Below are 56,006 nucleotides of genomic sequence, written 5' to 3' on the forward strand. Positions count from 1 at the left end.
GCTCATCGGCCGACTCCCGGGTGCACCTGACCGCGGCGAACGGCACCGTGCCGGTGGACCGGGTCGTCGGGCGGGCGTTCGTGACCTCCTGGCCGCTGTCGCGCTGGCGGTCCCTGAGCGTCCCGGCCACCTTCGCGGACGTCCCCGACCCGCACTGAGGCGGCAACCTGCGAGTTCGCCGGGAAATTCTGCAGCGACGCCTGGATTCGGGTGTTGATCAATAGTCGGGATTTGCCATCACCTGCTGCTGCTGCGTCGACGATCGGGACGGCAGGTCCTGACGCGCTGCGCCACGGGATCGTGTAGTGGTCGTCCAGACGCTCGCCCTTTCCGTTTCCGGGAAGCCGACGTCATGTTTGGGGCCCTGTCAGCCGTTCAGGACGGTGCTGGAGCGGTCCCGTCGGTTAGGTAGATAGTGGCGCCCTTGGCGCGGGCGGCGAGCGCGGCGTCGATGCGTGGCGCGACGCGTGGCGGGAGGAGTTGCCGGCAGTGTTCGGGGTCGTGGAACCCGAAGGTTTCCAGCTCGTCAGAGTCGACGTCGATGTTGTGTTCGGGGTTGAGCCGGCCGCCGTCGAAGATGAAGTTGACCAGGGCGCGAGGGCGGGGTCCGGCTGGGGGCGCCCAGTCGACCACGAGCAGGTCGCCGACGGTGAGGGCGAGGCCGAGTTCTTCGCCGAGTTCGCGTCTGGCGGCGGTGTGCGGGGTTTCGTGCTGGTCGACGTAGCCGCCGGGGATGGCCCAGTGGTCGCGGTAGGTGGGTTTGACCAGGAGGACCCGGCCGGTGTGGTCGGTGACGAACAGGGCGGCGGCGGCGTGGAAGGTCGCCAGTTGTGCGTACCACTGGTCCGGCTCGACCCACGTCATTCGACGACTGTACCCATGGCTGGCTGGGTGTAGGCGTGGGCTCGGCGCAGGAAGCGGTCGACGGTGGGTCTGCCGCGGAACGGCGTCAGCCGCTGGGCGAGTTCGGTGATCCGGTCGGTGACGCGGCGGGACCGGACGCGTTCGGCGAGGTCGAGCGCGTCGTGGCCGAGCTGGCTGGCGTGGTCGGGTTCCGGTGCGGCGCCGCCTGCGTAAACGCTGGCGATCAGGCCGGTGTGCAGGGCTCGGGTCCGTACACTGCTTTCGCCGAGGGCCAGGGCCTGCTCGGTGTAGGCGAGCGCTTCCTTGGGCCGGCCAAGGTCGCGAAGGCAGCGAATGGCGGTGCCGGCCAGATGCGCCGGGGTGAAGTATCCGGCCCAGGCCGGGTGGTCGGTGCCGGTGGTCTTCGCAGCGGCGTTCTCGGCCAGGCGCAGCGCGGTGATGCAACTGCGTACGTCGCCGGCAACGGCATGGGCGCAGGCTTCGGCGGTGTACAGGCGGGCCGTGACTGAGGTGCGGGCGCGGCTCCGTCCGCCGTTGACGGCCGCCTGAGCCAGCCGGACGGCTTCGCCGGGTTGCTGAAGATAGACCGCCTGGGTGGACATGTTGGCCAGGATGTGCGCGCCGAACCCGGCGTGGTCAGCCGCTTTGGCCAGCCGCAGGGCCTGGATGAACAGGCGCTGCGCCCATCCATGGTCACCGATGTCGTAGCTCATGAAGGCGATCTGGCCGGTCAGCTCGGCGACGGCGGCGAACAGTTGCCGGCCGACCCGGCCGGTGTAGCTGCCATGCAGCATCGGACCGACCTCACGGTGCAGCCAGTCGGCCAGGAAGACGCGAAACTGTCCGCCGCCGTGGCGCCGGTCGAGGTCGAGAAGCGCACCGCGGTGCTGGTGCGGCCCTACCAGCACGCCCAGGCCAGCCGCCGCGGAGTGATCACCGCCCAGCGGTGTCGCGGCGCTACGCTGCCGGGCATGATGATCGTTGAGGGCGCGGGGGAGTGGCGGGCGCCCGGCGGTGCGGCCAACGACTGGGTCGAGCACCTGCGGGTGCCGGATCTGTCGGTCGGGACGTACTGCATCCCGGTGGGTGGGGTCGACGACCAGCGCCCGCACACCGAGGATGAGATCTACGTGGTCACCGCGGGCCGGGCCAGGATCGTCACGCCGGGCGGCGCGGCCGATGTGGTGCCGGGCTCGGTGGTCTTCGTGCCGGCCGGCGAGGAGCACCGGTTCGTCGACGTCACCGAGGATCTGGCGCTGCTCGTGGTGTTCGGGCCCGCGTACGGCAGCCGCACCACCGCCTGAACGGTCACGCGTCGCGACGGTGGAACGTCGCAGCGGCCAGCAGCAGGGCGCACGCCGTCCACACCGCCGTTGCCGCGGTGCCGTGGGACGGATCCACGGTGGCGGAACCCGGCAGGTAGGCGGCCGCCGGAGCGGGCAACAGCGGCCCCACCACGAAGTACCCCGCCAGCAGCAGCACCACGGCGGCCTCAGCGTGCCGGATCAGCCCGCCGACGGCGGCGGAGAACAGCGCCGTCAGCGTCAGGTACACCACGGCGAACGGGCTCACGTCGGGCAGGGCGCTCAGGGCGGCGAGCGGCACGCAGCAGGCGGCCAGGGCCAGGACCTTCGCCGCGAAGAGCGGCAGCCGGCGGGGCATGGCGAGCAGCGTGGTGCGGAACTGGTCGCCGCCCTGGTGCTCGGACGCGGCGGACAGGACGCCGAGCACCACGAAGCCCGCCTGCGTGTAGCGGATCGACTCGAGCGGGGGCAGGTCGAGGGCCGCGAGCAGCGCGGCGGCGGCCACCGTCAGCGCCGCGGTCAGCCGCAGCGACGGCAACGTCACCAGTTTCAGCAACTCCGGGATGAACGGACTCACGGGTCGCGCCGGTGGAACAGGATCGCGCCGATCGTGAGCAGCGCGGCGATCCAGGCGGTCATCACCAGGCCGGCCGTCAGCGGGGCGATCCGGACCGGGAAGTCGGCGGTGGTGAGGAACATCTGCGGGCCGACGATGTCCGGCAGATACGCGGCCAGGTCGGTGACCTTGGTCAGCAGGTACGACACCGAGACGACGGTGCTGTTGATGATCAGGAACGTGAGCGGGACGATGCCGTTGCGGGTGATCAGGGTGATCGCGAACGACAGCAGTGCGATCAGTGTCCAGTACAGGACGGCGGCGGCGATCCGCGCGGGTGCGGGGACCGGCACGTGCGGGTGCAGGACGTGCGTGAGGGTCAGGGTGGCGGCCGCGGTCACCGCCGCCTGGGCCGCGGCCACGACGACCAGCGCGACGGACTTCGCGGTGAGCAGGCGCAGCCGGTCGGGCATCGCGGCGAGCGTGGTGGTGAGCTGGCGGGCGCGGGGCGCGTCGGGGCCGGTCGACGTGTACTCGCTGCTGATCACGACGACGCCGAGGACCATCGGCCCGATGAGTCCGATGCCCAGGTCCTGCAGGCCGAGGTCGGAGGTGTCGGTGCCGGCGGCGATCAGATCGCGCACGTACGGCGCGTTCAGCAGCACGATCACCGGCGCCAGCAGGGTGCCCAGGACGATGCCGATCCACGCGGTCGGCAGGCCGAGGAGTTTGCGCAGCTCCGCGCTTACCACGATGAACCCGTCAGGGCGAAGAACGCGTCCTCGAGCGTCGCATGCCCGCCGGTGACCTCGGCGAGTGTGCCCTGCACCAGGATCCGGCCCTGGTGGATGACGACGACGTCGTCGGCGATCGACGCGAGCTCGCCCATCAGGTGGCTGGACAGCAGCACGGTGCGACCCCGGGCGGCCTGGTCGCGCAGGAACTCCCGCATCCACCGGATCCCGGCGGGGTCGAGGCCGTTGACCGGTTCGTCCAGGACGAGCACCGACGGATCGCCGAGCAGCGCGGCGGCGAGCCCGAGCCGGCGGCTCATGCCGAGGGAGTAGCGGCCGGCGCGCTTGCGGGCGTCGCCGGCGAGGCCGACGACGTCGAGGACCTCCCGGACGCGCGAGCCGGGCAGGCCGTTGCTGGCGGCGACCCAGCGCAGGTGCGCGCCGGCCGTGCGGGCGCGGTGGGCGCCGCTGCCGTCCAGGAGCGCGCCGACGGTGGTGAGGGGGCGGCGCAGGTCGCGGTACGGCCGCCCGCAGATCAGCGCGGTGCCCTGCTGGGGGCGGTCCAGGCCGAGCATGACCCGCAGCGTCGAGGTCTTGCCGGCGCCGTTCTGCCCGAGGAACCCGGTGACCCGCCCCGGCCGGGCCTCGAACGTGACGTCGTGCAGGATCTGTGCCCTGCCCTTGCGTCTGCTGACGCGATCGATCGTGATCATAGGGCGAGTCAACCGGCCCGGCGGTGCCCGTGCATCGGGCCGGACTCGGAACCCACCGGCGGCCTGCGACCGTGGGCCGTCAGACCCTGGTCTGAGCACTACAGTCGGCCCGGTGACAGCGCATCCGCGCCCCTCGGGGCGTTCCAGCGTCGCGCCGGTGGTGGTCGTCGTGGCCGTGGTCCTCGGCCTGGCCATGTGCACGGTCGGCGGGGACGGACCGGCCGCGGTCGCGGTGCCGTGGCTGATGGTCGCCGCGGCCGTCGCGGCCGCGGTGTGGGCGGTGCGCCGGGCCCGCAAGGACCGCAGCGCCTACGAGGCGCGGCTGACCGCGTGGGCGGCGTCGGAGGCGGTCCTGGCGGAGCGGCTGCGGATCGCCCGCGACCTGCACGACATCGTCTCGCACGGGCTGGGCCTCATCACGGTCCGCGCGGCGTCGACCCGGCACCTGCCGAAGCCGCCCGAGGTGGCGGCGGCGCTCACCGACATCGAGGACGCCGGCCGGCACGCGACCGCGGAGCTGCGCCGGATGCTGACGGTCCTGCGGTCGCCGGACTTCGACGAACGCGCGCCGCTGGACGGGATCGACGACCTGCCCCGGATCGTGGCCGGGGCGGCGGTCGCGGGGGTGCGGCCCCGGCTCACCGTCGACCCGCTCGGCGAGGTATCGCAGGGCGTGCAGGTCGCCGTGTGCCGGACCGTGCGGGAGGCCCTCAGCAACGCCGCCAGGTACGCGGGACCGACGGACGTGCGGGTCCGGGTGCACCGCGACGGGCGGTTCGTGGTGGTCGCGGTGACCGACGCCGGGCCGGCGGAGGGCGGCTGGCAGGCGTCGCCGGGCGCCGGGCACGGCCTGGACGGCCTGCGCGAGCGGGTCGGCAGCCTGGACGGCACCCTGACCGCGGAGCGGGTCGACGCCGGCTTCCGCGTCACCGCCCGCATCCCGGATGAAGTCCCGGACGAGGCCCTGTGAGCGACATCCGGGTCCTCCTGGTGGACGACCAGCCCCTGTTGCGGCACAGCCTCGCGATGATCATCAACAACGCGCCGGACCTGGCGGTCGTGGGGGAGGCCGGCGACGGCGCCGAGGCGGTGGCCCGGGCCCGCGCCACCCGCCCCGACGTGATCCTGATGGACGTGCGGATGCCGCACCTGGACGGCCTGCAGGCGACCCGCCGCATCTGCGCCGATCCGGTCCTGGCGGGCGCCCGGGTGCTGGTGCTGAGCATGTTCGAGCTCGACGAGTACGTCTACGAGGCGCTGCACGCCGGCGCGTCCGGCTTCCTGCTCAAGGACGCCCGCCCGGAGGAGCTGCTCGAGGCGATCCGCCGCACCCATCGCGGCGAGTCGCTGTTCGCGCCGTCGATCCTGACCCGGCTGGTCGCGCACTACGTCGCGGCGCCCCGCCCGGACCGCCCCACGCCGGCGCTGCGGCGGCTGACCGGCCGGGAGGTCGAGGTGCTGACCCTGATCGGCGGCGGCCTGTCCAACGACGAGCTCGCCACCGCCCTGATGATCTCCGTGAAAACCGTCAAATCGCACATCACGCATCTCCTGGCGAAGCTCGCGGCGAGGGATCGCGCACAGCTGGTGATCGCCGCCTTCGATGCAGGTCTGGTACGGCCACGAGGCTGAAACCGGGTCGCGAGCTGGGAGTCTGTAGCGGTACAGTATCGCCATGACCCTGGCCGCTCCGCCGCGCAAGCGGCCACTCAGCGCTGCGCTGCTCCCGCTCGGACTGATGTTCCTCGCCGTCGGCAGCTCCGTCGCCCTCGTGTTCCCGTTCCTGTCGCTGTTCCTCAGCACCGACGTGCACGCCGGGCCGGTCCGGGTCACGGTGTTCCTGGTCGTGTCGCCGCTCACGGGCGTGCTCCTCTCCTCGCTCATCGCCCGGGCGTCGGACCGCTACCCGATCCGCCGGAAGATCCTCATCGCCGCCGCCGCTTCCGGCGTCCTCGGCAGCGTGCTCGCGATGTTCGTGCGGGACTACTGGGTGCTGCTGGCCCTGGTCGTCCCGGCGTACGCGGTCGCCGGGGCACTGTTCCCGCAGTCGTTCGCGTATGCCCGGCAGATCCTCGAACGCGACAGCCCCGACCGCGCGGCCATGGGCATCAGCGCCATGCGCACCGTGTTCTCCCTGGCCTGGGTCGGCGGGCCGGCCCTCGCGGCGGTCCTGCTGGACATCGGGGGTTTCCGCCTGGTGTACGGGTTGTCGGCCGGGATGTACGCCCTCGCCATCCTCGTCGCCGTCGTCTGGCTCGAGGACCTCAACACCGGGAACCCCGCCGCGCCCGCGCCCGCGCCGGCCGCCGGCGCCACCACCACCGTCGCGGTCGCGACGCCGGGCCGCTGGCTCATCCCGCTCACCGTCGTGGCCTTCGTGCTGCTGCAGATCCCGATGACGCTCGCCGTGCAGGCACTGCCGCTGTTCATCCGCGACGACCTGCACATCGACCCCTCCCGCGCCGGCCTGATCCTCGGCCTCTGCGCGGCCCTGGAGATCCCGCTGATGCTCGGCCTCGGCGCCCTGACGACCCGCTTCAGCCTGCGACTGCTGATCCTTGTCGGCGGAGCGTGCGGGATCGCCTACTACGCGATCGCCTGGGTGGCGCCGAACCTCTGGGTCCTCCTCGCCGCCCAGCCGCTCAACGCCCTGTTCATCTGCGCGATCACCGGCGTCGGCATCTCGTACATGCAGGACCTGCTGCCCGGCGAACCGGGCCGGGCCACCACCCTGTTCACCAACACGTTCCCGATCGGCGCCATCGTGGCGGGCCCGCTGCTCGGCCTGTCCGCCCACTTCGGCTACCGGTCCGCGTACGGCATGGCCACGGCCCTGTGCGCGGCCGGCTTCCTGTTCCTGCTCGCCGCCGGCCTGCGCCGCCGCCGCCGCGTCACGATGCGTGACGATGCCCCACCCGCCGTGCTGGAGGAGCGGGTTCAGCCGACACGGTAATGCGGGACGAGCGGACGCGCGCTACCGTTCCGAGCCATGAGTTCCGTTGCACTGGCGGAGGAGCTTCTCCTGCTCGCCTACGATGACGACACCGGGAAGGCCACCGGCTCCCACATCGGCCTTGACCTGGGCATGGCCGCCGCGGTCCTGGTCGATCTGGCGCTCGCCGGCCGACTGGCGTACGCCGGGGGCATGATCGTGGTCGTCAACGGGTCGCCGACCGGCGAGCCGATCGCCGACGAGGTGCTCGGCCGGGTCGTCGCCGACACACCGCACACGCCGGCGTCGTGGGTGCAGCGGCTGCGGCACGGGCTGCGCGACCGGGTCCTCGCCGACCTGTGCGCCCGGGGCATCCTGCACGACGTCGACGAGACCACGCTCGGGTTCATCCACATCCACCGGTATCCCACCGCCGACGCGACCGTGGAGACGGAGCTGCGCGACCGGCTCGGCCGGGCGCTGACCAGCGACGAGCTGCCCGACGAGCGGACCGCGGCCCTCGCCGCCCTCGTCGCCGCGGCCCGGATGGAACCCGCGCTCTACCTGTCCGGCGACGAGATCGCCGCGGCGCACCAGCGCCTCGAGCAGATCAGCGACGCCGCCGGCTTCACCGGCGCGGTCAGCATGGAGGAGTCCTCGATCCGGCCGTCGGTGGCGCTCGTCGTCAGCGTCCTGGTGAAGGCGATCCAGACCGCCCTCGGCACCGCCCGCCCCTGACCCGTTGCGGCGGCGGGCACTGGGTCCGCCGCCGCTCAGTACCATGAGCCCGATGCGCCACGTGACCGACCAGCAACGGCGTGCCCGGCTCGCGGCGCGGCACGCGCTCACGGCGGCGGCCCGGGTCGGCACACCGGAAGCCGCCACCAGGGCGATGACCGTCCTGCACGCCACCGAGCCGGCCACGGTCCACCTGTCGTGCTGGGCCCGCGTCACCTCCCTGACGGCCGCCGACGTGGACCGGGTCCTGTACGCCGACCGCACCCTGGTCAAGCAGCTCGCGATGCGCCGCACCCTGTTCGTGTTCCCGCGCGACCTGCTGCCGGCGGCCTGGGGGAGCGCGTCGGCGCGGGTCGCCGCCAACGAGCGCGCCCGCCTGGCCAAGGACGCGGTCACCGCCGGCCTCACCAGCGACGGCCCCGCCTGGGTCGACCGGGCCCGCGCCGAGGTCCTCGGCGTTCTCGCCGCCGCCCCCGACGGCCACGCCGCCACCGACATCCGCCGGGCGGTGCCGATGCTCGACGTGACGATGGCCGTGGCCACCGCCGACCCGCGGGCCACCTCGCGGGTGCTCACCTGCCTCAGCGCCGGCGCCGACATCGTGCGCGGCGTCAACGCCGGCGGCTGGTACACCTCACGCCCGCGCTGGACCCTGATGCGGCAGTGGCTGGACGACACCCCCACGCCGTGGACCGCCGCCGACGGCTACCAGGAGCTGATCCGCCGCTGGCTCTTCACGTTCGGCCCCGGCACCGAGGACGACCTCGTCTGGTGGCTCGGGTCGACCAAGGCGGCCGTGCGCGCGGCCCTCGCCGGCCTCGGCGCCGTCGCGGTCTCCCTCGACCACGGCGCCACCGGCTGGCTCCTGCCCGACGACGTCGACGACCTGCCCGACCCGGGCCCGTGGGCGGCGCTGCTGCCCGTGCTCGACCCGACCGTCATGGGCTGGCAGCACCGCGACTTCTACCTCAGCCCGCACCGCGCCGAGATCTTCGACCGCCGCGGCAACGCCGGCACGACCGCCTGGGTCGACGGCCGCGTCGTCGGCTGCTGGGTCCAGGACCGGGCCGGCGTCGTCGAGGTGCGCCTGCTGGAAGACGTCCCCACCGCCGCCCGCCACGCTCTCGACGCCGAAGCGTCCCGCCTCACCGCCTGGCTGGACGGTTTCCGCGTGCCCACGGTGTACCACTCACCCGCCATGCGTGCCCCAGCCTGACCGGTCTCGCCGGGCGGCAGAGCGAGGTGCTCGCCGACCCGGCACTGCTCGACGCCGAGCTGGACCGGGCCCGCCGGCGGCTCGCCCACGACGACCGCGCCGTCGACGAGACCCACACGATCTACACCGTGCGGCCGAAGTCCGTCGAATTCTGGCAGGGCGAGGAGGAGCGGCGGCACATCCGGCTCCGGTACCGCCGGGCCGGCGACGAGTGGGTCCGCGACCGGCTGTGGCCGTAGCTGTTGTCATGGTGCGACGCCCGTGAGCCAGGGCACGGGCGTCGCGTGGTGGTGTGGGTCAGTCGCGGGCCGGCTCGGCGACCCGTGGGGACGGCGTGGTGGGTGCCGGCGCCGGGGTGCGCAGCAGCGTCAGGACCGCCACTGCGGCCACGCCGGCGATGACGGCGCTGATGAGGAAGACGCGGTCCAGCCCGGCGGCGTACGCGGCGCGCAGCACCCCCTCGGGTGCCTGCCGGAGCAGGTCCTGGTAGCCGCCGCCGGTGAGCTGCCGGGCCGCGGCCGGGTCCGCGACGCCACCGGCGGCCAGGACCTGCCCGGCCCGGCCGGTGACGACGGTGGCGAAGGCGGGCAGCGCCAGGGCGTAGCCGAGCTGGCGGAAGGTGTTCGACGCGCCGTTGGCCATGCCGGAGCGGTCCGGCGGCGCCGCGGCGAGGGCGGCCGAGGCCAGGACCGGCGTGCTCAGGCCGACGCCCAGGCCGGTCACGCACAGGCCGGGCACCAGCGCGGCCCAGCCCGACGTGGGGCTGACGAGCATGCACAGCGCGGTGCCGGCGGCGACGAGCAGCAGGCCCCAGCCGATGCTGTGCCGCGCGGGGACGCCGTGCAGCAGCCGCCCGCCCGCCGCGGCGACCACGAACGCGACCACCGCCATCGGGGCCAGGACGAGGCCGGCCGCCATCGCGCCGAGGCCGAGCACGGACTGCGCCCACAGCGACACGAACACGAGGTTGGCGAAGGCGGCCGCGGTCAGTGCCGCCGCGCCCAGCATCAGCACGGTGAACGACGGGCGCCGGAACAGCGACAGGTCCAGCATCGGGTTGGCCCGGCCGCGTTCCAGCAGCAGGAACCCCACGGTCGCGGCGGCGCCGGCGGCCAGCACGCCGATCGTCCCGGCGTCGGTCCAGCCGGTGTCGCCGGCGCGGATGAGGCCGTACACGACGAGGCCGGCGGCCGCGGTGAAGGCCGCCACGCCGGGCAGGTCCGTCCGCCCCTGCCGCACCGCTCGGCCGCCGGGCATCGCGAGCCGGGCCAGCACCGCCGCGATCACCGCCACGGGCAGGTTGACCAGGAAGATCGAGCGCCAGCCGACGTGCTCGGTGAGGAACCCGCCGAGGATCGGCCCGGCCGCCGCGGCGGCACCGTTGGCCGCGCCCCACACGCCGAACGCGATCGAGCGGTCCCGTCCTGTGTAGACGGTGCCGAGCAGGGCGGCGTTGGTGGCGTACATCGCGGCGGCGCCGGCGCCCTGCACGCCGCGGGCGGCGATGAGCGTGCCGATGCCGGGGGCCAGGCCGCAGGCGAGGGAGGCGGCGGCGAAGACGACCAGGCCGGCGATGAACACCCGCCGGTGGCCGAGCCGGTCCGACAGCGAACCGGCCGCCATCAGCAGCGCCGCGAGGACGAGGACGTACAGGTCGACGGTCCACTGCAGCGCGGCGAACGACGAGTGCAGCTCCCGCGCCAGGTCGGGGGCGGCGATGCTGACGATGGTCAGGTCGACCAGCAGCATGAAGGTGCTCAGCGAGACCGCGAGCAGGGGCAACCATTTGCGCATGACCGCACGATGCACCGCGTCCCGGCGAATCGGCGCTGGTGGCGCCGATTTCGGCGGATTCTGACGCGCTGTTAGCTTCCAGGGATGGATCCACTCACGCTTGACGAGCTCGACCGGCAGCTCGTGCACGCGTTGCAGGTCGACGGCCGCGCCCCGTTCAGCCGGATCGCCGCGGTGCTCGGCGCCTCGGACCGCACGATCGCCCGGCGCTACCGGCGGCTGCGGGCGGCCGGGGCGCTGCGGGTCGTCGGGCTGCCCGACGCGGCGGCGCTCGGGCATGTCGACTGGCTGGTGCGGATGCGGTGCTCGCCGGACAGCGCGATGCCGGTGGCCGCGGCCCTGGCCCGGCGCGCCGACACGTCATGGGTGCAGCTGGTGTCGGGCGGCACGGAGATCACCTGCATCACCAGGACCCGGTCGCAGTCGGCGGACGGCGAGCTGCTGCTGCAGAAGTTGCCGCGCACGCCACGGATCACGGTCCTCAGCGCGCACTGCATCCTGCGCGGCGTGGCCGGCCTGCACGGCTGGCCCGGCCGGACCGCCGCGCTCTCCGCGGACCAGATCGCCGCGCTGCGCCAACCACCGGCCGGGCCGGACGCGCCGGAAGCGTCCGACCCGGACGGGCCGGAAGTCGCCGGGTCGGCCGCGCCAAGAGCCGCAGCTGTGCCGCCGCCGACCGCGGCGGACAACGGCCTGCTCGCCGCGCTCGCCAAGGACGGCCGCGCCAGCCTCACCGCGCTCGCCGCCGCCACTGGCTGGTCGGAGACCACGGTCCGCCGCCGGCTGGACGAGCTGGACCGCGGCACCGTGCTCTACTTCGACGTCGAGATCGAGCCCCACCTGTTCGGCTACACCGCCGAGGCGATGATGTGGCTGACGGTCGCACCGGCCACGCTCACCGCGACGACCCGGGCCCTGGCCACCCATCCGCAGATCGCCTACGCGGCGGCGACGACCGGCCCCGCCAACGTGTCCGCGTCGGTGATCTGCCGCGACCTCAACGAGCTCTACGAGTACATCGCCGGCGACATCGGCTCGCTGCCCGGCGTCACATCCGTGGAGACCGCGCCGGTCGTGCGCCGGGTCAAGGGCGGCGGGACGCTGCTGATTCCATGACGTCGACGGGCAGGGAGCCGCCGAGGACGTCGAGGTCGACGCTGCCGTCGGCGGCGACGGTGACGGTGCCCCAGGCGGTGCCGGCCACGAACGGGAACCGGCCGGGCCGGTCGCCGACGCGCAGCGTGCGGGTGGTGGCGTCGTAGTGGAAGCCGGTGTAGGCATCCAGGAGCGACCAGCCCGCCATGGCGCGCACGTAGTGGTCGCCGCACTCGACCTCGTTGAACGGGTTGCGGCGGGTCCCGTCGTACCGTTGCTGCAGGCCGGTCAGGATCGCCATCGCCTCCTCGGGCATGCCCTCGTGCAGGCAGTGTGCCGCGACCTGATACTCCACGCCGGTCCAGACCTCGTCGCAGTAGCGCAGCGGCACGGCCGGGCGACCGCCGTGCGGCCAGCTGCACACGACCAGGCCGGTCTCGTCGCCGTCGGCGAAGACGCGGTAGCCGTGCTCGGCGAAGCCGGTGCGCAGGTTGTAGCGCACGATCGACGCGAGGGCCGTGCGGACCCGGTCGGCGGGCAGGATGTGGCCCAGGTCGAGCTGGTGTGCCCACCACTGGCCGAGCAGCTGGTCGGACAGGCAGCCGCGGCCGAAGTCGTAGGCCTCGCCGGTCGGTGGCTGCGCGTAGAACTCGCCGTTCCACAGCAGCTTGTCGTAGGTGTCGCGGCCGATCGTGAACCGGTCCAGGAACGCCGCGGCGGCGGCCGGCTCGACGATGGCGGCCATGCGGTGCATGGCGAGCAGCGCCGCGAGCCAGAGCCCGCCGACGAACATGTTGGGCCCGTGCAGGCTGATGTCGTACGTGACGGGCTGGTCGCCCTGCAGGACCCCGTCGCCGTCGGGGTCCCAGGTCGTGGCGATGTGCTCCATGAGGTGGCGCAGCGCCGGCCAGTGCCCGCGCAGCCAGTTGTCGCCGGCGCCGTCGAGCACGGACCGGTAGGTCTTGAGCACGGCGCCGAGCATGCCGTCCAGTGCGGGCCGTTCCGGGCCGCCGATGGCCACGTCGTGCAGGTGCGGCAGGTAGCGGGGCAGCACGACCCGGTGCGGCACGGAGCCGTCGGGTGCCTGCGCCGCGAGCTCGGTGTCGCGCAGGTCGCGGCCGATGTCGGGGAAGAGCCGGGACAGTGCCTGCTCGTAGTTGAAGACGTGGTTGCAGTTCAGCGGGCAGGAGCCGCCGACGTCACCGTTCCAGTTGCGGGTGGAGGCGCCGAGCGCGCCCTCGAACCCGTAGGCGTGCCCGTCGGCGGTGCGGAACAGCGTCGGCGAGCGGACCAGGGTGCCCTGCGCGGACACGGTCTCGCGCAGCGCCGGCGGCAGGTCGCTGTGCCGCACCGCGTCGGCCCAGGCCCGAGAGGCGGTGTCCAGCCGCGCGCGGTCCGCAAGGTAGCTGTCCAGCACGTCGAGGGCGCCGCCGAAGCGGGTCGCGTAATGGTTGCCGACCCAGAATCGGCTGCGGGTGTACGGATGCTGCGGGCCGAACCGGTCGAAGTCGGCATACCGGTTGGGGAACCACCAGGCGTGCACGACGTCGATCGTGGTGGTCTCGCCGGGTTGCAGCGCGAAGGCGACGGCTACCCCGGCGTCCCAGGTGTGCCCGGCGGGGCTCGGACCGGTGGGCGCGCGCAGTGGTGACACGCCGGCGGCGACGGCGGCCCGCAGGGCGGTGTCGCCGTAGTCGCCGAGTTGGATCGGGGTCACCAGCTTCGCGGTCTCCACGAAGCGCAGCATCGCCTCGGCGCTGTGCGCGCGGGGCAGCGCGGCGGCGGGGCCGTCGGTCCACAGCAGCATCTCGCCGTAGGCGGCGTCGTCCTCGTCCAGGCCGGGGTGGTCCATGAGCACCCCGGTCTGGCCGGGCCGGCGCAGCAGCCGGTTGACGTTGCCGCCGTAGCCGGCGCCGCGGGTGCCGTCGATCGGGGTGACGCCGTCCCAGCCGACCGCGTTCTGCAGCGTGCCGAGCAGCCAGCCGTGCCGGAACTCGGTGCTGGTGTTGGTGACCGTGAACCGGTACCGCACCAGCGGCAGGGCGCTGGCGTGCGACTCGAGGGGCACGAACGGGGTGAACGCCGACAGTGCCACCGCGACCGGCAGCACCTCGTCGGTGTAGGTGACGTCGGCGAAGGGGTACGCGACCTGCATCGACGTGCTCTGCACGGTGGGCCAGGGCGGCAGCCGGTCGGCGTCGGGCACGTCGGCGTCGTTGACGTTCGGCGCCGGGTGCGGGTGCGGTGGCAGCGGCGCGGCGCGCAGGAGCCGCACGACGTCGGCGGGCGGCTCCAGCGAGGAGACCCGCAGCGCGAAGAAGCTGTCGGGCACGAACCCCAGGTGGTTGGCCACGCCGGAGAGCTGCCACTGGCGCAGGGCGCCGTCGCCGCCGAGGGCCACGTGGCCGGTGCCGAAGCCGCCGAGCGGGAACGCGACGGCGCGCCGGGCATCCCCGGTGTATCGCCTCATCGGACACGCTCCGCCATTGTCAACGCCATGCCGCCGGTTCCATCCTGGTAGGCCTTCGAGGTGCGGGAGTCCACGCCAATGCCAGGTCCCATAAGGGATCCAGTGCGTGAAATCGATTTCATACAAGGTAGCCGCGGGCCTTGGAACCTGTCAAGAGCGGGTCGCCGGCCGGAAAGTCGTAACGCAGCGTCACCAGTGCCGAAGAGACAGGCGTGTCACCTACAGTGATCCCTCATGGCCACCATCTACGAGGTTGCGGCGCTCGCCGGCGTCTCCCCCGCGACCGTCTCGCGGGTCTTCAACGGGCAGACGGTCTCGGCGGAGAAGAAGCGCCTCGTGCACGAGGCGGCCACGAAGCTGGCCTTCACGCCGAACCGGACGGCCCGCCGGCTGCGGGGGCAGAGCTCCGAGATCATCGCGCTGCTCATCCCCGACATCGAGAACCCGTTCTTCACCGCGCTGGCCCGCGGGGTCGAGGACTGCGCCCGGGAGGCCGGATACTCCCTGGTCCTGTGCAACACCGACGACGACCCGGCCAAGGAGCTGCACTACCTGGAGATCGTGGCGTCGGAGCAGATGGCCGGCGTGATCCTGGCGCCCGCCTCGGACGAGGTCGACCTGGGCGCGATCGTGTCGCTGGGCCGGCCCGTGGTCGCCGTGGACCGCACCACGCCATACCCGGTCGACGCCGTCAAGATCGACAACCGGGCGGCCGGCATCGGCGCGACGACGGCGCTGTTCGAGGCCGGGTACCGCCGCATCGCCTGCATCGCCGGCCCGGCCGGGATCGAGACCACCGAGGACCGCTTCCTCGGCTGGCGCCAGGTCGTCGCCGCCCGCAAGACCGTCCTGCACGACGGCTACCTGCAGCACGCCAACTTCCGCGTCGACGGCGGACGGGCCGCGATGCGGGCGCTGCTCGCGCTGGACACCCCGCCGGACGCCGTCGTGACGACCAACAACCTGATGGCGGTGGGCGCGTTGCAGGCGCTCGCGGCGGCCGGGATCGCGCCGGACGTGTTCGGCCTCGCGGTGCTCGGCGAGCTGCCCTTCATGGCCCTGACGCCGACGCCGTTCGTGCAGGTCCGGCTGCCCGCCCGGCACCTCGGCCGGACCGCCGCGGCGATGCTGCTGGAGCGCATCGGCGGCGACGCGCAGCCGCCCCGCACGGTGGTCCTGCGGGCCGAGGTCAACCCGCGGGAGGAGCAGGCGCTGTAATCGATATCAGCGCACTGCGTCCCTGATCAGAGGCTTGTCGAAGGCGCGAAGTTTGGAGTCTTGACGAAATCGATTTCTTGGACTTCACTGTGCCCGACCGCTTCTCAACGGAGAGGGACAGCACGCTTATGAACATTCCGTTCCGCAAGGTCGCGCTGGTCATCGCGACAGCCGCGATGACGGCGACCGCCCTTGTGGGTTGTTCCAGCGACAAGGACGCCAAGTCCGGTGACCAGTCGCTCGAGATCGCTTACTGGAATTACGGCCCCGCCGCCGAAAGCGGCAACAAGGCCACGGCCGACGCCTTCATGGCGGCGCACGCCGGAGTGAACGTCACCCTGACCCCGGTCACCGGCGAGAACTGGGGCACCTACTACGCCAACGTCGCGACGCTCATCGCCTCCGGGAAACACCCCGACCTCATGGTCATCTCCGGCGAGGGCGCCCAGTTCGTGCACGCCAACAAGCTCGTGGTCCCGATCAACAAGTACATCGACAAGGACCCCGAGGCCAAGACCCTCCTCGCCGACATCGCACCCGGCCTCATCGACGGCTTCAAGGTCAAGGGCGACATCGTCACCCTGACCTACGGCTGGAACGACATGGTCGTCTACTACAACACCGACGTGTTCAAGAAGGCCGGGGTCGACCCGCCGAAGGCCGACTGGACCTGGGACGACTTCAAGGCCACCGCCAAGAAGCTCACCGCCGACACCAACGGCGACGGCAAACCCGACCAGTACGGCTTCACCTGGGCCAGCAACGAGATCTTCCCCGGCATCATGCCGTGGGTCGCCAACGCCGGCGGCAACCTCACCAGCGACGACGTCTGCTCGGCCACTGCCGACACCCCCCAGGTCAACAAGGCCGTGTCGTTCCTGCGCGGGCTCATCACCGACGGCATCGCACCCGCACCGATGCCGATGAGCGACGTGTTCACCCGCTTCCAGAACGGCCAGATCGCGATGTTCGGCGCCGGCCGGTGGCCCATCGGCACGTTCGTCCCCGCCGGGTTCAAGGCGTTCGACATCCAGCTCTACCCCAAGGGCGACACCTACAAGACCGTCTTCGGCGGCGCCGGCTACCCCATCCTCAAGTCGTCGAAGAACCCGGACCTCGCCTGGGAGTACCAGAAGTTCACCCTGAGCGACGCCATCGAGCAGCAGTACGTCGGCACCCCTGACAAGCCCGGCGACTCCATCCCGTCGCGCCGCTCGGTCGCCCAGACGATCTCCAAGGTCGGCGTCCCGCCGGCGAACTCGGACCTGTTCTACAACAGCATCGACAAGTACCCGACCCTCGTGCCGTACCCCGCCCCCGCGAAGTACAGCACCTTCGAGTCCACCGTCCTCCGCCACCTGCAACTGATCTTCGCCGGTGAGGCTTCGGTCTCCGACGGCCTCAAGAACATGCAGGGTGAACTCAGCAGCATCGTCACCTGCTGACCGGCGCGAACCCGCAAGGCGGATCATGAGCACCAGCAAGACGCCCCGGTCCGGGGTCGGCGGCCAGCCCGTCGCCGCCCCCGGCCCCCGGGTCCACCGCCGCCGCGGCGGCGACGGCATCCCGGCCCTCGCCTTCCTCACCCCGTCGATCGTCACCTTCCTCGTCTTCGTCCTCGCCCCGACCGTGGGCGTGCTCGTGCTGAGCTTCTACGACTGGAACCTGCTCAGCGACGGCACGTTCGTCGGCCTGGACAACTTCGACCGGCTCGTCCACGACGACCGCCTGCTCGGCGTCTACGGCTCGACCACCTACATGGCGCTGGCCATCCTCGCCGTCAACGTCGTCGCCGGGCTCCTGCTCGCCGTCCTGCTGGAGAGCCGGATGCCGGCCTGGCTGCGCGGCTTCTTCCGGCTGTCGTTCCTGTTCCCGTTCGTGGTGTCCGCCTCGGCGGTCGCCCTGATCTGGCGGTTCCTGCTCAACAAGGACCTCGGCCTGGTCAATTACCTGCTCGGGTTGCTGCACGTCGACCGGATCGACTGGCTCGGCTCGTCGGCGTTCGCGCCCGTCTCGGTCATCATCGTCAGCTCCTGGAAGACGATCGGCTTCTCGATCCTGGTGTACATCGCCGGCCTCCAGTCGATCCCGCCGCAGCTGAAGGAGGCCGCGATCGTCGACGGCGCCAACGCCTGGACCCGCTTCTGGCGGATCACCTTCCCGCTGCTGTCACCGACGATCTTCTTCCTGGTCGTGATCAACACGATCAACTCGTTCCAGATCTTCGCCGAGCCCAGGGTGCTGACCCAGGGCGGGCCGGGCGACGCCAGCCGCACGATCGTGGAATATCTCTACGACCGCGCGTTCGGCGACTTCGACCTCGGCTACGCCTCCGCCATCGGCATCACCTTCACGCTGGTGCTGATCGTGCTGACCGCGATCCAGTTCCGGCTCTCACGCAGATGGACGTACTACGAGTGAGTCGCCTCAGCCGTACCGGCTCCCGCATCGCCACGTTCGTGATCCTGGGCATCGCGGCGCTCGCGATCACCGCGCCGTTTCTGTGGATCTTCCGCGGGGCGTTCTCCGGCTCCGACGCGGAGCTCTACCGCCTGCCCCCGACGTTCGACCCGGCCAACGTCACCACCGACAACTTCGGCAAGGTCACCGACCAGGTCCCGTACTTCCGGTTCTTCCTCAACTCGATCATCGTGTCCACGACGATCACCGTCGCCCAGGTCATCACCTGTTCGACGGCTGCCTACGCGTTCGCCCGGCTGCACTTCAAGGGCAAGGGCGTGCTGTTCGCGGTCGTCATCGGCTCGCTGATGATCCCGATCCAGGTGACGATCGTGCCGCTGTTCCTGGTCATGTCGAAGCTCGGGCTGACCAACACGCTGTGGGCGCTGATCCTGCCGGGGATCTTCAGCGCCTTCGGGATCTTCCTGCTGCGCCAGCACTTCCTGGCACTGCCGATGGAGATCGAGGAGGCGGCGAAGCTCGACGGCGCCGGACACCTGCGCACGTTCGCCCGGATCATCCTGCCGCTGTCCGGGCCGTCGATCGCGACGCTGGCGATCCTGTGCTTCACGTACTGGTGGAACGACCTGCTCCTGCCGCTCGTCATGATCAGCGACACGGAGCGGCAGACCCTGCCGGTCGGCCTGGTGCTGCTCGCCGGGCGGTTCTCCACCGGCTCGCTGGGCACGATCGCGGCCGGCATCGCGATGGCGATCGTCCCGGTGCTGATCGTGTTCATCCTGGCGCAGCGCTACATCGTGCAGTCCATCGCATCGAGCGGATTGAAGCTATGACCACCGCACTGGCCCCCTCCACCGTTCCCGGTCTCGCCACCCGCGCGGCCGTGCTGTGCTGGCACGAGCTGCCGCGCAGCCTCGCCGCCGGCGGCGCATGGCTCGCCGCGACGGTGCCGCTGCTGCTGGCCGCCCTCGCCGGCGCCCCGGGCTGGATCCTCGCGCTCGCGGCCGTGCCGCCCGCGCTGGTCCTGACCGGCCTGGCGGCCTTCGCGGCCACCGTCGCCCGTGGTGACGGTCCCCGGCTGGCGCTGCTGCGCCGCGTGGATCCGGTGCTGGCGCTGCTCCTCGCGGGTGGCGCGGGCCTGGCCGCCCTCGGGCTGACCGCGGGTGGTCCGGCCGCGCTCGCCGGTGGCGCCGGCGGGGCGGTGCTGCTGCTCGTCGCCCCGTATGCGCTCGCCTACGGCGCCCTGCGGGACCGGCGCGGTCTGGCGGCGCTGCGCGGCGGCGCGATCCTGGTCGCGTTCCGGCCCGCCTGGGCGTTCGCGCTGGTCGTGCTCGCCGGCGCGGGTGGCCTCCTCGCCGTCGCGTCGGCCGGGATCCTCGCCGTCGTGGTGCTGCCGCTGCTCCTGGCGGTCGCCTCGGCCATGACGGCAGCTCTGCTGGACGAGATCGACGCCCTGCAGGGCCGGGCATGATCGACCGGATCGACCCGGAACTCGTGTCCGGGCTTGCGAACACCCTCACCGCGCACCTGCCCGACGGGTTTCTCGACGTCGCCACGGTACGAGCCATCGACGACCAGTTGCGGGTCGAGACGGCACCCGCGGCGCCCCCGCGGGTGGTCACGCTCGAGGGCGGCCTTGAGCTGCGGGTGCACGGACCGCTGCACGGCGGCGCCTGCCTGCTGTGGATCCACGGCGGTGGGATGTTCCTGGGCAGCGCCCGCACCGAGGACGCGTACTGCGCCGACCTCGCCGCCCGGCTCGGCGTGCCCGTCGTCGCGGTGAACTACCGGCTCGCGCCGGAACACCCGCATCCCGCGCCGCTGCACGACTGCCGGGCCGCGCTGCACTGGTGCGCCCGGCACGCCGGCCGGGTCGTCGTCGCCGGGGGCAGCGCCGGCGGTGGGCTCGCCGCCGCGCTGTGCCTGCTGACCCGCGACGAGGACGGCCCGCCGATCGCCGCCGCGCACCTGTACTACCCGATGCTCGACGACCGGCGGGACACCCCGAGCGCGCGGACGGACCCGCCGGTGTGGAACCGGCGCCTGGCCGACCTCGCCTGGGCCGCGTACCTCGGCGGCCGGCCCGCCGACGCCCTCGCCGCCCCGGCCCGCGCGACCGACCTGCGCGGGCTGCCACCGACGTATCTCGACGTCGGCGACCTCGACCTGTTCCGCGACGAGGACGCCGCCTACGCGGCCCGGCTCGCCGACGCGGGGGTCCCGGTGCGCTTCGCACTGGTGCCCGGCGCCGTGCACGCCTTCGAACTCATCGCCCCCGACGCCGCGATCGGCCGGGCCACCCGCGAACGCCGGCTGCTCGCCCTCGCCCACGACCTCAACGGTGCCGCATGACACAGCCTCCGATGGTGACGATCTACCAGGTGGCCGCCCGGGCCGGGGTCTCACCGGCGACCGTGAGCCGGGTCATGAACGGCACGAAGGTGTCCGCGGAGTCCGAACGCCTCGTCCGCGCGGCCGCCGCCGAGCTGGCGTTCACCCCGAACCGGACCGCGCGCCGGCTGCGCGGCCAGACCTCCGAGGTGATCGCGCTGATCATCCCGGACATCGAGAACCCGTTCTTCACCGCGCTGGCCCGTGGCGTGGAGAACCGGGCCCGGGCCGCGGGTTACTCCGTGGTGCTGTGCAACACCGACGACGACCCGGCGCGGGAGGCGACGTACATCGACATCGCGCTCGCCGAACACATGGCGGGGGTGATCCTCGCGCCCGCCGACGACGCCAGTGACGTCAGCCGGCTCATCGCGAGCAACCGGCCGGTCGTCGCCGTCGACCGCAGCCTGCACCGGCCCGACATCGACGCCGTCACCGTCGACAACCGCGCCGGAGGGCTGTCGGCGGCCGAGTCGCTGTTCGCGGCCGGGTTCTCCCGGGTCGGCTGCATCACCGGGCCGAGCTCGGTGGAGACCGCGCAGCTGCGCATGGAGGGCTGGCGGCGGGCCACCCGGCGCGGCCGCGACGCGGTGGGTGACGACACGCTGCTGCGCTACGCCGACTACCGCGTCGACGGCGGGCGGGCCGCGATGGCGGACCTGCTCGGGCTGCCGGAGCCGCCGGACGCGGTGTTCGTCGCCAACAACCTGATGGCCGCCGGCGCCCTCGAGGCGTTGCACGACGCCGGGCTCGCCCCACCGCGCTTCGGGCTGGCGGTCTTCGGCGACCTGCCGTTCGCGTCGTTCGACCGGCGTGGCATCCGGGTCGTGCCGCTGCCCGCCCGGGAGCTCGGCGAGGCCGCCGCGGGCCTGCTGCTGGACCGCATCGCCGGCGACGACGGCCCCGCGCGGACCGTGGTCCTGCGCACCGACCACAGACTGCAGGAGCAGCGGTGAAGGCCTTCCTGGGCGTGGACATCGGCACGTCGAGCAGCAAGGGCGTCCTCGTCGACGCGGCCGGGCGGGTCCTCGCCACGGCGGTCCGCGAGCACGAGGTGCACCGCCCGTTCCCCGGCCACGTCGAGATGGACGGCGAGGTGTGGTGGGCCGAGTTCACGTCGATCGCGGCCGAGCTGACCACCGGCGCCCCGGACGCCGAGGTCGCCGCCGTCGGGGTGAGCGGGATGGGGCCGTGCGTCCTGCTCACCGACGCCGCCGGCGTCCCGCTGCGCCCGGCGATCCTGTACGGCGTCGACACCCGCGCGACCGCGCAGATCGAGGCCATGTCGGCGGAGCTCGGCGGCCCCGAGGCGATCCTGGCCCGCTGCGGGTCGGCGCTGTCCTCGCAGGCGGTCGGGCCGAAGCTGCGCTGGGTCGCCGAGCACGAGCCCGGCCACTGGCGGCAGGCCCGGCGGCTGTTCATGCCGGCGTCGTGGCTGGCGTACCGGCTCACCGGCGCCTACACCCTCGACTTCCACTCGGCGAGCCAGTGCACGCCGCTGTTCGACACGCACGCCCTCGACTGGCACGCGCCGTGGGTGGCCCGCATCGCACCGGACCTGGAGCTGCCGCGCCTGGCCTGGTCCGACGAGGTCGCCGGGGTGACCCGGGCAGCGGTGTCGGGCATCCCCGCCGGTACCCCCGTCATCACCGGGAGCATCGACGCCTGGACCGAGGCGGTCAGTGTCGACGCGCAGAACCCCGGGGACCTGATGCTCATGTACGGCACGACGATGTTCCTCATCGCGACCGTCCGCGCGCCGCTCACGTCGCCGGCGATGTGGGGCACCGTCGGCGCGTTGCCGGGATCCCGCAACCTGGCCGGCGGGATGGCCACGTCGGGTGCGCTCACCGGCTGGCTGCGCGACCTCGTCGGCGCGCCCGACTTCACCGGGCTCCTCGCCGCGGCGGAGGCGTCCGGTCCCGGCGCGCGGGGGCTGCTGATGCTGCCGTACTTCGCCGGTGAACGCACCCCGCTGATGGACCCCGACGCCCGCGGCGTCATCGCCGGGCTGACCCTCGAACACACGCGGGGCGACCTGTACCGGGCCGCGCTGGAGGCGACCGCGTTCGGCGTGCGGCACAACGTGGAGGCGCTGCGCGCCGCCGGCGCGTCCGTCGAGCGGGTCGTGGCCGTCGGCGGCGGCACCCGCGGCGGGCTGTGGACCCGCATCGTCAGCGACGTCACCGGCCTGCCGCAGGTCGTGCCCGCGATCACGATCGGGGCGAGCTACGGCGCCGCGTATCTGGCCGCGCGCACGAGCGTCGCGGCCCGCATCGCCGACTGGAACCCACCGGAGGTCACCGTCGTGCCGGACCCGGCGACCCGCGCCGGCTACGACGAGCTGTACGCGCTGTACCGCGAGCTGTACCCCGCCACCCGCACCATCGCCCACACGCTCGCCGCACGGCAGCGCTTCGCAACGGAGGACGCACCATGACCCCCTACGTTCTGCCCGCCCCGCCCTCCCGCCCCACCGCGGAGCCGAACACGGCGTACCTCATCGCGAGCGGCGACCTGCGCCCGAAGGCGAACCTCGCCGGCTGGCCCACCCAGGTGCGGATGGAGGCCGACGTGACGGCCGCGTTCGCCGAGCTCGGCTGGACGGTGCGCCGGGCCAACCCGGTCGACCCGGAAACCGGGCACGGCTTCATCTCCAGCCAGCGGATGGGCCTGGAGGTGTTCAAGAGCATCCCCGCCGACGCGCCGCTGATCGTGGCTGAGGCGGTCTGGCAGTACAGCCACCACGTCCTGGCGGGGCTGCGCACCCACCGCGGCCCGATCCTCACCGTCGCGAACTTCGCCGGCACCTGGCCCGGCCTGGTCGGGCTGCTCGGCCTCAACGCCGGCATGGCGAAGATGGGCGTCGCCTACTCGACGATCTGGAGCGTCGACTTCACCGACGACTGGTTCAAGGAGGGGCTGCGCAGCTGGACCTCGACGTGGCAGATCCCGCACGACCAGTCCCACGTGCGGCCGCTGCCGCCGCTCGGGTCGTCCCCGGAGGTCGACCTCGGCCAGGCCCTGGCCCGCCAGCTGCTCGCCGACAAGGCCATCATCGGCGTCTTCGACGAGGGCTGCATGGGCATGTACAACGCGATCATCGACGACGAGCTGCTCAACCCGATCGGCGTCTACAAGGAGCGGCTCTCCCAGAGCGCCCTGTGGGCCGAGATGCTCACCGTCGACGACGCCGAGGCCGACGCGGTCGGGCAGTGGCTGCTGGACGCCGGGATGACGTTCCGCCTCGGCACCGACGAGGCCACCGAGCTCACCGCGGCGCAGCTGCGCTGGCAGTACAAGATGTACATCGCGGCGCTGCGCATCAGCGACGACTTCGGTCTCGACGCCGTCGGCATCCAGTACCAGCAGGGCCTCAAGGACCTCTCGCCCGCCTCCGACCTCGCCGAGGGCCTGCTCAACAACGTCGCCCGCCCGCCGGTCACGTCGCGCGACGGCGCCCGGGTGCTGTGGGATGGCCGGGCGCTGCCGCACTTCAACGAGGCCGACGAGGGCGTCGCCGTCGACGCGCACGTCACCAACCGCATCTGGACCGCGATGGGCCTCGACCCGGCGACCACCCTGCACGACGTGCGCTGGGGCGAGAACTACGACGGCGAGTTCGTCTGGGTCTGGGAGATCTCCGGTTCCGTCCCCCCGTCGCACCTCACCGGCGGCTACGCGGGCGCCGTCGGCTGGCGGCAGGACCCGGTGTACTTCCCGCTCGGCGGCTCCACGATCAAGGGTGTCTGCCGCCCGGGTGAGGTCGTCTGGAGCCGGGTGTTCGTCCAGGGCGGCGCGCTGCACGTGGACCTCGGGCGGGCCTCGGCGGTCGCGCTGCCGGACGCGGAGACGCAGCGGCGCTCCGAGGCCACCACGCCGGCCTGGCCGATCATGCACGCGGTCCTGCACGGCGTGAACCGCGACCAGTTCATGGCCCGGCACAAGGCCAACCACCTCAACGTGGCCTACGCCCCGGACGCCGCCACCGCCGACCGGGCGCTGCTGGTGAAGGCGGCCCTGTTCGCCGAGCTCGGCGTGCAGGTCCACCTCTGCGGCGACACCGCCCTCTGAGGTTCCGCGTCCGCCTGGGTTTCCGCAGGCTGCAGGCCCCTCGGCGTTGCCGGGGGTTTGTAGCCTGCGGGACATGGACGCCACCACCGCCGCCGGGCTGCTGGAGCTCGCCGAGGACGCGCAGCGCCGCCGGCGGCGGCAGGACCCGCGGGCCGAGACGATGGTCGAGGAGCGCTACGACGACGTTCGGGCGGCGCTCGACTGGTTCGGCGCGACGGGCGACGCCTTCCGTCTCGCCGGGGCGCTCGTGCCGTTCTGGATCGCCACGAAGCGCATCGACGAGGGCGACGCCTGGTTCGGCCGGGTGCTGCGGGACGGCCAAGGCACGGCCCGCGCCCATCACGACCACGGATACCTCGTGTTCTGGGCCGGCCGGCACGAGCTCGCCGAGCAGCGGTTCCAGGAGTCCCTGACCCGCGCCGAACTGGACGGCGACCCGTCGGTGCAGGCCCTCGCACTCGCCGGGCTCGCCAGGGTCGCCATCAACAGCGACGTGCCGCGGGCCGTATACCTCCTGCGGCGGGCGGAAGCAGTGACGGAGGGGATCGACGAGGCCGACCATGGCCGGTCGAGCGCGCTACACGTGCTGGGCGTGGCCCTGCAGATGGCCGGCGACCTCACCGGCGCCCGGGACGTGATGTCGGCGCGGCTGGCGGCCGGGCGGGCGCGCGGGGACGAGTTCGTGGTGTGGGTCGAGTCGGCGAACCTGAGCATGGTCGAACGGCAGCTCGGCGACCTCGACCGGGCCGAGGAGCTCGCCCGGGAGGCGCTGGCCCTGTGCGCGCGGCGGGCCGACGAGATGGCGATCGCCTGGATGCTCAACGGGCTCGCCGCGGTCACCGCCGCCCGCCGACGGTTCGAGCGGGCCGCGACGCTGCACGGATACGCCGCCGCGCAGATCGACCGGGCGGGTGGCGCCTGGCCGGCCGACGAGCGCGCCCAGCACAAGGAGACCCGGGCCGCGCTCGACGCGAACCTGCCCGCCGACGCCGTCACCCGGCTGCGGGCCAGGGGAGCGGAAATGACGACGGCGGCGGCGATCGAGTACGCACTGTCGCACGTGGACAACTGAGACCTGGTCTACGCTGGCGGGGTGTCCGACGCCGACGACCGGCCCGCCCGGGTCGAGGACGTGCACGAGCTCGCCCTCGCGATGCCGCACGTCAAGGTGTATGACGGCACCGCCGAGAATCCCGTGTACCAGGTGGGCGGCAAGTCGTTCGTGTTCTTCCGCAACCCGCGCCCCGACGCCGTCGACCCTTCCACCGGCGAGCGGTATCCGGACGTGATCGTCTTCTGGGTCGAGTCCGACGCGGACAAGCAGGCCCTGATCCAGGACGACACGACGCCGTTCTTCACCACCGCCCACTTCAACGGCCACCCGTCGGTGCTGGTGCGGGCCAGCCGGCTCGGTGAGCTCACCCGGACCGAGCTGGCCGAGGTGATCCAGGACGCGTGGCTGTCCCGCGCCTCAGCACGCCGCCGGGCCGCCTGGCTCGAGGCGCACTGACCCGCCTTTCACGACGCACCCAGGCTGTCGGGTTCGACCGCAACCAATGCGCAATCGGGCAGCTTCGCGGGTGGGTCTCCGCACATGTACGGTCAGCGGCGCATTGCCTGGTGCGACGGTGAGCCCGGCTCGGTCGTGAACGTCACCAGCCACTGCTCCGGCGCGCCGCTGGAACGCACCACGTCGACGGCGATCTCGAGCTCGCCGAGCTCCGGATGCCGCAGCCGGCAGGTGACCCGCGGCCAGTCCGCGACCAGGTGCTCGTCCCAGAACCGCGCGAAGTCGGCGCTCGCCGCCCGCAGCGACCCGATGACGGCGGCCACCTCGGCACTGCCAGGATGGCGACCGAGGCACAGCCGCAGGTACGCGGTGTGCTGGCGGGCCAGCACCGTCCAGTCCGTGTCGTCCACCATCGACCGGAACGGACCGTCGAGGAAGACCAGGTGCGGCCAGCTGCGGCGGTCGGCCGGCAGGTCGCCCAGCAGCCGGGCGGCGGACTCGTTCCAGGCCAGGATGTTGCCGTGCCGTCCGTGCACGAACGCGGGCGTGTGGTCCATGCCCTCGATCAGGCACAGCAGGTCGGTGCGCACCGCCGGGTCGTCCGGGGCGGGACGCGGCGGGTGGACCAGGTTGCCCAGGTGCTCCCGCTCGTCGACGGTCAGCCGCAACGCGGCCGCGACGGCGTCGAGCACCTCGGTCGACACACTGCCGGCGTGCCCCTGCTCCAGCCGGGTGTAGTGGGTGACGCTGACGCCGGCGAGCTGGGCCAGCTCCTCGCGGCGCAGCCCCGGCACGCGGCGGCGCTCCCCGAACCGGGTCACCCCGACGTGCTCCGGTTGCAGCCTGCCCCGGCGCGACGTCAGGAAGCCGGTCAACTCCGCACGAAGGTCCACCGCGCCAAGACTAACCACGGTTTGGGTACCCAACGCGGGGTGCTGGCTGCGCCGGGCGCCTGATCGCAGGCTGATCGGCATGACAACGAACCTCACCGGCCGGGAGATCCGGCTGGCCGGCCGGCCCGCCGGCGCGCCCGGCCCGCAGCACTTCGAGCTCGTCCCTGCCGCCGTGCCCGCGCTCGCCGACGGGCAGGTCCTGGTCCGCAACACGTGGATGTCGGTCGACCCGTACATGCGCGGCCGGATGGACGACGTGCCGTCGTACCTGCCGCCGTTCGAGCTGGGGGTGGCGCTGCAGGGCAGCGCGGTCGGCGAGGTGCTCGAGTCCCGGTCGGCCGCAGTCCCGGTCGGTGCCACGGTGTCGCACTTCCTCGGCTGGCGGGACTATGCCGTGGTGGACGCCGCCGCCGCCACGGTGGTGGACGCCGTGACGGCGCCGCCGCAGGCGTACCTCGGCCCGCTCGGCACCACTGGGCTCACCGCGTACGTGGCGCTGACCGAGGTGGCGCCGGTCCGCCCCGGTGACACGGTGTTCGTCTCCGCCGCCGCGGGCGCGGTCGGCAGCGTCGCCGGTCAGGTCGCCCGCCTGCTGGGCGCGGGCACGGTGATCGGCTCGGCCGGCGGTCCGGTGAAGACCGGCAAGCTCATCACGGACTTCGGCTTCGACGTGGCCATCGACTACCGGGCGGCCCCGATCGCCTCGCAGCTCCCCAGTGGCATCGACGTGTACCTCGACAGCGTCGGCGGCGACCACCTGGCGGCGGCGATCGGGGCCGCCCGGCCCGGCGCGCGGTTCGCTCTCGTCGGCGCGATCGGCTCCTACAACACGGCCGTGCCCGGGCCTCCGAACCTGTTCGAGGCGTACTGGAAGGAGGTGACGCTGCGCGGGATGCTGGTCACGTCGTACTTCCACCGGTTCCCCGAGTGGATCGAACGCGCCGGCGGCTGGCTGCGCGACGGGTCGCTGCGCACCGCGGAGACCGTCGTCGACGGCCTGGAGGAGGCACCGGGCGCGTTCCTCGGCGTGCTGCGCGGCGCCAACACCGGCAAGATGCTGGTCCGCCTCGCCTGACGGCAGGTTCCCGTCAGCCCGTCCGGTCCTGGCGGTCGATCGCGGCGGCGGCGAGCTGGGTGCGGTTGGTGGTGTCGAGTTTGGTGAAGATGTGCGAGAGGTGCGTCTTCACGGTGCCGCGGCTCATGAGCAGGCGGGCACCGATCTGCGGGTTGGTGCAGCCCTCGGCGACGAGACGGACGACTTCGAGCTCGGTCGGCGTGAGGCTGGACCAGCCGGTGGCTGGGCGGCCCCGGCGGCCGCGGGACCGTCGGGCGTACTCGACGGCCTGGTCGAGTGTGAGCCGCGCGCCCTCGGCCGCCGCCCGGTCGAACGCGGTCGCTCCGAGCGCCCGGCGGAGCTCGGCGGTGGCGCTGTCGTGCGCCCGCTGCGGGTCGGCCCCGCGCGGCAGGCCGAGGTCCCTGCGGGCCGACCCGGCCGCGGCCAGGATGCGCACGTCGTCGGGCGTCGGGTGGACGGCCGCACCGAGGCGGGCGAGCGCTTCGAGGCTGTCGAGCTGGGCGGCGCGCAGCCGATGGTCGACGCGGATGGTCAAGGCCGCGTGGTGCAGCTCGACCGCTCGGGTGGTTCCGTCCGGGCCGCGGGCGGCGAGTTCGGCCTGCGCGGCGTACGCCTCCGCCAGCGGGCCGGGCAGGCCCAGGCGCCGAGCGACCTCCACCGCCCGGTCGAGCACCGGCACCGCCTCGTCGGGACGGCCGGCGGCGGTGAGGGCCGCGCCGAGCCGGGGCAGCGCCCGGCCCGCGAGCCAGGTCGCGGTGCCCCGGTCGGTGGAGCGGACGGCGCGGCGCAGGGAGTCGACGGCAGCCGCCGGGTCGTCCCTCGCCAGCACCGCCATGGCGTGGTCGAGACCGGGGATGAACAACTCCTCCTCGGCGCCCTCGACCAGCCGCAGCACCGGGTCGAGCACCGCCGCGGCGCCGGCCGGGTCGCCGGTCAGCGCCGTGACCTGAGCGAGCACCGAGCGGGCCACCCCGACCCGCAGGTAGTCGCCGAGGGGTTCGGCGAGCCGCAGCGCCTCCGTGGCCAGTGCCAGCGCACGGACGGGATCGCCGCCGGCGAGGGCCCCGTCCGCCTGATACGTCAGCACCGCGGACAGCACCCCCCGGTGGTGTCGCAGGCACTGCCGGACGGTGTCGTCGATGACCGCTTCGGCCTCCGCGTGCCGGTCGCGCAGGTGCAGGATCATCGCCTGCAGCGCCCGCGCGCCGCCGAGCACGAACGTGTTCCCACCCACCCGTGCGGCGGTGTGGGCCTGCTCGCACAGGTGCCAGGCCTCGTCGAAGTCGGTGTAGAAGGCACCGACCGCCAGCAGGTTCAGGCACAGCGCGCGCAGCCCTTCGTCGCCGACGTCGGTCGCCAGCTCGACCGCTCGCGCGGCGGCTTCGTGCTCGACGTCCAGCGGGCCGGCCGTGTCGGCGACGAGGGCGAGGCCGGTCATGAGGCGGGCCTGCAGCCGGGAGCGTTCATCCGGTCCGCGGTCGATCGCCCGGCGCAGCAGGCCGATGCCCTCGCGGCCGCGCCGATCGAGGTGCCACAGCCAGGCCAATGACGCCGCCAGTTGCCGGCCCGCCCGGGGGTCCTCGGCCGCGAGGCCCCATTCCAGCGCCGCGCGGAGGTTGTCGTATTCGAGCAGCAGCGCCCGCCGCCACCCGTCGACGTCGGGCTCCCGGTCCGCCTCCGCGGTCTCGACGAACAGCAGGAACCAGGCGAGGTGCCGTTCGCGCAGCGCGGTGTCCTCCTCCGCCTCGACCAGGCGGGCCGCGGCGAAGGCACGGATCGTCTCCAGCAGCCGGTAGCGTGACTCGTGGCCCCGTACGTCGGCCACCACCAGCGACTTGTCCACCAGCCGGCCGAGCGCCGGCAGGACCTCGGCGGCGCCGACCGTTCCTCCGGCGCAGAGCGTCCGCGCCGCGGCAAGGCCGAACGTCCCGGCGAACACGGCGAGCCGGCGGAACACGACCCGGTCGGTCTCGTCCAGCAGCGCGTAACTCCAGTCGATGGATCCGGCCAGGGTGCGCTGCCGCCGCTGCGCGTTACGGGGACCGCGGACGAGCAACGCGAACCGGTCGTCCAGGCCCGCCTCCACCTGCCGGGGGGTGAGGGTCCGCAGCCACGCCGCGGCCAGTTCCAGCGCCAGCGGGATCCCGTCCAGGTGCGCCGCGATGGAGCGGATGGCCACCGTGTTGGACTCGTCGAGCGCGAATGAGGGCTGCACGAGGCGGGCGCGATCGACGAACAGCGACAGCGCGTCCGCGTCGGACAGGGGTGGCACCCCCAGCACGGCCTCACCCGGCACGCCCAGCGGCTCCCGGCTGGTGACCAGGACGCTGACCTGTGCGCAGCCCTGCAGCACGGCCTCGACGGTGCTCGCCACCGCGTCGAGCAGGTGCTCGGCGTTGTCGAGGCACAGCAGCGACCGCCACGCGGCCAGGTGGGTGCGCAGGGCGTGCGCGCGCCCACCGACGAACGGCGCGCCGACGGCCTCGGCGACGGTCTCCGTCACCGCCGTGCCGTCACTCACCGTGGCGAGGTCGACCCACCAGACACCGTCCGGGTACCGATCGGACCGGTCGGCGGCGACCTGCGCGGCCAGCCGTGTCTTGCCCGCACCGCCCGGCCCGGTCAGGGTCACCAGGCGGTGGCGCTCCAGCAGCCCGGCCGCGGCTTCGATCTCCGTGTGGCGCCCGACGAACGACGTCAACGGCGCCACGAGATTGCCCGGCACCCGGGCGGGGGATGCGACCGTGGGCTCGCCTGTGCTGCCGCGCATGGGCTCCACAATGCCCGGGGAGCCGGCCACCACCTGACGCGGCATCGGCCACCTGGCAGATGTTCCGCGGTGGCGCGCCGGGAAGGCTGCAGCGCAGACACCACTGCACCGGAGGATGACCATGACGAACGGACCGCTCGCCGTCTCCACCCGCAACCCGCGCTATTTCACCCCGACCTCAGGGCCCGACGCCGGCCGTGCCGTCTACCTGACCGGGTCGCACATCTGGAACAGCCTGCACGACGGCATGGGCCCCGGCCCCGACGGCCCGGACGAGCCGGAGCGCCTGGACTTCGACGCCTACCTGCGGTTCCTGACCGAACGGGGGCACAACTTCATCCGGCTCTGGCGCTGGGAACACGTCCGGTCCCAGGCCGCGGGCGGCAACTACCACCTGAACATGTCGCCGCAGCCGTGGGCGCGGACCGGGCCGGGCACCGCGAAGGACGGTAAGCCCCGCTTCGACCTGGAGCGGCTCGACGACGGCTTCTTCCAGCGGCTCCGCGAGCGGGTCACCGCGGCCGGGGAGGTGGGCATGTACGTGGGCGTCATGCTGTTCGACGGCTGGGCCCTGCACCTCAGCCCGCCGCCGGACCACATCGAGGGCCACCCGTTCCACGCCGGCAACAACATCAACGGCGTGTCCGCGAGCTCGATCAACGACCTGCAGGTCCTGCCGCTCGACCCGCGGGTCCGGTCCCTGCAGGAGGCGTACGTCCACAAGGTCGTCGACACCCTCCACGACCTGCCCAACGTGCTCTGGGAGGTGTCCAACGAGTCGTGCGGCGGGGGCGCGGTGACCGATGAGTTCGCGGCGTTCCTGGGCATGGACACGGCACCGTCGTGGGGAGACTCGACCGGCTGGCAGTACTGGGTCATCGACACGGTCAAGCGGCACGAGGCGGCGCGTGGATACGACGTACACCCGATCGGGATGACCATGCAGTTCCCGGTGCCGGAGCAGACCAAGGTGAACGACCCGCTGCTGGGCAGCCGGGCTGAGTGGATCTCGCCGGGTTACGACGACGAGGTCTTCGCGGGCGGCGGCCACCCGATGGCGGGCGGCGCCCCGCCGTCGCGCTGGTACACCGATCCACCGGTCGCCGACGGCGCCAAGGTGGTCCTCACCGACACCGACCACTACGCCCCGGGGCACGGCGACGCCCTGTGGGCGTGGAAGTCGTTCCTGCGCGGCCACCACCCCGTCCTCATGGACTACGGCCTCATCGCCGGGTTCGCGCCCGCCGCCGAGTCCGCCGCCGACACCGGCGTGCCGCCGTTCGCCCACTACGAGCCCGCGCGATGGGCCATGGGCGACACCCTGCGATACGCGCGGCGCATGGAGCTGATCGACGCGGCTCCGCGGCGCGATCTCGCCTCGACCGGGTATGCCCTGGCGAACCCCGGCTCGGAGTACCTCGTGCTGGCGCCGGACGGCGACGGCCGGGCGTTCACCGTCGACCTGCGGGCCGGCGAATACCAGGTCGAATGGTTCGACGTCACCACCCGGGAAACGGCACCTGGTGACGTGCTGCGCGTCGAGTCGGCGCGCTCGGTCGAGCTCACCTCGCCGTTCCCGCCCGGGCCCGTCGTGGTGTACCTGCGAGGTCGTCAGGGACGCTAGGAGGCGCCGATGCGGGAGCCATCGGGGGCGTAGACGTAGCCGTCGGAGCTGTACCAGCAGCCTGCCACGCCGTTGTAGTCGCCGTAGTAGCCGCCGGAGCCGAAGTGGGGCTCGACGGCCGGGGCACCGCCCGGGTGGTCCAGGCCCAGGCCGTGGTCCGGGACCGGGACCGGGTCGGCCCAGCCGGCCACGTGCTGGGGTGTGCCGAAGGCGTCCGGGGTCGGGTCGGCCCAGCCGGCCGAGTGATCGTGTGCGCCGAAGGAGTCCGGGTTGGTGAAGCCGGCCGGCAGGGAGTCGTCCATGCGGTGCCTCCGAGGTCAGATGAGCGACCCGTCGCCCGGCGGGTTGCCGGTCGGGCGGGTGCGGAACAGTTCCGGGTTCAGCGGAGCCTGATCGTCGGGATGGGACGGGACCACGGCCGGTGGCCGGCTCGACCGGGAGCACGGCCACCGCGACTTCGTCTCGCGCCAGGCCTTCTGGAACCGCGACTCGTTGGTGACGTCCGCCGACTCGTCGGTGACGTCCGCCGTGCTGTCCGCGTGCACCGGAGCCGCCACCGGCAGCAACTCCGCCGGCGGCGGCACCGGAAGGTCGAACCGGTCGACCGCCGTGCGCAGGCAGGCGTGCGTGGCGGTGGCGAGGTCGACCTGTTCCACAGTGGACAGGCCGACCACCGCCGTGAACGGTGTGGTGGTCCCGGACGCCGCCGACCACAGCGGCGCGCGCTCGGCCCACGGAAACACCCGGACATGGTCGGTGTCGCGCCACAGGTCGGTGCCGTCGTGCGGGACCACGGCCGGCCACGGCGGCGGCCCGAACCGCGAGTCGCGCGGCTGCTGCACGGCCAGGCCGACGGCCGTCCACACGTCGCGCACCCACCGGTCGAGCTCGGCGCCGGCCCACTCCGCCAGGTGCTGCTCCAGCAGGTCCAGCGGCGGGGCCGGCGCGGCCGGGTCGTCGCTCACCCAGCCGACCACCGCCGACAGCGGGCGACCGCCGTTGTCGTAGCCCAGGTCCTCGCGGACCTCGCTGACCCGGAACCCGGCCGCGATCACGCGGGTGCCGTCGAGCACCGCCTGGGTGTAGCGCGGTGGCGCGTCACGGATGTTGCTCCCGGCACCCAACGTCGCGGAGACCAGGGCGGCGTACCGGTGCGGGCGGTCCTGCGGCGGCACGGCGCGCCACCACCAGTCGCCGTGCAGCAGCCGGCAGTAGACGAACGGCGCCCAGCTCACTGCACGTCCGCGGAGGAGGAGGAGGAGGAGGAGGAGGAGGAGGCGAAGTCGAGCACCGTGCCGTCCTGGATCAGCGGCAGGTGCCCGATCTGCTCGCCGAGATCCTGGTATCGGCTGGTGTCGACCGCGAGCTGCTCCCGCAGCACGGCCAGCTTGGCGGCCGCCGCGCGGGTCGCCGCGGCGAACGCGTCCTCCTTGGCCACCGTCCGGAAGAACTTGGCCCCATAGCTCTTCTCCGCCTGTTCCGCCTGGGTGAACGTGCGCTGCGCCTGCTCGACGGCCCGCGCGGTCTCCGCGTTGGCCACGCCGAGCCGGTGCAGCAGCGTGAACGCGATGGGTTGCATGAGGTTGTTCGGCGCCACGCTCGGCGCCTGCACCTGCCGGGCGTCGGCGGTCCCGAAGTACCCCAGCCGCACCGGGCAGATCATCGCGCTGATGTGCTTCTGGAACGCCAGCGGGAACAGCAGCCGCACATCCTCGACGATCTCCTTGAACAGCACGTCGCCGGGCTGGCCCTGGAACCGTGGCCGGAGCAGGTCGGCCTTCGTCAGCAGGACCACGACCGACGGGGGTTTCGCGCCCTCGGCGCGGCGGCGGCCGATCTCGCGCTGCAGGTGGGTGCTGATCGCGGCGATCTTCGTGCTCATGAGGACCTGGGCCCGGTTCTCCGGAGTGATCCGCTTCGTGAGGTGCTCGCAGCTGATGACGGCGTAGACGCTGTGCGCGGCCCGCAGCTGGGCGCGCATCCGGATCACGTCCGGGTCCTCGTCGTCCGACGTGAGCAGGGCGCCGCCGCGGTAGTCGAGCATGTCGAAGTTCAGCCACGGGTCGATGCCGGCGTTGAGCACGAACGGGTACTCGAACGAGGCGCCCTCGCGCGTGGTCTCCGGGAACGTGCCGTTGGTGTTGAGCTCCTCCCACTCTGCGAGCAGCTGCAGGTCGAGCTTGCGGTCCCGGCAGTACAGGAAGAAGCCGTTCATGAGACCGGCGGCCAACGTCGCGTACATGCCCTGCAGGTAGCTCGACTTGCCACTGTTGGTGGTGCCCAGCAGGGCCACCTTGAGATCCGGGATCTCGGTCATCGGTCTGCCTCTTTCTGCCGGGACGGACCAGGCCCGGGCGCGTCGTGGACTACGGCATCCAGTGCCTGGTCGAGGCGTTCGACCAACGCCCAGGCGTGGTGGTGCTGCTCCTGCGCGGCCGTCTCGGCGGCCGCCGCGGCCTCGGCGAGGTTGCGCCGCCTGCGGGCCGCGGCGTAGGCGACGGCGCCGGCCGCGACCAGGCCGACGGGCGTGCTGAGCAGCGCCACCCCGGCGGCGGTGGCCAGCAGCGCGGGGTGGACCGGCAGCTTCGCGCCGCCGCCGGCCGCCGGTTCGGTCGGTGCCGGATCCGCGGGGGTGAGCCAGTGGCGCAGCGCCCAGAGCAGCCCGGCCGCCACCCGGGTCCGGCCGGCCTCGTCAAGCCTGCCGCGGTGCGGCTCGACCGTCACGACCAGCGCGGCGACGCGACGGTCACCGGCCACGCCGGTGAGGAAAGGGCGCAGCCGTTCGACGGCACCGCCCGGCACGGCCGCGTCGGACGACGCGAGCACGAACGTCACCGGAACGCCCGCCCCGGCCGGGCGGCCGGCGAGCGCGTGCTGCAGGTTGACGAGCACGGGCCGCAGGTAGGTGACCCCGCCCGGACCGGCCAGGCGCGCGGCGTCGAGGCAGACGAGGTATCCGTCCGCGGACCGCAGCCGCTGCTCCACCTCGTCGGCCGGGGACAGCAGGTCCGCCTCGGTGAGGGTGTCGCGGGTCAGGGACAGCTCGGCGGTGCCGTCCACGGCGAACACGGTGGTGCCGGTCACCGCGCCCGGGCGCAGCGCGAGACCGGAGATCCCGTCGGTCAGGGCGGCGAACGCGGCGCCGGCGCCCGGACCGGCGTCGAGCACCGCCAGGCGGCAGGCGGGCAGCTTCCGCTCGGCGGACGCGGCTGCGGAGGCGGCGGCGACCGCGACGATCGCCTGCTTGGTGAACCCGAGCAGCGCCGCGCCGAGCGGCCCGAGCTCGGGCCGGCCCGCGTTGTCGGAGGACGTCACAGCAGGGACCGGCCGTCGGGGAGGTAGTGGTGGTTGGTCGCCTCCAGCGCGGGCTGCCCGGGATCGAGGACCGCGACGGCGGCCGCGGCGTCGGCGGCGTCGAGGGCGCCGCTGCCGGCGAGGGCCTCCGCGAGCTCGACGAACCACCGGATGTGGTGCTGGGCGGCCCCGACCCGTGCGGCCGCGGCGAGTTCGACGAGGGAGCGGCCGGGCTCGTCGCGCACCTGGTCGAGGTCCGCGAACGCGGCCGGCGACAGCAGCGCCAGGGCCCGGCGCAGCTGGACCGCGGCGCCGGCGGGGTCGCCGGCGTCCAACCTCCGGCGCGCGCTGTGCAGCACGTGGAAGGCCGGGTCCGCCATGGCGTTCAGCGACAGGCCGCCGTCGACCCGCCGGCGGTCGCCGACGATCCCGGCGGCCCGGGCCACGTCGTCGAGCTGCTCGGCGTACCCCCACGAATTGATCAGGTGGTAACAGTCGATGGCGGTGACCGCGCACAGGACGGCGGCGCGGCTGGCGAGCTCGTGGTTGAGGTCGACCAGCGTGCGTGGGTCGCTCGGGTTGGGCAGCTGGAACGTGTCGGCGGTCGGCGACGTCGCGTTGAGCCGGGACAGTTCCTCCGGGGTCCACCAGGCGGCGTCGGGGAATCGCAACGGCAGCACGCCGCCGGCGTCGGTGACGGGCTGAGTGGAGCCGGGCACCAGGTTGCAGCCGCCGATGCGGATCTCCAGCCGCTCCTTCGCCAGCATCGGCTCGAGGATGATCACCGGCAGGGTGCGCAGGTCCGACTGGTACAGGTCGCTGTGCGGCCAGCGGAAGTGCCGGTCGGCGACCTTCACCGACACGAGTCCGGCCCGTTGGAACGCCTGCAGGTCCGCCTCGATCCGGGCGATGAGCCCGCTCCACGGCTGCGGCCCGCCGTCGCCCGGCGCTGGGGGCACCAGCAGCAGCACCGGCGGCATGGCCACCGGGTCGGGATACACCAACCGCATGCTGCTGCCGAAGTGGCCGGGGCCCTCGCGGAACGGATACGTGTCCAGCCGCAGCCGCTCCCGCATCAGTGCGAGCTGATGGTTGGCCTTCTGCTCCTCGAGGTCGCGCTGGTGGCTGAACGCCGACTCCTGCAACTCCTTGCTGTGCTCGCGCGCCGCCTGCGCCTCCAACTGCTGCGACTCGGCGTGCAACTGGGCGATCTCCAGCTGCAGTTTGCGTGCCTTGCTCGCGTTGTACAGGTTGCCGGCGGTGGACGCCACCGAAGCGGCCGCCTGCAGGCCCCCCACGCCGCGGTTGGCGCGCTGCTGCTCGAGCTGCTTGTGCATGTTGTCGGCCTGGGCCTGCAGCTGCTGCGTGCTCTGCCTGCGCTGCCACACCTGGTTGAAGAAGTTGCCGACCAAGCTGATGATCGAGATCGCTTCCATGACCGCCATCGGGCCCGTTCCCCCTACACACAGTGGTGCACAGCCGTGTGCCAAGCGTGAGGTTGATCTCTCGGCGCAGTCAACGGCGGTCCATGAAAGCGGGCCGCCCGACGGCGGACTCGGCCCGTCCGGTGGGGTCCCACTCCACCGGACGCCGAGGCCACTCCGACATCCGCTCAGAACAGCCAGCGGGCGCGGTGCCAGGTGGAGTCATGGTTGGAAATATTCGCCGTTCCAGGTGTATCGCAGCTCCTGCACCGCACCGCCGCCCGCGGGGGCGAACTGCAGGGTCAGCGTGCCGGCCTCGGACGTCCAGCCGGACAGGCTCATGCCCGCCGGCGGCAGGACGGCGTCGACGGCGATGAACGAGCCGTCGGTCTGCGGGTCGAGGACCGCGGCGAAGGTGCGGCCCGGGTGCGTGCCGTCCCGGCCGCAGGTGATCGCCGCCAGGAGGCGGCGCCGGCCGTCGCCGTCGAGGTCCACCAGGTGCCGCAGGTGGTCCGGGGCGGCGGGCTGCAGGACGTCCCAGCCGGCGGCGCGACCGTCGGCGTCGAACCGGACGGTGGCGGCCGGGCAGCCGGTCAGCCCGGCGACCCTGGTGAGGTCGACCGCGGGCCCGGTGCCACCGGCGGCCGGCACCATGCCGGGCTGCCCGGAGTCCGCGACCTCGGTGAACGCCTGGCCGTTCCACCGGTACGCGTGGGCCTCGCCGAGCCGGTACCCCCAGTTCACGTACACCGGTTTCACGTCGGTGACGAGCAGCCCACCGGCGACCCAGTGGTCGGAGAACAGCCCGCCGCGCGGGCCGGCCCAGCCGAGCGCGCGCAGGGTCGTGCCGTCGCGGCGCACGGCGAGCAGCTCGCCCTGGCCGTCGCCGGAGTCCTCCTCGGACTGCCAGCACGCCGCGTAGACGAACGCCTCGGCCTGGCCGTCGCCGGTGACGTCACCGTAGGAGATCCGGTCCGCCCGCAGGGTCACCCGCGGCCACGTGGTGGGGCCGACCGTGGCGGCGTCGTCGCCCTTGAACGGCGCCGTGCGGAAGGTGACCGGACCGGACGGGCAGCCCTGGTGGGTGGGGAACGTGATGGTCGCGGTCCGCCATTGCACGCCGGCCCAGTTCGCCGGTACCGGCGGCGTCTGCCTGGCCTGGACCGGCTTGCTCGGCCGGGGGGCGGCGGTCGGGGCGATGGACGGCGTCGGCGTCAGGGAGCCGCCCGGCACCGGCGGGTGCGTCGGTGCGGCGCCGTTCCAGAGGATGCCCCCACCGACGAGGGTTGCCGCGACCACCGCGGCGGCGAGGAGTGCGGTGGCGGTCCGTCTGGTGCGCAGGCGACGCTCACCGCGGTCCCGCAGGCGCGCCGCGGCCGGGGGCGCGACGGTCCGGCGGACGTCCGTCCGCAGCCGGGACAGCGCGGCGGACAGTTCGACGTTTTCGACGTTCTCGACGTTTGCGGCATCTTCGGTGTCTTCGGTGTCTTCGGTATCGAAGTCAGTCATGGTAGGTCACCTCCTCGGTGGACTGGGCGAGCTCGGCGGCGAGGGTCGCGCGGCCCCGGTGCAGCCACGACTTGACGGTGCCGACGGCGGCGTCCATCTCCCGGGCGACGTCGGCGACCGGCAGGTCGATCAGGTGGTGCAGGACGACGGCCCGGCGCTGGTCGGCCGGCAGCCGCCGCAGCGCCGTGACGAGCGCGACGTGGTCCGGGTCCAGCGGCGGGACGTCGACGGTGCGTTCCCGGCCCCAGTGCGCCCGCGCCACCCGGCCGCGCCGCCACCGCGACGTGGCCAGGTTCGCCGCGACCCGGCGGATCCAGGCGAGCGGGTCGTCGTACCGTGCCACGTCGCCCCAGCGTTGCCAGGCCCGGCAGAACGCCTCCTGGGCGAGGTCCTGCGCTTCGGCGAGGTCACCGACGAGCGCGTAGACCATGGCGACGACGTCGCCGTACCGCGCGTTGTAGAGCGCGTCGAAGTCGGCCGCGGCGGGCGGCCCGTGGGTGGCGCGGCGGTCGTGCTCTCCGGATCCGGGCATGTCACATCACACGCTATTCCCGTCGATCCGGTTGCGGCGTCACGGCCAACCGGACTGTCGGGCAGCCGACCGCGCTCGTCGTGGCGGGTGGGCGGCCGGCCGCGGCAGTCGTGGCAGTCGCGGCAGGGGAGAGCGGCCGGGTCGGTCGTGGCGGCTGCGGCGGGCCGGGCGGTCAGCCTGCGGCGTCGGTCGTAGCAGTTGCGGCAGGAGCGGGCGGCCGGCGGCGTAGGTCGTGGCGGTTGCGGCGGTTGCGGCGGTTGCGGTGGGGTGGGCGGTCAGCCGGCGACGTCGGTCGTGGCGGTTGCGGTGGCGCGGCGGGGTGGGCGGTCGGTCAGGCGGCCGCTCCGGTCGTGGCGGATGGTGAGCACGACCGTGGTCAGCAGCACGAGCTCGCCGAGGTTGCCCAGCCACGGCACCGCGAATCCGGCGGCGGCCGCGCCGAACATTGCGACCGCCCCGGCGAACAGCCACGGCCACCCGTCGCGCCGCCACAGCACGACACCGACGCCGATGAGCACGAGGATCGCGACGACCGCGGGCACCGGCGGACCGGCCGCGGCGTCGTTGACGTAGCGCAGGGTGTCGGCGTACCGCTCGGGCACCAGCCGCAGCCGCGCGATGTCCGTGAAGATGCCCAACGCGACCAGCACGGCGGTGAGCCCGGCGGCGGCGGTCATCAGCCGGCGCCCGGCGCGGGCCAGGATCGCGCCGGCGACGATGAGCAACGGCGTGAAGAGCGCGTGCCCGACGAACCGCCCGGCGTTGAGCCCCTCCAGGAGGTCACCCTCGCCGATCGGGCGCCCGAGCGCGATCACGCCGTTGTCGTAGACCAGGGCTCCCGCGACGACCGTGACGATCCAGGCCCGCAGCCGCGCCGCGGCCAACCCGACCCCGAGCACCCCGACCGCCAGCACCGCGAAGATGACGGACACCATCACCGGCCCACCGTTTCACTGATAGAAACACAGTTCCACTGATGGCAACGTACGGGTCCCCGGCACGCCGGTCAATCACCGCACGGTCACAGTCGACTACGCTGGGGCACCCGCACGGAGTGGCCTTGCGCGTTCGCGACCTTGCGCCAGGTGCAGGTCAGCCGGAGCGGTCAGATCACCGAGCGGATCACCAGGGCCGTCGACCAGCTCAGCGGCGCCCGGATGGGCGGCGCCGAGGCTGGTACCCGGCTATCGAGCCATCTTGCGAGACGCGATCGGCGAAGTTACTGGGTCGGATGACCGGCATGGCCGATAGTGGTCACCGTGACCGATCTTGAGCGCCAGGTCAGCCGGGTATGGAGCGCCGATGTCCGCCGGCTGATTGATGAGGCGACGCGCTGCTACAACGCTGGCGCCATCCGGGCCTCGATCGTCGCCACGTGGACGGCGGTCATCGCTGACATCATCGACAAGGTCATCGAGTTGGCTGACGGTGGGGATGCCGACGCACAGAGGTTCCGAGCAACCGTCGAGAACGCCCGCGATCTTGGCATAACCACGGCTGGTGTACAGGCGATGCAGAAGATCGAGGACGGGTTGCTCGCCCTGGCTCAGCGGTTCGAACTGGTCGACTCCGTTGCTGCCCGGGAGTTGGAGCGCATCCGGGAAGACCGCAACCTGTGTGTCCATCCACCACTGCGCCGCCACGGAGAGACCTACGACCCGCGACCCGAAGTCGCACGGGCCCACCTGGCCGTTGCACTGACCACGCTGCTGGTGCATCCACCAACCCAGGGCCGACGTGTCGTCGAGGACTTTTGCCGGCCGCGACCGTGAACTGGTGCGCCGCACGCTACAGGGCGTGTACTTGCGGTTCCAAGCCCTGACTGCGCCGGTGCAACTGCGTGCGGTTGCCCGGCTGGGCGATCAGGACTTCTTTTGGGACGTCATTGAGCCATCGCTGACGGATCAGCTTGACGCGACGCTGTCGTCAGTGAGCGTGCCGAGTGCGTCGACGTCTCTCACAACAGAAGTGGCAAAGCTGTTGTCTCTGGTACGCCATCCTGGTGTTCGCTCCCGTATGCCCGTCCTGGAAGCGTCGTACAACAAGCTCGGATTGCCGCACCGTGCCGCTATCGCTGCTGCGGCTCCCGATCCGCATTTCCTGCCCGTGACGATCGAGGCGATGCAGACCGCTGGTGACTGGAGAGTCGCAGAACAGCTCTGCGAACTCCTGGTCGTGCCGTATGGACCGCTGATGTCTGCCGAAGTCCTGCGTGCAGTGCTGGAGGGCTGGTCGAGCAATTCCAAGTGTCGGGCCGCATCCCGGATGCCGAAGCTGGCTGTCGTGCTATATGCAGCCACCGCACATCTGGGTCTGGCGCGGCACCCACTCTGGCAACAGTTCGTCCGCGATGCGCGTGCTCGCGCCGAAGCCGATGACCTTCCGTACTACAGCTACGACGGTGTTGAGCAGGCGATCGTTACCGACGGCGGTGCGCCGATCGGAGAGTTTGGCGCCCGGTTCTGAGCGTGTGTGAGGACCCGCAGGGGTGCCTCGCCCTCACTTCATTATCCCATGTTGTCGATGTTCGACGACAACCGGCAGGGACTTGTCGCTGATCCGGCTACCGCTACGGTGCGCGGCATGCTTACTGGTGACGAGAAGTTTGTTGGTTCTGGGCGGGTGCGGCTGTGGACACAGCGTTTCGGCCGGCCCGCTGATCCCACCGTTCTGCTGGTCATGGGCACCTCCACCCAGGGCATTGGCTGGCCCGACGAACTGGTGGAATCGGTCGTGGACAGCGGTCGGCAGGTGATCAGGTTCGATCATCGCGACACTGGCCGTTCCGGCTCCGTCGATTTCACAACGCATCCCTACGCGCTCGCCGACATGGCAGCCGACACGGCCGCCGTCCTGGACGGTTACGACGTCACAGCCGCGCACATCGTTGGAACGTCGCTGGGGGCGGCGATCGGACAGTGGCTGGCTGTGCACCGGGCGGACCGGGTGCGCACGCTGATCGCGATGGCATCGTCTCCGATGGGCAACAACCCCGGACCGGCGTGGGCCCGGGCCATGGCGGGTCAACCGGCCGCGGCCGACGAGCTCCCGCCTCCGGATGCACGGTTCCTCGAGCATGTGCTGGCCTCGGTGAAGGCGCCTCGGAGGACCGCCCAGCAGCGCATGGACGCCGACGTTCAGACCTGGCGAGTGCTCAACGGCGATGCCCTGCCCTTCGATGAACCTGCCGCCCGGCGGTTCGTCGAACACTGCTACGCCCGGGCCGGCAACATCGCTGCCGCCTCGAACCACGATCTCGCCGGACGGCGCTGGGACGACGGCCGGCGGGCCTCCTTGTCCTCCATCACCGCGCCGACCCTGGTTCTGCACGGCAGCGATGACCCGCTGTTGCCCCCAGCTCACGGTGCGGCCCTCGCGGCACAGGTCCCAGCGGCGCACCTGGAGATCGTGCCTGGCATGGGCCACCACCCGTTCTTCTCGCCAGGGCTCACCGCGCGGATCGCCGACGTGATTGTCCACCACACAGCCTGATCCAAGGACGGCTGCGACGGCTGGCCGATGAAATGGGGTCGAGGCCACGTCGGTCGGCACGAGCTTGTCGCACGCGTTGATCGCCTCGCCCCACGACGCCAGGGTGCGATCTCGCGTCGCCACTCCAGGGAGACCGACGTGGCGGCTGGTCACCGGCCGGTCGGTGCCGTGAGCGCCGGTATGATCCGGACAGTGATCCGGACAGGTGAGCGGGGGCGCTGTGAGCAGCATCAGGGTGTTGGTGACAGGGGCGAGTATCGCAGGGCCCGCACTGGCCCACTGGCTGCACCGGCGGGGGGCCGAGGTGACCGTGGTGGAGCGGGCCCCCGAGTTGCGTCCCGGTGGCCAGGCGGTGGACGCGCGCGGGGTGACCAAGGACGTCATCGGGCGGATGGGGCTGGACGCGGCGGTGCGTGCGGCGCGCACCGAAACCGCAGGCGCCTACACGGTGGACGTGGACGGGACCGTGCTGGAGACCTTCCGGGCGGACGATCACGGCGGTGACGGATACATTGCCGACATCGAGATCCTGCGCGGAGATCTGTCCCGAGTGCTCTACGACGACACCCGAGACGCTGTCGACTACGTCTTCGGCGACCGGATCGCCGAGCTTACCCAGGACGTGGACGGGGTCGACGTGGCCTTCGCAGGCGGCGACCGGCGGCGCTTCGACCTGGTGATCGGGGCGGACGGGCTGCACTCGGCGCTGCGAGCGATGGTCTTCGGGCCGCACGAGCGGTTCGTCCGCCACCTGGGGCTCGTCCTGGCCTTCTACAGCGTGCCGAACGAGTTCGGGTTGGACCGCTGGTTGATCGAGTGCCAGCACAAGGAGTCCGGACGCACCGCACTGCTGCGGCCCATACAGGACGCCACCCGGGCGATGGCGATGTTCTCCTTCCCCGCGGCCACGTTCGACGTCGACTACCGGGACGTCGCGGCCCAGAAGCGGCTGTTGCGGGAGCGGATGGCAGGCTTCGGCTGGTTGACTCCGCAGCTCCTCGCACACCTGGACGACACCCCGGACTTCTACCTCGACCAGGTCGGCCAGGTCGTCATGGACCGCTGGTGCAGCGGTCGGGTGGGAGTGTTCGGAGACGCGGCGTTCAGCTCGTCGCCGATGTCCGGGCAGGGCACCGGGCTGGCCCTGGTCGGCGCCTACCTGCTGGCCGGAGAGTTGGCCGCGGCCGGCTGGGACCCGGAGGCGGGGTTCGCCGCGTTCGACGGGCGGATGCGCTCGTTCGTCGAGGCGAACCAGGAGATCGGCAGGATGCATGTGCAGAGCCTCGACGCCCCGGCGCCGGACGCCGAACCCATCGCGGAGCCTGACATGGAGGCGCTCACCGATCTGGTCGGGCGCGCGATCAACGGCGTCGAGCTGCCTGACTACGCGGAGCTGCCGGATTCCCGGGCCGCGGCCGGACCGCGGTCGTCTCTGTAGGTGGACGGGGCCAGGTCTTGGTGATGACTCCTGCGGCGCGGGTCGGGCGACGGTGTTGGGTTGGGGCCGCCCGGTGCGGGCGTGCCCGCGCCTGGTGACGACGGGTAGGAGCCGGCGGTGGAGCTGGTCGAGCACGTCATTTCGCGGACGGATGCCGCCTACCAGCGATGGTTGGCGTCGGTCACCGACGACGTCGTCGCCGGCGGGGTGGTCGTGTACTGCCTGGAATCGTTGCCGGAGCGCAACACGACCTACGAAATCGGCGAGTGGCTCACGGGCTACCTCATGATCGGCCAGGAAGGCGATCGGGGGTTCTTCCTCAAGTGCGACGATGACGGCGGCCCGGTGTTCCGGGGCGACCTGGGCGGTCTCGGCGAAGTCGACCTCGATGTTGTTGCCCCCGAGTTCGAGGTGTGGCTGCGTTCCGGTTTCGCGCTGCCGGCCGACCCGGAGCCGGACCTGCCGCCGACCGCCGACGTCTATGTGGCCGGGATTCCGGTCGATGGGGTTCAGCTGCTGGTGCGGGCGAGGAAGCTGCTGGGTGTGGATTGGCGGTTCGGGGATCTCCGGGGCCTGCTCGCCGCCCAACCATTCCTGGCGGTGAGGTCAGCTCATCTGTACGCACTGCGCCGCGCCCTGGAATACGCCCCTGAGTTGCGGCCGTACGTGTTCTACACCACCGACCACGGCCTGGAAGCGGTCTGGCCGGGCAGCCCAGAAGACCGGTGACCGGCCGCGCGGAGCCCGCAGACGCCCTCACGGCGCACCGCGCACTTCCAAGGCCGCACCACCCCGGGCCGCCGCCTGAAGCGGGTACGCGGTGGTGCGCCACGAGTACCGGGCCGACAACTATGCGATGCGACGCCTCGACGAGCGCGGTGAACATCGTGACGTGCACCGATGCCGGCGACGGCACGACCGTCCTCGCCGAGCGCGTCACCGACAACAGCCGGGCCCGCACCGGCAGGGTCAGGCGGAAGCGACGAACGCGAGGTCCTGCCACTGCTGGCGGGACCTCGCGACGGACGCGGGGTAGGAACCGTGGACCGTCTCGGCACGCGGGTCGGCACCCTCGGCGAGCAGGCGGCGCATCAGCTCGGGCGGGCCGCCGTTCATCACGGCGAGGTAGAGCGGGGTGCGGCCGATGTGATCGCGGGCGTCGACCGGTACCCCCGCGGCGAGGAGCAACGGCAGCACCCTGGTGAAGTCGACCCACATCGCCAGGTGCAGCAGCGACCAGCCGTTCGCGTCGCGCACGTGCGGGTCGATCACGCCGCGGTCGAGGCCGTCGAGGAGCCAGTCGGTGTCGCCGTGCTGCATGCGGTGCTTGAGCTCGCGGACCTGGGCGGCGAGGGCGTGCGGCAGCCGGCCCTTGCCCGTGGTCCAGGTCGCCTGGGTCGCGTAGCAGCCGGAGCTGGTGCCGCCGAGTGTCCGCAGCATCCGCTCCCGCAACTGCTCCTCCTCGTCGTGGTCGGGCAGTCGCAACGCGCCGCCGGTGACCTCGACCCGGTGCCAGGCGCCCTGGCAGCGCACCCGTGCCGGCGATCCGGGCGCCGCCGGGACCGGGGCGCCCTGCGCGGCCACGGACGACGGGAACAGCGCGTCCCTCACCAGCGGGTGCAGGTCGCCGGGGCGCTGGTGGCCCGCCGCGATGAGCGCCAGGTCCGGCGGCACCGAGCCGGTCAGGATCCGGGTCGGGATCTCGAGGTACTCGCTGACGTCGTGCGCCTCGGCGGTCAGGTCGTGGACCGTCACCGCGAGGGACGCGCCGTACAGGGTGCTGACCTGCCCGACGCCGAACGCGGCCGCGGCGGCCCGGGCCTCGTCGGCGACCCCGACCGGCAGCGTCGGCGGCCCCGACGGGCGTTGCAGCGCCTCGGGGTCGACCGCGGACACGTCGATGCCGCACCGGCGCCACGCCCCGACCAGGTCGCCCTCCGTGAGAATCCGCCAGGTCTGTTCGGTTTCGGCTGCGGCGTCGGTACCCCCACCGAACGCCTCCGGCGGCAACGGCCGCCCATCGGGCGTGAGGAACGGCATCCGGTCGGCGGAACCTCCCCACGCGGCCCGGACGGCAGCGGCCTCCCGCACGTCCCAGGTGTAGCGTGGCGCGACGTACCAGCGCTCGTGCTCGATGTCGGCGAGTGTCGCCACGGTGAGCTGCAACCGCTGCGGCCCGGTCGGCGACTTCGGCAGCCGCACCCGCAGCAGCGGGGCCAGGTCCGCCCCGGCCCGGGGCGCGAGGATCGCGCTCACCATCGGCTGCAGCGTGCTCATCCCGCCGCGGTGCCGGGGCAGGTGCCACCACAGCAGGTCCACGCTGAGGTGGCGAAGGTCGTCCTGCAGCGCCTCGAGCGCCGCGGCGTCGAACCGGCCCGGGTCGAAGCGCACGTCGACGTCGCACCGGGCCAGGGCGGCGGCGCCGGCCCAGTCACCGGCCGCGCGGGCGGCGGCGGCCGCGTCCACCACGTCGCGGGGCAGCGACTCGGCCCGGATCCGGCGCCATTGCGGCAGGTCGGGACGCAAGACGGTGAGCACCTCCGCACGACTTGGGGCGGCAGGCCGACCGGATTCGAACCGGCGTCCTCCAGCTTCGCAAGGTGGCGTGACGACCTCTGCACTACGGCCTACCGCAGGCGAGCGTAGGACATCGCGTGGCGGCGCCGCCGCCGGGGCCGTCAGTTCGGCCCGCGCTGCCAGTTGTGCGGGCTCATCCCGTACACCTTCCGAAAAGGGCGAGCGAAGTGCCGCGGGTTGGCGAACCCCACGGCCTTTCGGTGTCAGCCGGTTGGCAACTGGCTGGCACCGAAAATTGTCACACCCGGGGATTACCTTCTCGGGCATGACGAACGCCGTCCAGTCGCTGAGCTACCTCGCCCCGTCGGCACTGCGCGACGGGGGACTGCAACTGCAGACCGCCGGGGGCGTGGCGCAGCGCGCAGCCACCGCCAACCCGCGGTTCTTCACCGGGTTCCTGACCACGCCCGCCGCCGCGTCGGCCGGGCTGCTCGCGGTGGCCGAGGTGGCCCGGACCCGGTATTTCCAGCCGCTGAGCCCGGCGAGCCTGGACCCGGTCGTCACCGGCAGCCGGGACCGGCTGCGGTTCGAGTCGTTCTCCGGCTGCTGCGGCGTCTATGCGCGCCTGGACGTGCTGCCCGCCGGGCTGGACGGGGAGATCGTCGACCACGGCACCACCAACGTCGACGTCAACACGCCCCTGCGGCAGGCGCTGCAGCGGCTCGTCGGGGCCGACCCGCTGCACGTCAGCGTCGGCCCCGACGACCTGACCGTGTCCACGATGGACGGCGCGGTGGTGGAGAAGAAGGTGCCGCTGCCCGCGCGCTGGCTGCGCGGGTTCGCGGAGGTGCAGGTCATCGCGTCCGGCTTCGACCCGCGCGCCGAACTGTCCGCGGCGGACGCGACCGCGTTCCTGCGCCGGTTGCCGGCCGCCAACGACCGCGCGGTGCTGTGGGCGGTCCCCGCCGGCCGGTCGCTGCGCCTCACGTCCCGGCCGGCGCCCGGCGCGGTCTGCCTGCCCGGGCCGGGTCGGCTCGCCGCGCTGAAGCCCGTGCTGCGCTTCGCCAAGCGGCTGCGGGTCTACGGCCCGGCGCTCACCACCGCCAGCGGACCCGTCTCCAGCACGTGGGAGCTGGACACCGGCGAGCTGCGCCTGTCGCTGACCTTGTCACCGCAGCCCAGCCGGGGGTTCTCGGGCGAGGGTGCGGTGCTCGCCGCCCTCGCCGGCGACGACGTGGTCGACGACGCCGAGCTGATCAGCACGCTGCTCGCCTGGGACCCGACCGTCGACGTCGACGCCCTCGCCGAGCAGGCCGTCATGCCCGCCGCCCGGGTCCGGGCGGCGCTCACCCAGCTCGGCACCGCCGGGCAGGTCGGCTTCGACGTGTCCGAGGCGGCCTATTTCCACCGGGTGCTGCCCTATGACGCCGAGCGGGCCGAACGGCACAACCCTCGCCTGGTCGGCGCCCGCACGCTCGTCGAGACCGGTGCGGTGAGCCTCGACCCGACCGGTGCGACCGTGCGCAGCGGCGAGGAGGTCTACCGGGTCCGGGCCGTCGACGGCGGCCTGCACTGCACCTGCGCCTGGTGGGCGAAGTATCGCGGCGGCCGGGGACCGTGCAAGCACGCCCTCGCCACCGAGCTGGCCCGCGTCGGCGCCGTCGAGGTGGCACGGTGAACCTCTTCGGAAGGCGTCCCGCCGGACCCCTTGACTGGCCCGCGCTGCAGGATCTGCTGAAGGACGGCAAGTTCGCCGCCACCGTCGAGGCCCTGCGCGACCTCGACGAGGAGCAGCGGGCGGTGCTCGGCAAGGAGCTCGTCGCGCTGCGCCGCCAGGCCGACACCTGGTTCAACGAGAAGGTGGCCACCGCCTATGCGGTCGCCGCCGTCGGATGCGCATCCACGGCGGCCAAGGCCGTCACCGTGATCACCCGGCACGGCTGGCCCTGGTCGGTGCTCCAGTCGGCGCCGGTGCTGCGCGCCGCGGCCGACCGTGACGTGCCCTGGCTCGGCGAGCTCGCCGACCGCTTGGCCGAACGGCTCCCGCGCGACGTCGTGTTCCACGCGTGGCGTTTCACCGCCGACCTGGTCCTCGCCGCGGGCGTGCCGGTGCCGACCGGCGAGCGGTTCGTCGACGGCTGGCTGCTGTCGCTGCAGGTGTCGCTGCGGGAAACGACGATGCTGGACGTGCTGCGGACCAGCCCGTTCACCGACCTGCTACTGCCGCCGGCGTTCGAACGGGACGGGATCGCCGCGTCGATCAGCGTCTGGGACGCGCCGACCAGGACCTACGACTCGGGCCCCGGCATTCTCCTCGCGGTCGCGGCGCTGGTCGGCGAGGGCCGCTACCCGCGCGACAGCATGCTCGACCGTTGCCTCGACGCGCTGCTCGGCGGCCGCCCCAACGCGGTGTCGCATGGCTTCGTCCGCTTCCACGACGCCCTCGCCCCGACCGGCCCGGAGATCGCCGCGCGGACGATGATCTATCTGAAGCTGCTCACCGACGCCATGGGCTCGGTGGCGACGATGGCGCAGAAGGTGCTCAAGACCGCCGACGCCGACGGCGCCCTGGAGCTGGAGTCGCTGCTGGACGCGTCCCGCACCGTCCTCGGCCGCAGCGAGAAGGGCCTGGTCAAGGCGCAGCTGATCTGGCTGGAGAAGCTGGCGAAACGGCTGCCGGCCCGCGCCGCGGAGATCGCCGAGGTGGTCGCCGTCGCCACCGATCACCCCGACGTGCAGGCCCGGGACCGGGCGGCGGCGTTCCTGGCCAGGCACGGGTCCGCCCCGGATCCGCTGGGTGCCGCGCGGGACGTGGAGCCGGATCTGCTGCCCGGCCAGGTCGCCGCGGCCGACATGCCCGACCCGATCGGTTCGCCGGACGAGCTGGCCGAGGAGGTCGCCGCCCTCGGTCAGGCCGCCTGGAACATGGTGCCGGTCGAGCGGATCCTCGCCGCGCTGGTGCGCCTGCACGCCACCGACCCGCACTCGCTGCGGGCCGCGCTCGCACCGGTGATGCAGCGGGTCGACGGGCAGCTCGGCACCGACTGGTGGTCCTCCGAGGCGCACCGGTCGGCCGCGGCGTTGTTCACCGCCGCCCTGAACAAGGGATCCGGTCTGCCGTTCACACTCGCCGAGGCGACCCGCGTGCTGCGCGGCACCCCGGCGGACATCCGGGTCGGCAATCCGTACATGAAGCTGCACGGGGTGCTCATGACCCGGCTCGCCGAGGTCGTCGTGCGGCTGTCGACCGAGCCGGTGCCGGCGCTGGTGGCGACCCCGACGCAGGTCAACGGTCTGATCGACCCGGCTGCCCTGGTCGAGCGGCTGGCCCGCGCCGAACGGGAGGGCTGGGAGCCGTGGCGGCGTGACCTGCGCCAGGCGCTCTACCGGCTGCCGCTCGACGTCGACGGCGACGCGCTGCGGCAGGCCCGCACGCTGCGGTCCGAGTCGGGCCGGATGCTGGTGGAGTGGCTGGAGGCCGGCGGCGCGGGCCGCCCAGAGGTCCGCGTGGTGCGCGTGCACCGCCAGAGCGCCGAACGCGGCAGACATCTCGAGTGGCTGCCGGAGTCCCGTTTCTACGGTGCGTCGGCGCCCGCCGTCGGGTCCGGCCTCGACCCCTATCACCTGACCGACCTGACCCCGCCGCCGGTCGTCAACGCCGACCTGGGCTCGCACGGCTGGGCCGCCCTGTGGCCGTCGGTGCTGCCGGCCCAGCGGGAGGTCGTCGCGGCGTGCCTGCTGCCGTTGATCGCCTCGGCCGCCGACCTCGACAACGCCCGCGGCGACGCGCGCCTGCTGCCGCTGCTCGCCGAGCTGACCGGCCCGGCCGGAGCGGCGACGTGCACCGCCGTCGCGTACGGTCTGGCCGCCGCCCAGGCCGATGAGCGCATCGCCGCCCTGGACGCGCTCATCGCGATCGGAGGGCTGGACGGCTTCGACGGCGGTGAGCTCGGCGCGCAGCTGGCCCGGCTGGCCGGCGCCAAGCTCGTCGTGCTGAGCCGGACCGTGTCCCAGCTCGAGGAGGCGGCCCGCATCGCGCCGGCGATGACCTGGCGGGTCGCGGCCGGCGCCTTGGCCGGGCTGCTGCCCGCCGAGCACGCCGGCCGGGTGCCGGGACCCGCCACCGCGCGGTCCACCGCCACCGCGCGGTCCACCACCGCCGCGCGGTCCACCACCGCCGCGCGGTCCACCGCTGCCGGCCGGGCCGATACCGGGGGTCCGGTTCGGACCACCCCGCGCGGGCTGCCGGACCTGCTGACCCTCGCGTCCGCCGCCGCGGCGGCCTCTGGGTCGCGGGGTGAGGTGGCGGGGCTGGCCGAGCTGGCGGCCCGGACCGGCTCGACGAGACTGGTCGTCGAGGCCAGACGCCTCCACCGGACCCTGACCGCCGGTTGATCGCGAGCCGGCTTTTGTCAGGAGCCGGCTTCGTGAGGAGCCGGCTTGTCGGCGTTGGCTTTGTCAGGCGTTGGCTTTTGTCGGGCGTTGGCTTGTCAGGCGTTGGCTTGTCGGGCGTTGGCTTTTGTCGGGCGTTGGCGTTGTCAGAAGGACGCTTTGTCAGGCGGGCGCTTTGTCAGGCGTTGGCGCGGCGGAGGCGCTCGGCGGCCTGGGCCCGCAGCGCGTCGCCGCACACCGGGGGCTGGCCGTGCAGGGCCTCCCAGCGGGCGTTGTGGGCCGCCGGCCACAAACTGGCCGCCCACACGACCTCCAGTTCCACGGCCGTGAACGCACGCCCCCGGACGGCCTGATAGGCCGACACGAACGCCTCGGAGCTCTCGACCGGCGCCAGCGTCGGCAGCCCGGCGCCCCTGGGGAACACTCCGCTCGCCGCTCCCACCAGGGCGGCCTCCGGTTGCCAGGCCAGGCTGTCCCAGTCGTGCACCGCCCACACCTGTGGGCCGCGCCAGCGCAGGTTCTGTGCCTCGAAGTCGGCGTGGCCCAGCACGCACGGCAGGCCGGCGCTCAGCAACCGCTCACGGGCCCGTCCGGCCGTGTCGACGACATGCGCGGGCACGACGCGCTGGTCCCGGTCGTCGAGGAACCCGATCGCCGGCCACACCCCGGCACCGGGGTGGTCCCAGCGCACCCAGCGCGGATTCGGCAGCGGCGGCGCGACGCGCACATCGGCCAGTGCAGCCATCAGCCGGGCGAACACCTCCGCGTAGCGCACGGCCACGTCCGGTGTCTCCCCGGGCACGATGTCGCCGCCCGGCCGGAACTCCTCGGCGTGCACGGCCAGGGAGCCGGCCCGGACCACCGGCGTGAGCGGCCGGGCACACGGAAATCCACGCTCGGCCAACCGTGCCTGCGCCGCGACACAGGACGCGGCCCGGCCGTCGTCGGCGCGCGCCTTGACCACGACGTCCAGGCCCGAGGTCAACCGGAGAGCGAACACCGCCGAGATCTGTTCGAGCCCGAACAACATTTCGGCAGGCTCGGCACCGAGCTGGCTCAGACACCAACCCGGCAACCAGTCCGGCACACCGTCCAACGGCACGACTCCTCGTTCGCACGGCCGTGCGAAACCCCTGATCGACGGCACCGGTGCCCTCGTGTCTCCGGTGCCGTCGTGCTGATTCCATCGTCGTGGAGGACCGGCCGGGGTGCCAGGACGTTGACCGGAATCTCATCGGAACTTGTCGTACCGGCGGCGTACGGTTGTCCGGCAGGGGCAGCGCCGGCGCGAGGATGGCGATGAGCGAGGTCGAAGGTTCGAGGGCGTTCGGGGCGCTCGTCCGTGCCCACCGGCGCCGGCTGGGGCTGACCCAGGAAGAGCTGGCCACGAAGGCCGGGCTGAGCGTCCGCAGCATCGTGAAGCTCGAAGGCGGCCGCATCGCGGTGCCGCGCCCGCCGACCGTGCGGCTGCTCGCGGACGTGTTCGGGCTGACCGGCACCGACGCCGACACCTTCCGGCGCTCCGCGGCCGGCGTGGACGCCGGGGAGGTGACCGCGGGAGATCCGGCGCCGGCCGCCGGGCGGGTGCCGGCGCAGCTGCCGCCTGACGTGTCGACGTTCACCGGACGGGCGGTGCAGCTGGCCGCCCTCGACGCGATGGCCGCCGAGGCCGCCGACCAGCCGACGGCGGTGTTCGTCGCGGTGGTCACCGGGCCGGCCGGGGCCGGCAAGACCGCGCTCGCGGTCCGGTGGGCGCATCACGTCCGGGACCGGTTCCCCGGCGGCCAGCTGTATGTCAATCTCCGCGGGCACGACCCGGCCCAGCCGATGGCCACCACCGAGGCGCTCGGCCGGTTCCTGGCCGCGCTCGGGGTCGCCCCGCCGGACGTGCCCGTCGACGCGGACGAGCGGGCCGCCCGGTTCCGCACCGAGATCGCCGACCGGCGGGTCCTGCTGCTGCTGGACAACGCGTCGTCGGCCGAGCAGGTCCGGCCGCTGCTGCCCGGCACCGGCTCGTGCACGGCGCTGGTCACCAGCCGGGACACGCTGCCGGGGCTCGTCGCCGTCGACGGTGCGCACCGGGTCGAGGTCGACCTGCTGCCGCCCGGCGACGCGGGCGCCCTGCTGCGGCGGCTGATCGGGGCGCGGGCCCGCGCCGAGCCCGGCGCCGTGACCACCCTCGCCGAGCAGTGCGCTCGGCTGCCGCTGGCGTTGCGGGTCGCCGCCGAGCTGGTGGTCGCCCGGTCCGGCGCCACCCTGGCCGACCTCGTCGCGGAGCTGGACGACCAGCGGCAGCGGCTGGCCCTGCTCGCCGCCGGTGACGACCCGCGGGCGTCGGTGTCGGCGGTGCTGTCGTGGTCGGTCCGGCACCTGCCGCCCGCCGCGGCCCGCACGTTCGGGCTGCTCGGCCTGCACCCCGGCGCCGACTTCGACGCGCACTCGATCGCCAGCCTGACCGGCGACACCCCGGCGCAGGCCCGCGCGGTGCTGGACCAGCTCGCCCGGGCGCACCTCGTGCACCGGACCGCCCCGGGCCGTTACGGCATGCACGACCTGTTGCGCGCGTACGCCGCCGAACACACCCAACGCCCGACCGATGCCCCCCGCAGCCGTCTGTACGACTACTACCTGACCACAGCGGCGGCCGCCACCGACCTGCTGTTCCCCACCGACTCCACCCGCCGGCCACAGCCGCCACGGAGCGAGGACGCCCCGCCGCCGGCTCGCGGCGGAGTGCGCCCGTCGATGGCCCCACCAGGTGCCGCGCTGTCGGATCGGGATGGTGGCGGGCTGTTTGACGGGGACGGGGACGGGGACGATGGCGCCGCGCTTCGGGCGGGTGTCGCATTGTCAGCTGGGGACGGTGGCATCGCTGTTGGAGCGGGCGGCGCGCTGTCGGGTGGGGATGGTGGCGCTGGGTCGCTGGATGGGGGCGGTGGCGCCGTGTTTGGGGCGGACGTTGGGCTGTCGGGTGAGGACGGTGGCTTCCCGCTTCGGGCGGACGCCGCGTCGTCGGGCGGTGGCGATGGTGCTGGGCTTCGGGCGGGTGCCGGGTCGTTGGATGGCGGCGTCGGGCTTCGGGCGGGTGGTGGGTTGCTGGATGGGGACCGAGGCTCTGCGGATGGGGACCGACCCTTCGCGGTTGCGGTGGGCAGCCCGTCTCCGGTGCTGGTCGACGCGGCGGCGGCACACAGGTGGCTGGACGGTGAGCGGGTGGCGCTGCTCGCGATCGTTGCCGAGACCGCCACCGGTGGCTGGCCCGGCCACGCGGTGCGGCTGTCGGCGATCCTGCTGCGGTATCTCGCCGCTGGGCAGCCCGCTGATGCCGTCGCCGTGCACGGGCACGGCCTCGACGCCGCCCTCGGTCTCGGTGACCGGGGTGGGGAGGCCGACACGCGGACCGCGCTCGGTGCCGCGCTGCTGCGGCTGGGACGGCCCGAGCCCGCCGCCGGGCACCTCGAGCGGGCGGTGGCGCTGCACGGCGAGCTCGGCAACCTGGCAGGTGAGGCCCGCGCGACCATCAACCTGGGCTTGGCCGCGGCGGACCTGCATCGGCTTCCGTCGGCGGCCGGCTGCTTCGAGGCAGCGGCGCGGCTGTATCGACGGGGCGGTGATCGGGTCGGTGAGGCCAGGGCCCTCAACAACCTCGGACTCGTCGAGGAGCGGATGGGCCGCTACGGTCCGGCCGGCGAGCACCACCGGCGGGCGCTCATCCTGTATCGCGAGGCTGGCAGCCTGCTCGGCGAGGCGAGCGCCCTGACGGACCTGGGCATCGTCGAGCACCGGCTCGGGCGGCACGAGGAGGCGGCTGAGCAGCACCGGCGGGCCCTTGCACTGTTCCTCGACGGGCATGATCGGATCGGCGAGGCGTGGGCGCGCAACGGCCTCGGCGAGGCGGCACGGTCGCTCGGTGACCCGGCCGGCGCGCTCACCCACCACGCGGCCGCTCTTGCCGCAGCGACGGTCGCCGACGCCCGCGACCAGCAGGCCCGCGCGCACCGGGGCCTCGGCGACGCTCACGCGGCACTGCATGACCTGGCCCGCGCCGGGGTGCACCACGAGCAGGCGATCGCCCTGTACGCGGCACTCGGCATGCCGGAGGCCGACGACCTCCGCGCGGCGATCCCGACATAGGAGGCTGCCGGTTCCCCGCGACCAGGGGCCGGGACCCGACATAGGAGGCGGCCGAGTTTACGACCGGGGGCCAGACCGAATGCCGGAAGCTGGCCACCTGCGCGCGAACCGACGTAGGAGGCTGCCGAGTTTCGTGCCGGGGGAGGCGGACCGTATGCCGGAGGCCGCGACCAGGGGCCGGGACTCGACGTAGGAGGCTGCCGGTTTCCTGCGGGGGAGGCGGACCATACGAAGGAGGCCGCGCCCGTCTGCCGGAGGTCGACGACCTGCACCCGGCGGACCCGACGGAGGAGCGTGCCGGGTTCCCTACGGGGGAGGCGAACCGAATCCCGAACGCCGACGACCCGGGGACCCGACGTAGGAGCGTGCCAGGTCCCGCTGGTGGGGCGGACCGTCGAGTGCGCACAGGCGTCGACCCAACCTGGCAGCGGAAGGACGACCAGCCCGCGGTGGGCCACCATCGAATCCTAGCATCCTAGGACGGCAAAGGCGACGCGCCTGACGACACACCCAGTGCTGACGCCGGTGCCGCGCCGAAGCGCCGGCCAGGTGCGGATCAGTGCCAGGTGCGGATCAGTGCCGGGTGAGGTGCCGGCCGAGGGTTTCCAGGGCGGCCAGGACCTCCGTCAGGTCGGCCGGCCGGTGCTCGCCGAGCGCGCCGGCGACCGCGGCTGTGATGTCGACGGCGGCGACCTCGCGCTGGCGGGCGGTGGGCTCGGGGTTGCGGTGCAGCAGCTGGCGGCGCCGGTCGGCCGGGTCCGGGCCGGCGAGGACCGAGCCGACCGACCGCAGCCGGGCCACGGCGTTGGAGACCGCGCTCTGTGGCAGGCCCGTCCGCACGGCGACCTCGCCGACCGTGGTGCCGGGGTGGTCGTAGACGTC

Annotated in this window: 51 protein-coding genes and 1 tRNA gene (2 of these 52 running past the window's edge); 30 read left to right on the forward strand and 22 right to left on the reverse strand. The window is 73.1% G+C overall.

Annotated features, from left to right (window positions below):
• Nucleotides 1–158, forward strand: the 3' end of a protein-coding gene (gene lepB, locus Dsi01nite_RS16605) for a signal peptidase I (protein WP_203847143.1). The gene continues 394 nt to the left of window position 1, outside the view; 158 of the gene's 552 nt are visible here — the last part of the coding sequence; its start codon lies beyond the left edge, outside the window; its stop codon occupies nt 156–158.
• 217 nt (nt 159–375) lie between these two features.
• Here lepB and Dsi01nite_RS16610 read toward each other — a convergent pair whose 3' ends face one another.
• Complete coding sequence (locus tag Dsi01nite_RS16610) at nt 376–864, reverse strand: NUDIX domain-containing protein (protein ID WP_203847046.1); 489 nt, start codon at nt 862–864, stop codon at nt 376–378.
• Entirely contained in the window at nt 861–1,769 is a 909-nt protein-coding gene (locus tag Dsi01nite_RS16615; RefSeq protein WP_486303835.1) for an NsdA family TPR-like regulatory protein, read from the reverse strand. The genes Dsi01nite_RS16610 and Dsi01nite_RS16615 overlap by 4 nt, the downstream gene beginning before the upstream one ends.
• Here Dsi01nite_RS16615 and Dsi01nite_RS57355 point away from each other — a divergent pair.
• Nucleotides 1,650–2,168 carry a cupin domain-containing protein gene (locus tag Dsi01nite_RS57355; RefSeq protein ID WP_239135934.1) on the forward strand — a complete coding sequence of 173 codons (519 nt, stop codon included), beginning with the start codon at nt 1,650–1,652 and terminating at the stop codon, nt 2,166–2,168. The two genes, Dsi01nite_RS16615 and Dsi01nite_RS57355, sit on opposite strands and share 120 nt — an antisense overlap.
• A gap of 4 nt (nt 2,169–2,172) precedes the next feature.
• On the opposite strand, the gene Dsi01nite_RS16625 is transcribed toward Dsi01nite_RS57355, so the two are convergent.
• From Dsi01nite_RS16625 to Dsi01nite_RS16635, 3 genes are read right to left on the reverse strand one after another with little or no spacing between them, the layout of a single operon-like run.
• Nucleotides 2,173–2,745, reverse strand: a complete 573-nt coding sequence (locus tag Dsi01nite_RS16625) for a hypothetical protein (RefSeq protein WP_203847048.1) — start codon at nt 2,743–2,745, stop codon at nt 2,173–2,175.
• The gene (locus Dsi01nite_RS16630) at nt 2,742–3,476 is read right to left on the reverse strand and encodes a hypothetical protein (protein WP_203847049.1); all 735 of its coding nucleotides are present in this window, start codon (nt 3,474–3,476) and stop codon (nt 2,742–2,744) included. The genes Dsi01nite_RS16625 and Dsi01nite_RS16630 overlap by 4 nt, the downstream gene beginning before the upstream one ends.
• Entirely contained in the window at nt 3,470–4,171 is a 702-nt protein-coding gene (locus Dsi01nite_RS16635; protein WP_203847050.1) for an ABC transporter ATP-binding protein, read from the reverse strand. Before Dsi01nite_RS16635 ends, Dsi01nite_RS16630 begins: the two co-directional genes overlap by 7 nt.
• 112 nt (nt 4,172–4,283) lie before the next feature.
• On the opposite strand from Dsi01nite_RS16635, the gene Dsi01nite_RS16640 reads away from it, so the two are divergent.
• Genes Dsi01nite_RS16640 through Dsi01nite_RS16665 form a run of 6 tightly spaced genes read left to right on the forward strand, consistent with a single transcriptional unit; the run spans nt 4,284 to nt 9,296 of the window.
• Complete coding sequence (locus Dsi01nite_RS16640; RefSeq protein ID WP_203847051.1) at nt 4,284–5,141, forward strand: sensor histidine kinase; 858 nt, start codon at nt 4,284–4,286, stop codon at nt 5,139–5,141.
• Nucleotides 5,138–5,803 carry a response regulator gene (locus Dsi01nite_RS16645; protein ID WP_203847052.1) on the forward strand — a complete coding sequence of 222 codons (666 nt, stop codon included), beginning with the start codon at nt 5,138–5,140 and terminating at the stop codon, nt 5,801–5,803. Before Dsi01nite_RS16640 ends, Dsi01nite_RS16645 begins: the two co-directional genes overlap by 4 nt.
• 43 nt (nt 5,804–5,846) lie before the next feature.
• Complete coding sequence (locus tag Dsi01nite_RS16650) at nt 5,847–7,124, forward strand: sugar efflux transporter (RefSeq protein WP_203847053.1); 1,278 nt, start codon at nt 5,847–5,849, stop codon at nt 7,122–7,124.
• 36 nt (nt 7,125–7,160) lie between these two features.
• Nucleotides 7,161–7,841, forward strand: a complete 681-nt coding sequence (locus tag Dsi01nite_RS16655) for a GOLPH3/VPS74 family protein (protein WP_203847054.1) — start codon at nt 7,161–7,163, stop codon at nt 7,839–7,841.
• A 52-nt stretch (nt 7,842–7,893) separates the two neighbouring features.
• A complete protein-coding gene (locus Dsi01nite_RS16660; RefSeq protein ID WP_203847055.1) occupies nt 7,894–9,057 on the forward strand; it encodes a winged helix DNA-binding domain-containing protein in 1,164 nt (387 codons plus the stop codon).
• 26 nt (nt 9,058–9,083) lie between these two features.
• A complete protein-coding gene (locus Dsi01nite_RS16665; RefSeq protein ID WP_239135935.1) occupies nt 9,084–9,296 on the forward strand; it encodes a pyridoxine 5'-phosphate oxidase C-terminal domain-containing protein in 213 nt (70 codons plus the stop codon).
• Between the two features lie 58 nt (nt 9,297–9,354).
• Here the strand turns inward: Dsi01nite_RS16665 and Dsi01nite_RS16670 are convergent, their stop codons facing one another.
• Entirely contained in the window at nt 9,355–10,851 is a 1,497-nt protein-coding gene (locus Dsi01nite_RS16670) for an MFS transporter (protein ID WP_203847056.1), read from the reverse strand.
• A gap of 84 nt (nt 10,852–10,935) precedes the next feature.
• Between Dsi01nite_RS16670 and Dsi01nite_RS16675 the strand changes: the two genes are divergently transcribed.
• On the forward strand, nt 10,936–11,967 hold the full coding sequence (locus Dsi01nite_RS16675; RefSeq protein ID WP_203847057.1) for an Lrp/AsnC family transcriptional regulator: 1,032 nt from the start codon (nt 10,936–10,938) through the stop codon (nt 11,965–11,967).
• Here Dsi01nite_RS16675 and Dsi01nite_RS16680 read toward each other — a convergent pair.
• Nucleotides 11,936–14,416 (reverse strand): GH116 family glycosyl hydrolase, encoded by a 2,481-nt coding sequence (locus tag Dsi01nite_RS16680; protein WP_203847058.1) that lies wholly within the window; start codon nt 14,414–14,416, stop codon nt 11,936–11,938. The two genes, Dsi01nite_RS16675 and Dsi01nite_RS16680, sit on opposite strands and share 32 nt — an antisense overlap.
• A gap of 234 nt (nt 14,417–14,650) precedes the next feature.
• Between Dsi01nite_RS16680 and Dsi01nite_RS16685 the strand changes: the two genes are divergently transcribed.
• From Dsi01nite_RS16685 to Dsi01nite_RS16735, 11 genes are all read left to right on the forward strand, one after another.
• Complete coding sequence (locus Dsi01nite_RS16685) at nt 14,651–15,634, forward strand: LacI family DNA-binding transcriptional regulator (protein ID WP_203847059.1); 984 nt, start codon at nt 14,651–14,653, stop codon at nt 15,632–15,634.
• Between the two features lie 128 nt (nt 15,635–15,762).
• Nucleotides 15,763–17,079, forward strand: coding sequence for an ABC transporter substrate-binding protein (locus Dsi01nite_RS16690; protein ID WP_203847060.1), 1,317 nt, complete (start codon nt 15,763–15,765; stop codon nt 17,077–17,079).
• A 25-nt stretch (nt 17,080–17,104) separates the two neighbouring features.
• Complete coding sequence (locus Dsi01nite_RS16695; protein ID WP_203847061.1) at nt 17,105–18,055, forward strand: carbohydrate ABC transporter permease; 951 nt, start codon at nt 17,105–17,107, stop codon at nt 18,053–18,055.
• Nucleotides 18,052–18,888: a carbohydrate ABC transporter permease gene (locus tag Dsi01nite_RS16700; protein ID WP_203847062.1), complete on the forward strand. Its 837-nt coding sequence runs from the start codon at nt 18,052–18,054 to the stop codon at nt 18,886–18,888. Before Dsi01nite_RS16695 ends, Dsi01nite_RS16700 begins: the two co-directional genes overlap by 4 nt.
• Complete coding sequence (locus Dsi01nite_RS16705; RefSeq protein WP_203847063.1) at nt 18,885–19,526, forward strand: hypothetical protein; 642 nt, start codon at nt 18,885–18,887, stop codon at nt 19,524–19,526. Before Dsi01nite_RS16700 ends, Dsi01nite_RS16705 begins: the two co-directional genes overlap by 4 nt.
• Nucleotides 19,523–20,407 carry an alpha/beta hydrolase fold domain-containing protein gene (locus Dsi01nite_RS16710; RefSeq protein WP_203847064.1) on the forward strand — a complete coding sequence of 295 codons (885 nt, stop codon included), beginning with the start codon at nt 19,523–19,525 and terminating at the stop codon, nt 20,405–20,407. The genes Dsi01nite_RS16705 and Dsi01nite_RS16710 overlap by 4 nt, the downstream gene beginning before the upstream one ends.
• Nucleotides 20,404–21,402, forward strand: a complete 999-nt coding sequence (locus Dsi01nite_RS16715; RefSeq protein ID WP_239135936.1) for a LacI family DNA-binding transcriptional regulator — start codon at nt 20,404–20,406, stop codon at nt 21,400–21,402. The genes Dsi01nite_RS16710 and Dsi01nite_RS16715 overlap by 4 nt, the downstream gene beginning before the upstream one ends.
• The gene (locus tag Dsi01nite_RS16720) at nt 21,399–22,886 is read left to right on the forward strand and encodes an FGGY-family carbohydrate kinase (RefSeq protein ID WP_203847065.1); all 1,488 of its coding nucleotides are present in this window, start codon (nt 21,399–21,401) and stop codon (nt 22,884–22,886) included. The genes Dsi01nite_RS16715 and Dsi01nite_RS16720 overlap by 4 nt, the downstream gene beginning before the upstream one ends.
• Complete coding sequence (locus Dsi01nite_RS16725; protein WP_203847066.1) at nt 22,883–24,520, forward strand: fucose isomerase; 1,638 nt, start codon at nt 22,883–22,885, stop codon at nt 24,518–24,520. The genes Dsi01nite_RS16720 and Dsi01nite_RS16725 overlap by 4 nt, the downstream gene beginning before the upstream one ends.
• Before the next feature lie 73 nt (nt 24,521–24,593).
• A complete protein-coding gene (locus tag Dsi01nite_RS16730) occupies nt 24,594–25,592 on the forward strand; it encodes a tetratricopeptide repeat protein (RefSeq protein ID WP_203847067.1) in 999 nt (332 codons plus the stop codon).
• A 21-nt stretch (nt 25,593–25,613) separates the two neighbouring features.
• On the forward strand, nt 25,614–26,030 hold the full coding sequence (locus Dsi01nite_RS16735; RefSeq protein ID WP_239135937.1) for an MmcQ/YjbR family DNA-binding protein: 417 nt from the start codon (nt 25,614–25,616) through the stop codon (nt 26,028–26,030).
• A 92-nt stretch (nt 26,031–26,122) separates the two neighbouring features.
• Here Dsi01nite_RS16735 and Dsi01nite_RS16740 read toward each other — a convergent pair whose 3' ends face one another.
• On the reverse strand, nt 26,123–26,923 hold the full coding sequence (locus Dsi01nite_RS16740) for a helix-turn-helix domain-containing protein (protein WP_203847068.1): 801 nt from the start codon (nt 26,921–26,923) through the stop codon (nt 26,123–26,125).
• A gap of 79 nt (nt 26,924–27,002) precedes the next feature.
• Between Dsi01nite_RS16740 and Dsi01nite_RS16745 the strand changes: the two genes are divergently transcribed.
• Complete coding sequence (locus Dsi01nite_RS16745) at nt 27,003–27,998, forward strand: NADP-dependent oxidoreductase (RefSeq protein ID WP_203847069.1); 996 nt, start codon at nt 27,003–27,005, stop codon at nt 27,996–27,998.
• Nucleotides 27,999–28,011: 13 nt separating this feature from the next.
• Here Dsi01nite_RS16745 and Dsi01nite_RS16750 read toward each other — a convergent pair whose 3' ends face one another.
• Nucleotides 28,012–30,768, reverse strand: coding sequence for a helix-turn-helix transcriptional regulator (locus Dsi01nite_RS16750; protein WP_203847070.1), 2,757 nt, complete (start codon nt 30,766–30,768; stop codon nt 28,012–28,014).
• A 121-nt stretch (nt 30,769–30,889) separates the two neighbouring features.
• Here Dsi01nite_RS16750 and Dsi01nite_RS16755 point away from each other — a divergent pair, with 121 nt between their 5' ends.
• Nucleotides 30,890–32,392, forward strand: a complete 1,503-nt coding sequence (locus Dsi01nite_RS16755; RefSeq protein WP_203847071.1) for a hypothetical protein — start codon at nt 30,890–30,892, stop codon at nt 32,390–32,392.
• Here the strand turns inward: Dsi01nite_RS16755 and Dsi01nite_RS16760 are convergent.
• The 8 genes from Dsi01nite_RS16760 to Dsi01nite_RS16795 form a co-directional block, all read right to left on the reverse strand.
• On the reverse strand, nt 32,389–32,694 hold the full coding sequence (locus Dsi01nite_RS16760; protein ID WP_203847072.1) for a hypothetical protein: 306 nt from the start codon (nt 32,692–32,694) through the stop codon (nt 32,389–32,391). The two genes, Dsi01nite_RS16755 and Dsi01nite_RS16760, sit on opposite strands and share 4 nt — an antisense overlap.
• A gap of 15 nt (nt 32,695–32,709) precedes the next feature.
• Nucleotides 32,710–33,627, reverse strand: coding sequence for a hypothetical protein (locus Dsi01nite_RS16765; RefSeq protein WP_203847073.1), 918 nt, complete (start codon nt 33,625–33,627; stop codon nt 32,710–32,712).
• Nucleotides 33,624–34,709, reverse strand: coding sequence for a hypothetical protein (locus Dsi01nite_RS16770; RefSeq protein WP_203847074.1), 1,086 nt, complete (start codon nt 34,707–34,709; stop codon nt 33,624–33,626). Before Dsi01nite_RS16770 ends, Dsi01nite_RS16765 begins: the two co-directional genes overlap by 4 nt.
• Nucleotides 34,706–35,707 carry a hypothetical protein gene (locus tag Dsi01nite_RS16775; protein ID WP_203847075.1) on the reverse strand — a complete coding sequence of 334 codons (1,002 nt, stop codon included), beginning with the start codon at nt 35,705–35,707 and terminating at the stop codon, nt 34,706–34,708. Before Dsi01nite_RS16775 ends, Dsi01nite_RS16770 begins: the two co-directional genes overlap by 4 nt.
• Complete coding sequence (locus Dsi01nite_RS16780; protein ID WP_203847076.1) at nt 35,704–37,131, reverse strand: hypothetical protein; 1,428 nt, start codon at nt 37,129–37,131, stop codon at nt 35,704–35,706. Before Dsi01nite_RS16780 ends, Dsi01nite_RS16775 begins: the two co-directional genes overlap by 4 nt.
• A gap of 201 nt (nt 37,132–37,332) precedes the next feature.
• The gene (locus tag Dsi01nite_RS16785; RefSeq protein ID WP_203847077.1) at nt 37,333–38,619 is read right to left on the reverse strand and encodes a hypothetical protein; all 1,287 of its coding nucleotides are present in this window, start codon (nt 38,617–38,619) and stop codon (nt 37,333–37,335) included.
• Nucleotides 38,612–39,151 carry a SigE family RNA polymerase sigma factor gene (locus Dsi01nite_RS16790; RefSeq protein WP_203847078.1) on the reverse strand — a complete coding sequence of 180 codons (540 nt, stop codon included), beginning with the start codon at nt 39,149–39,151 and terminating at the stop codon, nt 38,612–38,614. The genes Dsi01nite_RS16785 and Dsi01nite_RS16790 overlap by 8 nt, the downstream gene beginning before the upstream one ends.
• A 275-nt stretch (nt 39,152–39,426) precedes the next feature.
• Complete coding sequence (locus Dsi01nite_RS16795) at nt 39,427–40,089, reverse strand: hypothetical protein (RefSeq protein ID WP_203847079.1); 663 nt, start codon at nt 40,087–40,089, stop codon at nt 39,427–39,429.
• A gap of 321 nt (nt 40,090–40,410) precedes the next feature.
• Between Dsi01nite_RS16795 and Dsi01nite_RS16800 the strand changes: the two genes are divergently transcribed.
• The 5 genes from Dsi01nite_RS16800 (at nt 40,411) to Dsi01nite_RS16820 (ending at nt 44,810) form a co-directional block, all read left to right on the forward strand.
• The gene (locus Dsi01nite_RS16800; protein ID WP_203847080.1) at nt 40,411–40,923 is read left to right on the forward strand and encodes a hypothetical protein; all 513 of its coding nucleotides are present in this window, start codon (nt 40,411–40,413) and stop codon (nt 40,921–40,923) included.
• Nucleotides 40,924–40,948: 25 nt separating this feature from the next.
• Nucleotides 40,949–41,617, forward strand: coding sequence for a hypothetical protein (locus tag Dsi01nite_RS16805; RefSeq protein ID WP_203847081.1), 669 nt, complete (start codon nt 40,949–40,951; stop codon nt 41,615–41,617).
• 57 nt (nt 41,618–41,674) lie between these two features.
• Entirely contained in the window at nt 41,675–42,643 is a 969-nt protein-coding gene (locus tag Dsi01nite_RS16810) for an alpha/beta fold hydrolase (protein ID WP_239135938.1), read from the forward strand.
• A 241-nt stretch (nt 42,644–42,884) separates the two neighbouring features.
• Nucleotides 42,885–44,081, forward strand: a complete 1,197-nt coding sequence (locus Dsi01nite_RS16815; protein WP_239135939.1) for an FAD-dependent monooxygenase — start codon at nt 42,885–42,887, stop codon at nt 44,079–44,081.
• A 117-nt stretch (nt 44,082–44,198) separates the two neighbouring features.
• Nucleotides 44,199–44,810, forward strand: coding sequence for a hypothetical protein (locus Dsi01nite_RS16820; RefSeq protein ID WP_203847083.1), 612 nt, complete (start codon nt 44,199–44,201; stop codon nt 44,808–44,810).
• A gap of 240 nt (nt 44,811–45,050) precedes the next feature.
• Here Dsi01nite_RS16820 and Dsi01nite_RS16825 read toward each other — a convergent pair whose 3' ends face one another.
• The 3 genes from Dsi01nite_RS16825 to Dsi01nite_RS58890 form a co-directional block, all read right to left on the reverse strand.
• The gene (locus tag Dsi01nite_RS16825) at nt 45,051–46,619 is read right to left on the reverse strand and encodes an ankyrin repeat domain-containing protein (RefSeq protein WP_203847084.1); all 1,569 of its coding nucleotides are present in this window, start codon (nt 46,617–46,619) and stop codon (nt 45,051–45,053) included.
• Nucleotides 46,620–46,638: 19 nt separating this feature from the next.
• Nucleotides 46,639–46,711: transfer RNA gene (locus tag Dsi01nite_RS16830), tRNA-Arg, on the reverse strand.
• 48 nt (nt 46,712–46,759) lie between these two features.
• On the reverse strand, nt 46,760–46,849 hold the full coding sequence (locus tag Dsi01nite_RS58890; RefSeq protein ID WP_203847085.1) for an AraC family transcriptional regulator: 90 nt from the start codon (nt 46,847–46,849) through the stop codon (nt 46,760–46,762).
• 74 nt (nt 46,850–46,923) lie between these two features.
• Here Dsi01nite_RS58890 and Dsi01nite_RS16840 point away from each other — a divergent pair, with 74 nt between their 5' ends.
• Both Dsi01nite_RS16840 and Dsi01nite_RS16845 read left to right on the forward strand, forming a co-directional pair.
• The gene (locus Dsi01nite_RS16840; protein ID WP_203847086.1) at nt 46,924–48,276 is read left to right on the forward strand and encodes an SWIM zinc finger family protein; all 1,353 of its coding nucleotides are present in this window, start codon (nt 46,924–46,926) and stop codon (nt 48,274–48,276) included.
• Entirely contained in the window at nt 48,273–50,993 is a 2,721-nt protein-coding gene (locus tag Dsi01nite_RS16845; protein ID WP_203847087.1) for a DUF7824 domain-containing protein, read from the forward strand. Before Dsi01nite_RS16840 ends, Dsi01nite_RS16845 begins: the two co-directional genes overlap by 4 nt.
• A 175-nt stretch (nt 50,994–51,168) precedes the next feature.
• Here the strand turns inward: Dsi01nite_RS16845 and Dsi01nite_RS16850 are convergent, their stop codons facing one another.
• Nucleotides 51,169–52,020 (reverse strand): aminoglycoside phosphotransferase/kinase family protein, encoded by an 852-nt coding sequence (locus Dsi01nite_RS16850; RefSeq protein WP_239135940.1) that lies wholly within the window; start codon nt 52,018–52,020, stop codon nt 51,169–51,171.
• A 269-nt stretch (nt 52,021–52,289) separates the two neighbouring features.
• Between Dsi01nite_RS16850 and Dsi01nite_RS58330 the strand changes: the two genes are divergently transcribed.
• A complete protein-coding gene (locus Dsi01nite_RS58330) occupies nt 52,290–55,124 on the forward strand; it encodes an ATP-binding protein (RefSeq protein WP_203847088.1) in 2,835 nt (944 codons plus the stop codon).
• 573 nt (nt 55,125–55,697) lie between these two features.
• Here Dsi01nite_RS58330 and Dsi01nite_RS16860 read toward each other — a convergent pair.
• Nucleotides 55,698–56,006: the 3' portion of a MarR family transcriptional regulator gene (locus Dsi01nite_RS16860; RefSeq protein ID WP_203847089.1), read on the reverse strand. It continues 108 nt past the right edge of the window; the window shows 309 of its 417 coding nt (coding positions 109–417); the start codon falls outside the window, past its right edge — the gene reads right to left on this strand; its stop codon occupies nt 55,698–55,700.

The sequence above is a fragment of the Dactylosporangium siamense genome (genome assembly GCF_016862795.1).
Lineage (GTDB): Bacteria > Actinomycetota > Actinomycetes > Mycobacteriales > Micromonosporaceae > Dactylosporangium > Dactylosporangium siamense.

Bases quoted from the DNA above. Each gene is read 5' to 3' on its own strand.
- Dsi01nite_RS16670 (WP_203847056.1), bottom strand. From the start codon at position 10,851: ATGCGCAAATGGTTGCCCCTGCTCGCGGTCTCGCTGAGCACCTTCATG.
- Dsi01nite_RS16790 (WP_203847078.1), bottom strand. From the start codon at position 39,151: ATGCCCGGATCCGGAGAGCACGACCGCCGCGCCACCCACGGGCCGCCC.
- Dsi01nite_RS16840 (WP_203847086.1), top strand. From the start codon at position 46,924: ATGACGAACGCCGTCCAGTCGCTGAGCTACCTCGCCCCGTCGGCACTG.
- Dsi01nite_RS16705 (WP_203847063.1), top strand. From the start codon at position 18,885: ATGACCACCGCACTGGCCCCCTCCACCGTTCCCGGTCTCGCCACCCGC.
- Dsi01nite_RS16770 (WP_203847074.1), bottom strand. From the start codon at position 34,709: ATGACCGAGATCCCGGATCTCAAGGTGGCCCTGCTGGGCACCACCAAC.
- Dsi01nite_RS16680 (WP_203847058.1), bottom strand. From the start codon at position 14,416: ATGAGGCGATACACCGGGGATGCCCGGCGCGCCGTCGCGTTCCCGCTC.
- Dsi01nite_RS16785 (WP_203847077.1), bottom strand. From the start codon at position 38,619: ATGACTGACTTCGATACCGAAGACACCGAAGACACCGAAGATGCCGCA.
- Dsi01nite_RS16685 (WP_203847059.1), top strand. From the start codon at position 14,651: ATGGCCACCATCTACGAGGTTGCGGCGCTCGCCGGCGTCTCCCCCGCG.
- Dsi01nite_RS57355 (WP_239135934.1), top strand. From the start codon at position 1,650: ATGCAGCATCGGACCGACCTCACGGTGCAGCCAGTCGGCCAGGAAGAC.
- Dsi01nite_RS16635 (WP_203847050.1), bottom strand. From the start codon at position 4,171: ATGATCACGATCGATCGCGTCAGCAGACGCAAGGGCAGGGCACAGATC.
- Dsi01nite_RS16610 (WP_203847046.1), bottom strand. From the start codon at position 864: ATGACGTGGGTCGAGCCGGACCAGTGGTACGCACAACTGGCGACCTTC.
- Dsi01nite_RS16655 (WP_203847054.1), top strand. From the start codon at position 7,161: ATGAGTTCCGTTGCACTGGCGGAGGAGCTTCTCCTGCTCGCCTACGAT.
- Dsi01nite_RS58330 (WP_203847088.1), top strand. From the start codon at position 52,290: ATGAGCGAGGTCGAAGGTTCGAGGGCGTTCGGGGCGCTCGTCCGTGCC.
- Dsi01nite_RS16650 (WP_203847053.1), top strand. From the start codon at position 5,847: ATGACCCTGGCCGCTCCGCCGCGCAAGCGGCCACTCAGCGCTGCGCTG.
- Dsi01nite_RS16675 (WP_203847057.1), top strand. From the start codon at position 10,936: ATGGATCCACTCACGCTTGACGAGCTCGACCGGCAGCTCGTGCACGCG.
- Dsi01nite_RS16690 (WP_203847060.1), top strand. From the start codon at position 15,763: ATGAACATTCCGTTCCGCAAGGTCGCGCTGGTCATCGCGACAGCCGCG.
- Dsi01nite_RS16750 (WP_203847070.1), bottom strand. From the start codon at position 30,768: ATGCGCGGCAGCACAGGCGAGCCCACGGTCGCATCCCCCGCCCGGGTG.
- Dsi01nite_RS16745 (WP_203847069.1), top strand. From the start codon at position 27,003: ATGACAACGAACCTCACCGGCCGGGAGATCCGGCTGGCCGGCCGGCCC.
- Dsi01nite_RS16710 (WP_203847064.1), top strand. From the start codon at position 19,523: ATGATCGACCGGATCGACCCGGAACTCGTGTCCGGGCTTGCGAACACC.
- Dsi01nite_RS16755 (WP_203847071.1), top strand. From the start codon at position 30,890: ATGACGAACGGACCGCTCGCCGTCTCCACCCGCAACCCGCGCTATTTC.
- Dsi01nite_RS16730 (WP_203847067.1), top strand. From the start codon at position 24,594: ATGGACGCCACCACCGCCGCCGGGCTGCTGGAGCTCGCCGAGGACGCG.
- Dsi01nite_RS16780 (WP_203847076.1), bottom strand. From the start codon at position 37,131: ATGGCGGTCATGGAAGCGATCTCGATCATCAGCTTGGTCGGCAACTTC.
- Dsi01nite_RS16660 (WP_203847055.1), top strand. From the start codon at position 7,894: ATGCGCCACGTGACCGACCAGCAACGGCGTGCCCGGCTCGCGGCGCGG.
- Dsi01nite_RS16715 (WP_239135936.1), top strand. From the start codon at position 20,404: ATGACACAGCCTCCGATGGTGACGATCTACCAGGTGGCCGCCCGGGCC.
- Dsi01nite_RS16695 (WP_203847061.1), top strand. From the start codon at position 17,105: ATGAGCACCAGCAAGACGCCCCGGTCCGGGGTCGGCGGCCAGCCCGTC.
- Dsi01nite_RS16725 (WP_203847066.1), top strand. From the start codon at position 22,883: ATGACCCCCTACGTTCTGCCCGCCCCGCCCTCCCGCCCCACCGCGGAG.
- Dsi01nite_RS16760 (WP_203847072.1), bottom strand. From the start codon at position 32,694: ATGGACGACTCCCTGCCGGCCGGCTTCACCAACCCGGACTCCTTCGGC.
- Dsi01nite_RS16810 (WP_239135938.1), top strand. From the start codon at position 41,675: ATGTTCGACGACAACCGGCAGGGACTTGTCGCTGATCCGGCTACCGCT.
- Dsi01nite_RS16850 (WP_239135940.1), bottom strand. From the start codon at position 52,020: ATGTTGTTCGGGCTCGAACAGATCTCGGCGGTGTTCGCTCTCCGGTTG.